55 protein-coding genes and 1 tRNA gene (1 of these 56 only partly in view) are annotated in these 54270 nt (G+C 71.3%); 27 read left to right on the top strand and 29 right to left on the bottom strand.

The genetic code is table 11. From position 1 onward, the window contains the following. Positions 1-101: the beginning of a hypothetical protein gene (locus tag FHG71_RS12910; protein ID WP_139082102.1), read on the bottom strand. 262 nt of this gene lie to the left of the window's left edge; only the first 101 of its 363 coding nucleotides appear in the window; the start codon lies at positions 99-101; the stop codon falls past the left edge of the window. Between the two features lie 215 nt (positions 102-316). Here FHG71_RS12910 and FHG71_RS12905 point away from each other — a divergent pair, with 215 nt between their 5' ends. Continuing rightward, a complete protein-coding gene (locus tag FHG71_RS12905) occupies positions 317-502 on the top strand; it encodes a hypothetical protein (RefSeq protein WP_139082101.1) in 186 nt (61 codons plus the stop codon). A gap of 4 nt (positions 503-506) precedes the next feature. On the opposite strand, the gene FHG71_RS12900 is transcribed toward FHG71_RS12905, so the two are convergent. From FHG71_RS12900 to FHG71_RS12890, 3 genes are read right to left on the bottom strand one after another with little or no spacing between them, the layout of a single operon-like run. Further along, entirely contained in the window at positions 507-734 is a 228-nt protein-coding gene (locus FHG71_RS12900; RefSeq protein ID WP_139082100.1) for a hypothetical protein, read from the bottom strand. A gap of 56 nt (positions 735-790) precedes the next feature. Further along, entirely contained in the window at positions 791-1447 is a 657-nt protein-coding gene (locus tag FHG71_RS12895) for a fumarylacetoacetate hydrolase family protein (protein ID WP_139082099.1), read from the bottom strand. A gap of 45 nt (positions 1448-1492) precedes the next feature. Beyond that, entirely contained in the window at positions 1493-4660 is a 3168-nt protein-coding gene (locus tag FHG71_RS12890; RefSeq protein WP_139082098.1) for a PAS domain-containing protein, read from the bottom strand. Positions 4661-4919: 259 nt separating this feature from the next. Here FHG71_RS12890 and FHG71_RS12885 point away from each other — a divergent pair, with 259 nt between their 5' ends. From FHG71_RS12885 to FHG71_RS12870, 4 genes are read left to right on the top strand one after another with little or no spacing between them, the layout of a single operon-like run. Further along, positions 4920-5972, top strand: coding sequence for an HD domain-containing phosphohydrolase (locus FHG71_RS12885; RefSeq protein WP_139082097.1), 1053 nt, complete (start codon positions 4920-4922; stop codon positions 5970-5972). After that, on the top strand, positions 5969-6511 hold the full coding sequence (locus FHG71_RS12880) for a putative pterin-binding protein (protein WP_218014088.1): 543 nt from the start codon (positions 5969-5971) through the stop codon (positions 6509-6511). Before FHG71_RS12885 ends, FHG71_RS12880 begins: the two co-directional genes overlap by 4 nt. Continuing rightward, on the top strand, positions 6508-7368 hold the full coding sequence (locus tag FHG71_RS12875) for a sensor histidine kinase (RefSeq protein ID WP_139082096.1): 861 nt from the start codon (positions 6508-6510) through the stop codon (positions 7366-7368). The genes FHG71_RS12880 and FHG71_RS12875 overlap by 4 nt, the downstream gene beginning before the upstream one ends. Before the next feature lie 21 nt (positions 7369-7389). Beyond that, a complete protein-coding gene (locus FHG71_RS12870; RefSeq protein WP_139082095.1) occupies positions 7390-8757 on the top strand; it encodes an ATP-binding protein in 1368 nt (455 codons plus the stop codon). 63 nt (positions 8758-8820) lie between these two features. Here the strand turns inward: FHG71_RS12870 and FHG71_RS12865 are convergent, their stop codons facing one another. After that, positions 8821-9114: a DUF6476 family protein gene (locus FHG71_RS12865; protein ID WP_139082094.1), complete on the bottom strand. Its 294-nt coding sequence runs from the start codon at positions 9112-9114 to the stop codon at positions 8821-8823. On the opposite strand from FHG71_RS12865, the gene FHG71_RS12860 reads away from it, so the two are divergent. From FHG71_RS12860 to FHG71_RS12840, 5 genes are all read left to right on the top strand, one after another. Next, positions 9113-10132 (top strand): RluA family pseudouridine synthase, encoded by a 1020-nt coding sequence (locus FHG71_RS12860; RefSeq protein ID WP_139082093.1) that lies wholly within the window; start codon positions 9113-9115, stop codon positions 10130-10132. The genes FHG71_RS12865 and FHG71_RS12860 overlap by 2 nt on opposite strands. 144 nt (positions 10133-10276) lie before the next feature. Then, positions 10277-11173 carry an RNA polymerase sigma factor RpoH gene (rpoH, locus tag FHG71_RS12855; protein ID WP_139082092.1) on the top strand — a complete coding sequence of 299 codons (897 nt, stop codon included), beginning with the start codon at positions 10277-10279 and terminating at the stop codon, positions 11171-11173. Positions 11174-11233: 60 nt separating this feature from the next. Further along, entirely contained in the window at positions 11234-12211 is a 978-nt protein-coding gene (locus FHG71_RS12850; RefSeq protein WP_139082091.1) for a Gfo/Idh/MocA family protein, read from the top strand. Positions 12212-12280: 69 nt separating this feature from the next. Next, the gene (locus FHG71_RS12845) at positions 12281-12970 is read left to right on the top strand and encodes an NAD(P)-dependent oxidoreductase (protein WP_246045439.1); all 690 of its coding nucleotides are present in this window, start codon (positions 12281-12283) and stop codon (positions 12968-12970) included. Positions 12971-13043: 73 nt separating this feature from the next. After that, positions 13044-13355 carry a DUF4389 domain-containing protein gene (locus FHG71_RS12840; RefSeq protein WP_139082090.1) on the top strand — a complete coding sequence of 104 codons (312 nt, stop codon included), beginning with the start codon at positions 13044-13046 and terminating at the stop codon, positions 13353-13355. Positions 13356-13362: 7 nt separating this feature from the next. On the opposite strand, the gene FHG71_RS12835 is transcribed toward FHG71_RS12840, so the two are convergent. The 3 genes from FHG71_RS12835 to FHG71_RS12825 form a co-directional block, all read right to left on the bottom strand. Beyond that, positions 13363-15183: a M3 family oligoendopeptidase gene (locus tag FHG71_RS12835; RefSeq protein ID WP_139082089.1), complete on the bottom strand. Its 1821-nt coding sequence runs from the start codon at positions 15181-15183 to the stop codon at positions 13363-13365. A gap of 68 nt (positions 15184-15251) precedes the next feature. Beyond that, the gene (locus tag FHG71_RS12830) at positions 15252-16841 is read right to left on the bottom strand and encodes an ATP-dependent DNA ligase (RefSeq protein WP_139082088.1); all 1590 of its coding nucleotides are present in this window, start codon (positions 16839-16841) and stop codon (positions 15252-15254) included. Then, entirely contained in the window at positions 16838-17875 is a 1038-nt protein-coding gene (locus FHG71_RS12825; RefSeq protein ID WP_139082087.1) for a ligase-associated DNA damage response exonuclease, read from the bottom strand. The genes FHG71_RS12830 and FHG71_RS12825 overlap by 4 nt, the downstream gene beginning before the upstream one ends. 448 nt (positions 17876-18323) lie before the next feature. On the opposite strand from FHG71_RS12825, the gene FHG71_RS12820 reads away from it, so the two are divergent. Further along, on the top strand, positions 18324-18566 hold the full coding sequence (locus FHG71_RS12820; protein ID WP_139082086.1) for a hypothetical protein: 243 nt from the start codon (positions 18324-18326) through the stop codon (positions 18564-18566). A gap of 63 nt (positions 18567-18629) precedes the next feature. Here the strand turns inward: FHG71_RS12820 and FHG71_RS12815 are convergent, their stop codons facing one another. The 5 genes from FHG71_RS12815 to FHG71_RS12795 all read right to left on the bottom strand — a co-directional run bounded on the left by FHG71_RS12815 (position 18630) and on the right by FHG71_RS12795 (position 23880). Further along, positions 18630-19139 carry a CarD family transcriptional regulator gene (locus tag FHG71_RS12815; RefSeq protein ID WP_139082085.1) on the bottom strand — a complete coding sequence of 170 codons (510 nt, stop codon included), beginning with the start codon at positions 19137-19139 and terminating at the stop codon, positions 18630-18632. A gap of 200 nt (positions 19140-19339) precedes the next feature. Beyond that, positions 19340-19675: a ferredoxin FdxA gene (gene fdxA / locus FHG71_RS12810; protein ID WP_139082084.1), complete on the bottom strand. Its 336-nt coding sequence runs from the start codon at positions 19673-19675 to the stop codon at positions 19340-19342. 53 nt (positions 19676-19728) lie between these two features. Then, the gene (locus FHG71_RS12805) at positions 19729-20049 is read right to left on the bottom strand and encodes an RNA-binding S4 domain-containing protein (RefSeq protein ID WP_139082083.1); all 321 of its coding nucleotides are present in this window, start codon (positions 20047-20049) and stop codon (positions 19729-19731) included. Positions 20050-20079: 30 nt separating this feature from the next. Continuing rightward, positions 20080-23277: a helicase-related protein gene (locus FHG71_RS12800; RefSeq protein WP_139082082.1), complete on the bottom strand. Its 3198-nt coding sequence runs from the start codon at positions 23275-23277 to the stop codon at positions 20080-20082. 30 nt (positions 23278-23307) lie between these two features. After that, entirely contained in the window at positions 23308-23880 is a 573-nt protein-coding gene (locus FHG71_RS12795) for a tetratricopeptide repeat protein (RefSeq protein ID WP_176559412.1), read from the bottom strand. Positions 23881-23946: 66 nt separating this feature from the next. Here FHG71_RS12795 and FHG71_RS12790 point away from each other — a divergent pair, with 66 nt between their 5' ends. Further along, positions 23947-24237, top strand: a complete 291-nt coding sequence (locus FHG71_RS12790) for an SCP2 sterol-binding domain-containing protein (protein ID WP_139082081.1) — start codon at positions 23947-23949, stop codon at positions 24235-24237. Then, a complete protein-coding gene (locus tag FHG71_RS12785) occupies positions 24230-25219 on the top strand; it encodes an alpha/beta fold hydrolase (RefSeq protein ID WP_139082080.1) in 990 nt (329 codons plus the stop codon). Before FHG71_RS12790 ends, FHG71_RS12785 begins: the two co-directional genes overlap by 8 nt. On the opposite strand, the gene FHG71_RS12780 is transcribed toward FHG71_RS12785, so the two are convergent. Continuing rightward, positions 25200-26573 carry an L-serine ammonia-lyase gene (locus FHG71_RS12780; RefSeq protein WP_139082079.1) on the bottom strand — a complete coding sequence of 458 codons (1374 nt, stop codon included), beginning with the start codon at positions 26571-26573 and terminating at the stop codon, positions 25200-25202. The genes FHG71_RS12785 and FHG71_RS12780 overlap by 20 nt on opposite strands. Further along, positions 26573-27268, bottom strand: a complete 696-nt coding sequence (locus FHG71_RS12775; RefSeq protein ID WP_139082078.1) for a glutathione S-transferase family protein — start codon at positions 27266-27268, stop codon at positions 26573-26575. The genes FHG71_RS12780 and FHG71_RS12775 overlap by 1 nt, the downstream gene beginning before the upstream one ends. 174 nt (positions 27269-27442) lie before the next feature. Here FHG71_RS12775 and rpiA point away from each other — a divergent pair, with 174 nt between their 5' ends. The 6 genes from rpiA to FHG71_RS12745 all read left to right on the top strand — a co-directional run bounded on the left by rpiA (position 27443) and on the right by FHG71_RS12745 (position 34001). Then, complete coding sequence (gene rpiA, locus FHG71_RS12770) at positions 27443-28201, top strand: ribose-5-phosphate isomerase RpiA (RefSeq protein ID WP_139082077.1); 759 nt, start codon at positions 27443-27445, stop codon at positions 28199-28201. Beyond that, a complete protein-coding gene (gene gorA / locus FHG71_RS12765; RefSeq protein WP_139082076.1) occupies positions 28198-29616 on the top strand; it encodes a glutathione-disulfide reductase in 1419 nt (472 codons plus the stop codon). Before rpiA ends, gorA begins: the two co-directional genes overlap by 4 nt. Positions 29617-29751: 135 nt before the next feature. Beyond that, positions 29752-30984, top strand: coding sequence for an FtsH protease activity modulator HflK (gene hflK / locus FHG71_RS12760; protein WP_139082075.1), 1233 nt, complete (start codon positions 29752-29754; stop codon positions 30982-30984). A gap of 2 nt (positions 30985-30986) precedes the next feature. Further along, positions 30987-32057: a protease modulator HflC gene (hflC, locus tag FHG71_RS12755; protein WP_139082074.1), complete on the top strand. Its 1071-nt coding sequence runs from the start codon at positions 30987-30989 to the stop codon at positions 32055-32057. Continuing rightward, positions 32057-32260 (top strand): DUF2065 family protein, encoded by a 204-nt coding sequence (locus FHG71_RS12750; protein ID WP_139082073.1) that lies wholly within the window; start codon positions 32057-32059, stop codon positions 32258-32260. The genes hflC and FHG71_RS12750 overlap by 1 nt, the downstream gene beginning before the upstream one ends. 241 nt (positions 32261-32501) lie before the next feature. Then, the gene (locus tag FHG71_RS12745; RefSeq protein ID WP_139082117.1) at positions 32502-34001 is read left to right on the top strand and encodes a Do family serine endopeptidase; all 1500 of its coding nucleotides are present in this window, start codon (positions 32502-32504) and stop codon (positions 33999-34001) included. 56 nt (positions 34002-34057) lie between these two features. On the opposite strand, the gene FHG71_RS12740 is transcribed toward FHG71_RS12745, so the two are convergent. After that, the gene (locus FHG71_RS12740) at positions 34058-34765 is read right to left on the bottom strand and encodes a class I SAM-dependent methyltransferase (RefSeq protein WP_139082072.1); all 708 of its coding nucleotides are present in this window, start codon (positions 34763-34765) and stop codon (positions 34058-34060) included. Between the two features lie 64 nt (positions 34766-34829). On the opposite strand from FHG71_RS12740, the gene FHG71_RS12735 reads away from it, so the two are divergent. Next, positions 34830-35153, top strand: coding sequence for a 2Fe-2S iron-sulfur cluster-binding protein (locus FHG71_RS12735; RefSeq protein ID WP_139082071.1), 324 nt, complete (start codon positions 34830-34832; stop codon positions 35151-35153). A gap of 63 nt (positions 35154-35216) precedes the next feature. Here FHG71_RS12735 and cobS read toward each other — a convergent pair whose 3' ends face one another. Then, on the bottom strand, positions 35217-35966 hold the full coding sequence (gene cobS / locus FHG71_RS12730) for an adenosylcobinamide-GDP ribazoletransferase (RefSeq protein ID WP_139082070.1): 750 nt from the start codon (positions 35964-35966) through the stop codon (positions 35217-35219). Positions 35967-36032: 66 nt separating this feature from the next. Between cobS and cobT the strand changes: the two genes are divergently transcribed. Then, positions 36033-37043, top strand: coding sequence for a nicotinate-nucleotide--dimethylbenzimidazole phosphoribosyltransferase (cobT, locus tag FHG71_RS12725; protein WP_139082069.1), 1011 nt, complete (start codon positions 36033-36035; stop codon positions 37041-37043). Here the strand turns inward: cobT and FHG71_RS12720 are convergent. Together FHG71_RS12720 and FHG71_RS23570 are read right to left on the bottom strand one after the other, a co-directional pair. Then, complete coding sequence (locus FHG71_RS12720) at positions 37040-38857, bottom strand: cation:proton antiporter domain-containing protein (protein WP_139082068.1); 1818 nt, start codon at positions 38855-38857, stop codon at positions 37040-37042. The genes cobT and FHG71_RS12720 overlap by 4 nt on opposite strands. A gap of 16 nt (positions 38858-38873) precedes the next feature. Continuing rightward, positions 38874-41972 (bottom strand): hypothetical protein, encoded by a 3099-nt coding sequence (locus FHG71_RS23570; protein ID WP_176559411.1) that lies wholly within the window; start codon positions 41970-41972, stop codon positions 38874-38876. A gap of 171 nt (positions 41973-42143) precedes the next feature. Here FHG71_RS23570 and FHG71_RS12710 point away from each other — a divergent pair, with 171 nt between their 5' ends. Beyond that, positions 42144-42851, top strand: a complete 708-nt coding sequence (locus tag FHG71_RS12710) for an SIMPL domain-containing protein (RefSeq protein WP_139082067.1) — start codon at positions 42144-42146, stop codon at positions 42849-42851. A gap of 37 nt (positions 42852-42888) precedes the next feature. On the opposite strand, the gene FHG71_RS12705 is transcribed toward FHG71_RS12710, so the two are convergent. The 3 genes from FHG71_RS12705 to FHG71_RS23560 form a co-directional block, all read right to left on the bottom strand. Continuing rightward, positions 42889-44196: an O-acetylhomoserine aminocarboxypropyltransferase/cysteine synthase family protein gene (locus FHG71_RS12705; protein ID WP_139082066.1), complete on the bottom strand. Its 1308-nt coding sequence runs from the start codon at positions 44194-44196 to the stop codon at positions 42889-42891. A gap of 109 nt (positions 44197-44305) precedes the next feature. Next, a tRNA-Tyr gene (locus FHG71_RS23565) sits at positions 44306-44389 on the bottom strand. 68 nt (positions 44390-44457) lie between these two features. Continuing rightward, on the bottom strand, positions 44458-44634 hold the full coding sequence (locus tag FHG71_RS23560; RefSeq protein WP_176559408.1) for a ribosome modulation factor: 177 nt from the start codon (positions 44632-44634) through the stop codon (positions 44458-44460). A gap of 123 nt (positions 44635-44757) precedes the next feature. Here FHG71_RS23560 and rlmB point away from each other — a divergent pair, with 123 nt between their 5' ends. Both rlmB and FHG71_RS12695 read left to right on the top strand, forming a co-directional pair. Beyond that, a complete protein-coding gene (gene rlmB / locus FHG71_RS12700; protein WP_139082065.1) occupies positions 44758-45561 on the top strand; it encodes a 23S rRNA (guanosine(2251)-2'-O)-methyltransferase RlmB in 804 nt (267 codons plus the stop codon). Positions 45562-45733: 172 nt separating this feature from the next. Further along, positions 45734-46171 (top strand): CoA-binding protein, encoded by a 438-nt coding sequence (locus FHG71_RS12695; protein ID WP_139082064.1) that lies wholly within the window; start codon positions 45734-45736, stop codon positions 46169-46171. Here the strand turns inward: FHG71_RS12695 and FHG71_RS12690 are convergent. Genes FHG71_RS12690 through hisA form a run of 4 tightly spaced genes read right to left on the bottom strand, consistent with a single transcriptional unit; the run spans position 46168 to position 48479 of the window. After that, positions 46168-46512 carry a phosphoribosyl-ATP diphosphatase gene (locus FHG71_RS12690; protein WP_139082063.1) on the bottom strand — a complete coding sequence of 115 codons (345 nt, stop codon included), beginning with the start codon at positions 46510-46512 and terminating at the stop codon, positions 46168-46170. The genes FHG71_RS12695 and FHG71_RS12690 overlap by 4 nt on opposite strands. Further along, entirely contained in the window at positions 46509-47270 is a 762-nt protein-coding gene (hisF, locus tag FHG71_RS12685) for an imidazole glycerol phosphate synthase subunit HisF (RefSeq protein WP_139082062.1), read from the bottom strand. The genes FHG71_RS12690 and hisF overlap by 4 nt, the downstream gene beginning before the upstream one ends. A gap of 37 nt (positions 47271-47307) precedes the next feature. After that, on the bottom strand, positions 47308-47757 hold the full coding sequence (locus tag FHG71_RS12680) for a hypothetical protein (RefSeq protein WP_139082061.1): 450 nt from the start codon (positions 47755-47757) through the stop codon (positions 47308-47310). Beyond that, entirely contained in the window at positions 47757-48479 is a 723-nt protein-coding gene (gene hisA, locus FHG71_RS12675; protein ID WP_139082060.1) for a 1-(5-phosphoribosyl)-5-[(5-phosphoribosylamino)methylideneamino]imidazole-4-carboxamide isomerase, read from the bottom strand. Before hisA ends, FHG71_RS12680 begins: the two co-directional genes overlap by 1 nt. Positions 48480-48621: 142 nt before the next feature. On the opposite strand from hisA, the gene FHG71_RS12670 reads away from it, so the two are divergent. Next, a complete protein-coding gene (locus tag FHG71_RS12670) occupies positions 48622-49422 on the top strand; it encodes an alpha/beta fold hydrolase (RefSeq protein ID WP_139082059.1) in 801 nt (266 codons plus the stop codon). A 10-nt stretch (positions 49423-49432) separates the two neighbouring features. On the opposite strand, the gene hisH is transcribed toward FHG71_RS12670, so the two are convergent. Together hisH and hisB are read right to left on the bottom strand one after the other, a co-directional pair. Beyond that, positions 49433-50062 (bottom strand): imidazole glycerol phosphate synthase subunit HisH, encoded by a 630-nt coding sequence (hisH, locus tag FHG71_RS12665; RefSeq protein ID WP_139082058.1) that lies wholly within the window; start codon positions 50060-50062, stop codon positions 49433-49435. Then, the gene (gene hisB, locus FHG71_RS12660) at positions 50059-50646 is read right to left on the bottom strand and encodes an imidazoleglycerol-phosphate dehydratase HisB (RefSeq protein ID WP_139082057.1); all 588 of its coding nucleotides are present in this window, start codon (positions 50644-50646) and stop codon (positions 50059-50061) included. Before hisB ends, hisH begins: the two co-directional genes overlap by 4 nt. A gap of 132 nt (positions 50647-50778) precedes the next feature. On the opposite strand from hisB, the gene FHG71_RS12655 reads away from it, so the two are divergent. Beyond that, positions 50779-51795: a hypothetical protein gene (locus tag FHG71_RS12655; protein ID WP_139082056.1), complete on the top strand. Its 1017-nt coding sequence runs from the start codon at positions 50779-50781 to the stop codon at positions 51793-51795. A 164-nt stretch (positions 51796-51959) separates the two neighbouring features. Beyond that, on the top strand, positions 51960-52199 hold the full coding sequence (locus FHG71_RS12650; protein ID WP_139082055.1) for an Lrp/AsnC ligand binding domain-containing protein: 240 nt from the start codon (positions 51960-51962) through the stop codon (positions 52197-52199). Between the two features lie 134 nt (positions 52200-52333). On the opposite strand, the gene FHG71_RS12645 is transcribed toward FHG71_RS12650, so the two are convergent. Then, positions 52334-53557 (bottom strand): glycosyltransferase family 4 protein, encoded by a 1224-nt coding sequence (locus tag FHG71_RS12645; protein ID WP_139082054.1) that lies wholly within the window; start codon positions 53555-53557, stop codon positions 52334-52336. Positions 53558-54270 lie beyond the last annotated feature (713 nt).

Below are 54270 nucleotides of genomic sequence, written 5' to 3'. Positions count from 1 at the left end.
AGGAGGACCGGCCCGAGTCCCATGTCCGGGACCCAGAGCTTCACCCGGATCGGGAAGGCAGCGTCGTCGAGCTGGCGTTGCGGGATGCTGCGGTGCGGCATGAACGGTCAGATAGGTTGGAGCGCCTCGGAGGAAAAGGGGCGGGGCGTGGCGATCCGTCGCGCCCGGGGGCTTGAGCCCACGGCTCGCTTCGCCTAGGCCTGCGCTCACCCGGAGGGCACTCGCCGTCCGAACAGGCAGGACCCCGTGCGACGACATCATCCTTTCGTTCCGAAGCGGTCCTTGCCCCACTCCCCCATGACGACCGGAGACCATCATGACCCAGCGGCGCAAGCTCACGCCCGCCGAACGCAGCCTCGTGACCCGCATCGCCGAGGCACAGCCCCGGCCGGTCCTGCCGGGCCGAACCGTGCGGATCGACGTGCAGGACGAGACCGACGAGGACGGGCGGATCGGCTGGACGACCTCCGTCCGGCTCGAGGACATCCTGCCGCGCGCCTGAGGCCTCAGCCGTCGCGCAGGAGCGCCTGCGCCATGGCCAAATGAACGCGATGCTCCTCCGGGTCCTCCGCCCGGAGGCGCTCCAGGACCGTCGCCAGCGCATTCACGAGGATGTTGAAGGCCAGCGTGTCGCGATCCGAATCGTCGGCCATGGCGGTCACGCGGTCGAGGGCCTCGAGCACGAGGTCGAGGCCCGCAGGCAATAGAGCGGCGAGTTCACGGTCCTGGCTCATGATCGTCGCTGTCTAGCGTCCGACCGTGACAGGTGCGTGACAGACGCCGCGACCGCTCAGTCCGGAGGCCCGATGGTCAGCTCGACCGGAGGCAGGCCGTCCACCTCGCCCCGCAGCCTGTCGCCGGGCTCCACGGCGCCCACGCCGGCGGGCGTCCCCGTCATCAGCAGGTCGCCGGGCCCTAGCCTGTAGAGCCCGCCCAGATGGCGCAGCAGCGAAGACAGGTCCCATACCATGTCGGACAGCCGTGCGTCCTGCCGCAGCGCGCCGTTCACCCAGAGCCGGATGGCCGCGTCGCCCAGCGCCGCGCCCGGCCGCAGCGGTCCCACCACGGCCGAGCCTTCCCAGTCCTTGGACGTGTCCCAGGGCTTGCGGCCCTCCTTGGCGCGGGCTTGGAGGTCGCGGCGCGTCATGTCGAGCCCGCAGGCGACGCCCCAGGGCTGGCCGCCCTCGCCCAGGGCCACGACCAGTTCGACCTCGTGGTGGAGGTCGCGGGTGCCGGGCGGGTAGGGCAGGGCCGCGCCCGAGGGGATCAGCCCGAAGGGAGACTTGGTGAACCAGAAGGGGGCCTCGCGGTCCACCTCGTTGCCCATCTCGGCGGCGTGGGCGGCGTAGTTGCGCCCCACGCAGAAGATGCGGGCTACGGGGTAGCCCTCGGGCTGGCCGAGGATGGGCAGGAGCGGCAGGGGGCGGGGGGGGAAAAGCGGCGTCATGATGGGGCGGAGCCTAGGCCGGGTCCGTCCCCGGCGTCCAGGGGGTCAGCCGGGGGCCGCCGGGACCGCCTCGCCCTCGACGGGCACGCGCCCCAGCATCTGGAGAATCCGGCGCGACAGCTCGTCCTCGGAGAAGGGCTTGCGCAGCACGACCTCTCCCGCGAGCGCCCGGGTCCCGGCGTGGCCGGTCATGAAGAGGATGGGCAGGTCGGGCCGCTCGGCCCGCAGCCGGGCCGCCAGCGCTACTCCGTCCATTCCCGGCATCACGACGTCGGTCACCACGAGGTCGGGCGCATGGGCGCCCTGCGCCACGCTCAGCGCCTCCTCGCCGCCCGACGCCTCGGCCACACGGTATCCCAGGTCCCGCAGGTGCGCCGCCGTGACCGCCCGCAGCGCCGGGTCGTCGTCCACGAGCAGGAGGCCCGCGTTCCCGTGGGACCCCGCCTCGGCCGGCGCGGCGGGCGCAGCGAAGCCCGGTGCGCGGGGCAGCCAGATCGTGACGGTGGTGCCTTCGCCGAGCCGGCTGTCGAGCCGCAGGCGCCCGCCCGACTGCTCGGCGAAGCCATGGACCATCGCGAGCCCCAGGCCGGGCCCCTCGCCGGGGCCCTTGGTGGTGAAGAAGGGCTCGACCGCGCGGGCAAGCACCTCGGGCTCCATGCCAGTGCCCGTGTCCTGAACGACGAAGGCCACGCCGTCCGGCTCGCCGCCCGAGCCCACCTCGTTGCGCGCCAGGATGCGCAGCCGGCCACCCCCCGGCATGGCGTCGCGCGCGTTCGCGGCGAGATGCACCAGCGCGATCTCGAGCGCATGGGAATCGACCTGCACCGGCCAGACGCCGTCCTCGACGGAGATCTCGCAGGCGATGCCGGCGCCCAGGGCCTGGCCGATCAGAGGCTCGATCCGGGGCAGGGCCGAGGCGGGGTCGAGCCGGATCGGGGCAAGCTGGCTGCGCCGCGCGAAGGCGGTGAGCTGGCGCACGAGGGCGCTGCCCCGCTCGGCCGCCGCCTCGCCGTGGCGGACGAGATCGCGCACGTCGGGGTCCTGCGTGCGCCGCGCGATCAGGCGACAGGTGCCCAGCACCGCGGCCAGCACGTTGTTGAAGTCATGTGCGATTCCCCCGGTGAGCTGGCCTAGCGCCTCCAGCTTCTGCGCCTGGAGGAGGTCGGCCTGCGCCTTCTCGCGCCGCCGCATCTCGGCGGCCAGCTCGCGGGCGGTTTCGGTCAGCTCGCGCGTGCGATCGGCCACCGTGGCCTCCAAGGCCTCGTTGGCGCGGGCGAGCGCGGCTTCGGCGGCCTTCTGCGCCGACAGGTCCACGATGACCGCCACGTGCTCCTCGTCCTCGGGATCGGCCAGCGTCAGCGCCACGAGGATCGGAACGCGGCGCCCGTCGCGCAGAACATATTCCTTTTCGTAGGGTGCAGCCGTTCCGCTGCGGCGCAGTTCCGCCATCTTGCCGTCGTCGAGCGCCCGGTGCTCGGGTGGGGTCAGCGCGCGCCAGTCGAGAAGTCCCGCCTCGAACTCGGCCCGGCTGTGCCCGACCAGCTGAAGGAAGGCCTCGTTCACATAGGTGACGCGTCCGTCGGGGTCGCCGATGCCGAAGGCGAGGATGTTGGTTTCGATCACCCGCCGGAAGCGCTCCTCGCTCTGGCGTCGCGCCGTCTCCGATATCTTCTGGTCGGTGATGTCCTCGACGACGGCGATCTCGAAGTCGGGCCGCCCCTCGGCGTCGCGCACGAGCGACACGGCCAAGCGCGCCCAGACCACGCGGCCGTCCTTGCGCAGGTAACGCTTCTCGACGTCGTAGCGGTCGATCTCGCCAACCGACATGCGCCGGAACTGCGAAAGGTCACGCTCCACGTCGTCGGGATGGGTGATCCGGGACCAGGGCTGGGCCAGAAGCTCCTCGCGCGTGTAGCCCAGCATCGCGCAGAGCGCGTCGTTGACATCGAGGCAGCGCATGTCCGACAGGCTCACCCGGCCCACGCCGACGGCGGCATTCTCGAAGATGGCGCGGTAGCGGCTCTCGCTGTCGCGCAGGGCCGCCATGGCGTGCCGACGCGCGGTGACGTCGACCGTGCTGCCGATCAGGCGCACCGGCCCCTCCGGCCCGCGCAGGATCAGGGCGCGGTCGGCCAGCTGCAGCCAGCGGCCGTCGCGGTGGCGGAACCGGTATTCCGCCTCGAGCCGCTCGGCTCCCGCCTCGAAGGCGGCCCGCGCTTCGGCGGCGAGCCGGGGTAGGTCCTCGGGATGGGTCCGCTCGTGCCACCAGCTGGCCTCGGCGGGCATCCCGGCCGGGTCGAAGCCCGTGATCTCTTGCACCTGCCCGCTGCGCAGCACCTGCCCGCTGGGGATGTCCCAGTCGTAGACGATCCCGTTCACCGCCTCGAGCGCGAGGCGCAGCCGCTCCTCGTCAAGCTTGCGGTCCGTGACGTCCGTATGGGTTCCAAAGAGGCGCAGCGGCTTCCCTTCCGCGTCGCGCTCGATCTCGGCCAGCACGGAGATCCAGCGCGTCGCGCCGTCGCTGGGGCGGACGATGCGGTATTCGACGCGATACTCGTCCTCCGATCCGGTCAGCGCGTCGAGGAAGGCGCGCTCGGTCCGCTCCCGGTCGTCCGGGTGGACCCGGCTCAGCCAGTCCTCGTGCGACTCGTTCCAGGCCTCCGGGGGCAGGCCGTGCAGCGCGAGATATTCGGGCGAGCGGCGCGAGCGGAAGGGCGGGCCCCGCAGGTCCACCTCGTGCCCGCCCGAGCGGCCGACCCGATGCGCGCGGGCGAGCTCGGCCTCGCGGCGGCGCAGGTTGGCCTCGTTCTCCCGCAGGGCGGTCGCCTGGGCCCGCCGCATCTCCAGCCGGTCCTGCGCCACCCGAATGGCGCAGCGGAGCCCCGCGCCGTCGATCCGCGCCGGGTCCACATGGTCACCGGCCCCTTCGCGCAGGCCCGTGACCACGGCCGCTTCGTCCGCCGGATCGGCCAGGAGAACCACGGCGACCGCCAGATCCTCCTGGGGTTCGCGAAGGGCGTGCAGGAACGCGGCAAGGTCCATGTCCGGCAGGTACGTGGCCAGCAGGAGCGCCTCGGGGCGCCGGCGCCGGACCTCCTCCAGGCCCGCGCGCCCCGTGGCCGCCTCGCGCCAGGGGACGGTCCCGCCCAGCCGGTCCAAGAGCCCGGCGCGTCTGGCAGGGTCCGGGTCGACGATCAGGAGGTCGGAGGTCATGGAACACCCCCGCGCGGCGGCCCGGACGGAGGGCCGGGCTGTCCCGGCCCCGCGCATTCCGCCCCCATTCCCATGCCGCCGCTCCCCTCGCGCCCAATCCGTCCTGACAAGGATAGGCAGACCTGTCGGGAAGTCGACGCATCGGGCCGGCGACCCGTTGCATAAGATTAGAGATTTTTGGCGCCTGCGGCATAAACGAAGCGTTCACCCCGATCTGCGATCCTGCCGGCATGGCTGGGCAAGGCGTCGGGGGCGCATCATGGACCTCTGCGTGATAGACGATCACCGCGTCAACCTAGGCGTCCTGCGGGGCGTCATCGAATCCGTGTCGGACTGGCGGGCCGAGGCCTTCTCCGATCCGCTCGCCGCGCTTGACCGTTGCGCGCGCAAGGTCTTCGACTTGGTGGTGGTCGACTACCAGATGCCGGGCCTCGACGGCGTGGGCGTGGTTCGGCGCCTGCGCGCCGATCCCCGCTTCGAGCATGTGCCGATCGTGATGATCACTGCCGACGGCGACCGCGCCCTGCGGATCGAGGCCATCCGCGCGGGGGCCACCGACTTCCTGACCAAGCCCGTCGACCCGGAGGAACTGCGCGTGCGCGTGGCCAACCTCCTTGCGCTGCGTCAGGCGCAGACGGCGCTGGCCGACCATGCGGTGCATCTCGCGCAGGAGGTGGCCGCCGCCACCCGCCGCATCGCCCAGCGCGAGGAGGAGGTGATCCTGCGCCTCGCCCGCGCCATCGAGTATCGCGACGACCAGACCGGCGACCACATCCTGCGCGTGGCCCGCGTCTCGGCCCTGATCGCGGCCGAGCTGGGCTGGGGACCTGCGGCCTGTCGGAACCTTTTCCTGGCCGCGCAACTGCACGACGCCGGCAAGATCGGGCTGCCGGACTCGATCCTGCTCAAGCCCGGTCGCCTGAGCCCCGAGGAGATCGACGTCATGCGCCGCCATGCCGTCATGGGAGGCGAGGTGCTGCGCGACGGCACCAGCGACCTGATCCGCCTTGCCCATGACGTCGCGCTCTACCACCACGAACGCTGGGATGGGTCGGGCTACCCGCACGGCCTTGCGGGCGAGCGCATCCCCCTCTCGGCCCGCATTGCCGCGGTGGCTGACGTTCTGGACGCCCTTCGCAGCGCCCGGCCCTACAAGCCCGCCTGGGACGCCGCCCAGGCCCGGGCCGAGATCGAGCGCCTGGCCGGCATCGCCTTCGATCCCTCCTGCGTGGCCGCGCTCCTGCGCATCTGGCCCGCCGCGGAGGCGCTCTATTCCGAGATTCCCAACCCCTTGCAGGAGACCATGGCATGACCCCACGTTGCTTTTCCCCGACCCGACGCCGGTTTCTCGGGGCCGCCCTGGCGCTTGGCGCGACCGCTGCCCTCGGCGCCCCCCGGATGGCCCGGGCCTCGCTGGCCCCGCCGTCGGGCCAGGTAATCCTGACGGTGAGCGGCGCCGTGGGCCTCACCAATGCCGAGGGGGCCGCCGCCTTCGACCTCGCCCTTCTCGACGCTCTTCCTCAGCGTGATACAATCACGGCGACGCCCTGGCATGAAGGACGCCCGCGCTTCTCGGGTCCTACCATCGCCTCCGTGCTCGGCGCCGCCGGCGCCACGGGGTCGTCGCTGCGGATTGTCGCACTCAACGACTACGCCGCCGAGATGCCCATGGAGGATGCACGCGGCATCCCGGTGATCCTGGCCACGCGGATCGACGGCCAGGAGATCTCGGTCCGCGACAAGGGACCGCTCTTCGTGATCTATCCTTTCGACGAGCGGCCGGACCTCTTCAACGAGGTCTATTTCGGGCGGTCCGTCTGGCAGGTCAGCCGGGTCGAGGTCCTCGCGTGAAACGCTGGCGCCGCCGGTCCGACTGGTCGGGCCCGCGGGCCCTCCGTTGGGGCCTCGCGGTCCTGAGCGGGCTGAGTCTCGTGCTCCTCGTCAACGTGCTGCACCTGTTTGGCCTCCTCGGCGAAAGTCGGCGGGCCATGGACGACAGCGTCCGCGAGGACGCGATGTGGGCGGTCTACCAGACCGACCGGCAGGTGAGCCGCCTGACTGCGGCGATCGACGGGGCGCTCTGGCACGGCGTAGGGTCAAGCCTCGGATCGGTGGTCGAAGCGTATGACATCCTCTACAGCCGGGCGCAGCTCTTGGAGAACGGCTCGTTCAGCCTCAAGTTCGAGGGGACGGATAGCCTGTCGCCGCAGGCGGCCCTCGTCCGCGAGGGCATCCTGGGACTGGCCCCCGCGGTGGATGCCCTAGCGGAAGCCCGCAGCGTGCCTGCGCTCAGGGACCTGCGGGACCGGGTGGCGCCGGTGCAGGCCGACACGGCGGAGCTCGTGCTGCGGACCAACGCCGCGCTCGACCAAGCCATCGTCGCGCAGCGGGAGGAGGTGCGGCGCCTCCAGCAGCGGCTGGGCCTCAACGTGGGCCTGCTCGTGGTGGGCTTCGCCGGGATCGTCACGCTTCTGGCGCTTCAGATGCGCCTGATCGCCGCCGCGGGCCGCAAGCTCGCCATCCTGGGCGAGCGCAACCGCGCGGTGGCCAAGCGCGCCCGCGCCGCGAGCCGGGCCAAGTCCACGTTCCTTGCGACCATGAGCCACGAGATCCGTACGCCGCTCAACGGCATCATCGGAACGGCCGAGCTGATGACCCATGCCGACCTGTCGGTCGAACAGGCGCGCCACCTGTCGATGATCCGTTAGTCGGGCTACCACCTTCTCGAGGTGATCAGCGATGTCCTCGACTTCTCCAAGCTCGAATCCGGCCGCGTGGAGTTCGAGCACCATCGGGTCCGCCTGCCCGAGATCGCCGAGAGCTTGGTCGCCATGCTGGGTCCTCGGGCCGAGATGAAGGGGCTACGCCTGGAGGTCGACCTGCCGCCGCTCGAACTCGGCACCGATCCGGCCCGATTGCGGCAAGTGCTCGTCAACCTCATCGGAAACGCCGTCAAGTTCACGGCAGACGGATCGGTGGCGGCGCGCGGCGGCCTGATCGCCCCTGACCGCCTTCGAGTCGAGATCACCGATACGGGCATCGGGATCGCCCCCGAGGGCCTACCTCTGCTGTTCCGCGACTTCAGCCAGGTGGACGGGTCGGCCTCGCGCAGCTTCGGGGGGTCCGGCCTGGGCCTTGCTATCTGCAAGCGCATCGTCGAAGGACTCCAGGGGCGCATCGGCGTCGAAAGCCGCCTGGGGCAGGGCAGCACCTTCTGGATCGAACTGCCCGTCGACGCCCCCCAATACTGCGGCGCCCGGACGCCAAGCCAGCGCGACCCGGCCGACGCAGCCGGCCATGCCTTCGCGGGCCGGGTGCTCGTGGTCGAAGACAATCCAATCAACTGGGCTGTGGCCAAGGGACTTCTGGACTGGCTCGGGGTCGAGGTCGCGATGGTCCACAACGGGGCCGAGGCGGTCGACATCCTGGAGCATCAGGCCTACGATCTGGTGCTCATGGACGTGCAAATGCCGGTCATGAGCGGGATCGAGGCCACGCAGGCCATCCGCCGCCGCGGCGACCGGGTGCGGATCGTCGGCCTGACCGGAAACGCCTTCACCAGCGATCGCCAGGACTGCCTGCGTGCGGGAATGGACGACTTCGTGCCCAAGCCCGTGACCCAGGACAAGCTGGCCCAGGTGCTGGCCGAAGCGGGCCTCCGTGGCGTTCCGGCGGTTCAAGCCGAGGGCAAGGCCGAACCCGTCGAGCCTGACCCCGCGCCTCGGAGGCCTCCGTTGGGGTTTCAGGGGCCGGTAGTGGACGAGGGACTCGTCGTGCACCTCCTGGGGGCGATCGGGGCCGAGACGGTGGTCGCGCTGCTCGACGAGGTCTTGGCCGAGGCTGATGGCCTCTCCGCGTCTCTGGAGGCCGCGCGCCGGGAGCGTGACGACATCCAGATCGACGCCCTGCTCCACAGCTTCAAGGGAGCAGCCGCGACGCTTGGGCTGGCCGAGGCGGCCCGACTGGCGCAGGTGCTGCGGACCGATCCGCACCCGAGCCCGGCGGACTTGATACTGCTGCAAATGGCGGCGCAACAGGGTGCAGAAACGATCCGCGGCTTGTGTGGCAGAGGGCCGGCCACCCAGGCAGCCGCCTGATCCCGCGCTGACGCCGGCTCCCTTGAGCGGACTCCGAAGCGACGAAGCTCATGCGAGCTGGCCTCACTCGACGAGGAGCGTCTGCCGCAAGCGGCCGGTCAGGCGATCATAGATCAGGATGCGATCGTCGGCGGTCACGACGGCGAACCAGTCGCCGCCCTGGGTGAAGGCGGTGGCCCTGGCTCCCTCGGGCAGGTCCACGCTTTGGGGCAGGGAAGGGCCGTCCGCGTTCAGCCGCATGACAAGGGCGGCGATCAGCACTAGGAAGCCCAGGATCATCACCACCATCAGCGCCATGACGAGGCGCTGCAGCGCCCGCAACCCAGGCGGGAGAGGACCCTCGGGAGCCGTGTCCATGAGCGAGCGCCTTTGCTTCGAGATCGCGGCCGAGCCGCCCCGCCGCCTTGATAAGGCGCTGGCGCGCGACGTGCCAGACGAGAGCCTGAGCCGGTCCCGCCTGGCCCGGCTGATCACCGAAGGTGCGGTGAGGGTCGACGGACAGGTGGCGGTCGATCCCTCGGCGCCGGTCGCAACCGGGGCGCGGGTCGAGATCACGCTGGGCCCGCCGGAGGAAAGCCATATCGGGCCCGAGGCCATCCCGCTCTCGGTCGTCTGGGAAGACGCCGACCTCATCGTCGTGGACAAGCCAGCCGGGATGGTCGTGCATCCGGCGCCGGGATCGCCGGCGGGAACGCTGGTCAATGCGCTGATCCATCATTGCGGCGACTCGCTTTCGGGCGTGGGCGGGATGCTGCGGCCAGGGATCGTGCACCGGATCGACAAGGACACCTCCGGCCTTCTGGTCGCCGCCAAGTCCGACCGGGCGCATCAGGGTCTGGCTGCGCAGTTCGAGGCGCATGACGTGGAGCGGCATTATATGGCCGTCTGTCATGGCCGCCCGGACATGTCCGACCCGCGCCTGGCCGGGTTGCGGGGTGTGACTTGGGAGGCCGGCGGCGTGCTGCGGATCGCCACCCGCCTCGACCGTCATCGCACGGACCGGCAGCGGCAGGCCGTGACCTGGGAAGGCGGGCGCCATGCGGTGACCCGGGCCCGAGTGGTGCAGGTCTTCGGGGCGCCGCCGGCAGCCGCTCTGGTCGACTGCTGGCTGGAGACCGGGCGCACGCACCAGATCCGTGTCCATATGGCCTATGCCGGGCATGGCCTGATAGGGGATCCGGTCTATGGGGGCCACCGCAAGCCCTCGGCCCGCGCCTTGGGCGAGGCAGGCGCCGCCGCAGTCGTTGGCTTTCCCCGGCAGGCGCTCCACGCCGCCACGCTGGGCTTCGTGCATCCGGTCACAGGCGAAGCGCTGCGCTTCGAATCGCCGCTTCCCTCCGATATGGCGGAACTCCTGCGCGCGCTGGGCGGTTGAGCCCGCGTCACCCGTCGTGCCCGATCCGGGCCTCATCCAGCGGTGTTCACCTTTCGTCAACGGGAGGTGTCCTACGCTGTTATTTCCCTTGCGTCAGACCGGCCTGAATGTTAAAGGGATGAACTTTCCGAAAGGGATCCATTCATGGCGACATACGCGAACCTTCCGGCCCCGTCCCCCGAGCAGGGGCTGAACCGCTACCTCCAGGAAATCCGCAAGTTTCCCATGCTGGAGCCGGAGGAGGAGTACATGCTCGCCAAGCGTTGGGTCGAGGATCAGGACGCGGCCTCGGCGCATCGGCTGGTGACCTCGCACCTGCGGCTCGCGGCCAAGATCGCCATGGGCTATCGCGGCTACGGGCTCCCGCAGGCCGAGGTCATTTCCGAGGCCAACGTGGGCCTGATGCAGGCGGTCAAGCGCTTCGATCCGGACAAGGGGTTCCGGCTGGCGACCTACGCGATGTGGTGGATCCGCGCCGCGATCCAGGAATACATTCTGCGCTCCTGGAGCCTCGTGAAGCTGGGCACGACCTCGGCGCAGAAGAAGCTGTTCTTCAATCTGCGGAAGGCGAAGGCTCGCATCGGCGCCCTGGAGGAAGGGGACCTCCGGCCCGAGAACGTCAGGAAGATCGCCACCGACCTCGGGGTGACCGAGGACGAGGTCATCTCGATGAACCGCCGTCTGTCGGGGGGCGACGCCTCGCTCAACGCGCAGGTCGGCGCCAGCGAGGAAAGCTCGACCCAGTGGCAGGACTGGCTGGAGGACGAGGACGCCGATCAGGCCACCGCCTTCGCCGAGCGCGATGAGCTGGAAGCCCGGCGGGAGCTTCTGAACGCCGCCCTGGAGACGCTGAGCGATCGCGAGCGGGACGTGCTCATGCAGCGGCGCCTGCGCGACGACGTGGTGACGCTGGAGGAACTGTCCGAGCGCTACGGCGTCTCGCGCGAGCGCATCCGGCAGATCGAGGTCCGTGCCTTCGAGAAGCTGCAGAAGCACATGACCGAGCTCGCACGCGAACGGGGGATGCTGGAAACGGCCTGACCTGATTGCGCCCGCGCCGGGGGCTGCTAGCGTCGCGGCGCATTGTCAGGGAGTCGATCCATGCAGAAACCGGTCCGGTGGGGCGTCTTGGGGGCGGCGAACTTCGCGCGCGAGCACATGGCGCCTGCGATCCACGCGGCGAAAGGGGCGGAACTTTACGCCCTGGCCACCTCGGACCCTGCCAAGGCCGAGCCGTTCCAGGAGTTCGCGCCGGGCCTCAAGGTCCATTCCTCCTATGAGGCGTTGCTGGCCGACCCCGAGGTGGAGGCGGTCTATATCCCGCTGCCGAACCACCTGCATGTCGAGTGGTCGCTGAAGGCCATCGAGGCGGGCAAGCACGTGCTCTGCGAGAAGCCGATGACGCTGCACGCCTCGGAGTTCGACCGGCTCGTGGCGGCGCGGGACCGCTCGGGGCTGCTGGTCGCCGAGGCCTACATGATCGTGCATCACCCGCAGTGGATCCGCGCCAGGGAACTGGTGCAGGGCGGCGCCATCGGAGAGCTCAAGCACGTCTCGGCCGAGTTCTCGTTCAACCTCACCGACATGACCAACATCCGCAACCGACCCGAGACCGGGGGCGGGGCGCTGGGCGACATTGGCGTCTACATCTTCGGCTGCACCCGCTTCGTGTCGGGGCAGGAGCCCGCGCGCATCCGCCATGCGAACGTGAAGCGCGACAACGGTGTCGACGTCTATGTGCAGGTGCTGGCCGAGTTCCCGGGCTTCGACTACTCCGGCATGGTGTCCATGCGGCTCGCCAACCGGCAGGAGGTGGTGTTCCACGGGACTGCGGGCGTGGTGCGCGTGGCCTATGCGCCCTTCAACGCCAATGTCCACGATCTTGCGCAGGTCGTGCTGGAGACGGGCAGCACCCGGACCGTCGAGCGCTTCCCCGGCGTGAACCACTATGTCCTGCAGGTCGAGAACTTCGGGCGGACGCTGCGCGAGGGCGTGGCCTATCCCTGCCCGCTGGAGTTCAGCACGGGGACCCAGCGCATGATCGACATGGTGCTGGAGGCCGAGCGCGGGGCGGCCTGACGCCGCAGCGGGGAACGGAGGCCGGAGACGATTGTTCCCTTGCCGGACGAGTCATTCGGCGGGGGAACCATGAAGCAGCTCCTGATCTTCGGCGCAGAAGGCGCCACGGGCCGCGAGGTCGTGCGGCAGGCCCTGGCATTGGGCCATCGGGTCCGCGCCTCCGACCTCACCCTTCAGGCGCCCGAGCCGTTTCCCGAGACGGTCGAGGCCATCCCCGCCGACGTGCTGAACGACGACCTGCGGCCGGTGGTTCGGGGGATGGACGCCGTCATCTCCTGCCTGGGCGTGTCGAACCATCCCACGACCCTGCTCGACCCGCCCCCGCTCTATGTCGATGGAACGGCGCGGATCGTGGAAGCGATGCAGGCCGAAGGTGTGCGGCGCATCGTCGTGATCTCGGCCAGCTTCGTCGTGGCCAAGGACCGGGGGCCAATCCTTTTCCGTACGGCCGTGATCCCGTCGCTGACGCGCGTGCTCGACCAGATGCGGGGCATGGAGGCGTTGCTCCGTGTGTCGGGGCTCGACTGGACGGCCGTGCGGCCGGGCTGGCTGATGCCGGGAGAGCCGACGGCCGATGCCTGGATCGGGCCCGATGTCATCCCGGCCGACCTGATCCGCACGCGGATCGGGGATCTCGCGGCGCTGCTGCTCGATTGCGCGGTGAACGGGTCTTGGTCGCGGGCCACCCCGGCCATCGCGCGGGACGAGCCGGATTTCGAGGAGTCCTCGACCAAGGTCGTTCTGGAGATGCTGGCCTGAGGACTTGAGCCAGATCAACGTGGGGCGGGAACCCATCGGATAGTCTGAGGACATCCTGAAAGGGAGTCCCGAGATGTCCGATACCGATCTGTCCCGTCCCGTCGATCTGCCCGAGCCGGAGGTGCCTCAGAGGCGGCCACTGGCCGAGAACCTGTGGCTCCGGCTGCTCAACACCGTTCTCATCGCGATCCTGTTCAGCCTGCTCCAGACGGTCATGACCGTGCTGACGCTGATCCAGTTCGTGCTGGTCCTCGCCAACCGCCGGCAGCCCAACGCCAACATCGCGCAACTGGGCCGCAGCCTCGGCCTCTGGTGCGGCCGGGCGGCGCGCTACTTGACGGCCGACACGGAGGACAAGCCCTGGCCGTGGCGGCCGCTGGACTGAGGAGGCCTCAGGCCTCCATCCGCTCCAGCTCATCGATGAGGCCTTCGATCATCGAGAGGCCCTTGTCCCAGAAGGTGGGATCGCTCGCGTCGAGGCCGAAGGGGGCGAGCAGCTCCTTGTGGTGCTTTGAGCCGCCGGCTTTCAGCATGTCGAAGTACTTGTCGCGGAAGGCCGGATCGCCCTCCTCGTAGACGGCATAGAGCGCGTTCACGAGGCCGTCGCCGAAGGCGTAGGCGTAGACGTAGAAGGGCGAATGGATGAAGTGCGGGATGTAGGCCCAGAAGGTCTCGTAGCCTGGCGCGAAGTCGAAGGCGTCGCCCAGGGACTGCGCCTGCACCGACATCCAGAGCGCGTTGATGTCGTCCACCGTCAGCTCGCCGTGGCGGCGCGCCTCGTGGAGCTTGGATTCGAAGTCGTAGAAGGCGATCTGGCGCACGACCGTGTTGATCATGTCCTCGACCTTGCCGGCAAGGAGCGCCTTCTTGGCCTTGGTATCCGGTGCCTCGGCGAGGAGCTTGCGGAAGGTCAGCATCTCGCCGAAGACCGAAGCCGTCTCGGCCAGCGTCAGGGGCGTGGAGGACAGGAGTTCGCCCTGGCCTGCGGCGAGGACCTGGTGGACGCCGTGGCCCAGTTCATGCGCCAGGGTCATCACGTCGCGCGGCTTGCCCAGGTAGTTCAGCATCACATAGGGATGCGCGTCCGTCACCGTGGGATGGGCGAAGGCGCCGGGGGCCTTGCCGGGCTTCACGGCGGCATCGATCCAGCCCTTGGCGAAGAAGGGCGCGGCGAGGTCGGCCATGCGCGGATCGAACGCCGCGTAGGCCTCGGTCACGGTGCGCTGGGCCTGCTCCCAGTTCACGAGGCGGTCGTCCTCGGTCGGCAGGGGGGCGTTGCGATCCCAGACCTGCAGCCGGTCTAGTCCGAGCCACTTGGCCTTGAGCCGGTAATAGCGGTGCGACAGGCGCGGATAGGCGGCCACGACGGCGTTGCGCAGCGCCTCGACCACCTCGGGCTCGACGTGATTGGAGAGGTGGCGGGCCGTCTGAGGAGTGGGGAGGCCGCGCCAACGATCCTCGACCTCCTTCTCCTTGGCGAGCGTGTTGTGGATGCGCGCGAAGGTGCGGGTGCTGTCCCCGAAGACCTTGGCCAGCGCTTGGAAGCCCGTCTCGCGCCGTGCCCGATCCTTGTCGGTCAGGAGGTTCAGCGTGGCTTCGATGTTGAGCGCCTCGCCGTCCACCTCGAATTCGAGGCCGGCGATGGTTTCGTCGAAGAGCTTGTTCCAGGCCGAGGCGCCGACGACGGACTGGTCGTGCAGGAACTTCTCCAGCTCGTCGGAAAGCTGGTACGGCTTCATCGCCCGCATCCGGTCGAAGACCGGCTTGTAGCGGTGCAGCTCCTGGCTCTGGCCCAGAAGGCTGTTCAGGTGGTCCTCGTCGAGGCGGTTGAACTCCAGCCCCCAGAAGACGAGCGGGGTGGTGAAGGTGGTGATCCGGTCCTGGCAGTCCGAGAAGAACTTGGCCCTCTCGCCGTCCATGGTCATCTGATAATAGCGCAGGCCGGCGTAGGACATGATCCGGCCCGAAACCTGGCTGATGCGCTCGTAGCGCAGCACCGCATCGAGGAGGCCATGGGCGTCGAGCGTGGCGAGCTTGCCCTCGTAATCCTCGGCGAAGCTGCGGCAGGCGTCCTCCAGCCAGTCCATGTCGCGCTTCAGCTCGGGCGCGTCGGGCGAGGAGTAGAGGTCGGACAGGTCCCAGTCGGGAAGCTGGCCGAGGTCGGGGCCGCCCGAGCGGGCGGCGGTCTCGGCGTCGTAGACGATGTGCGTCATGGGCTGTCTCTTCCGAATGTGTCGGGCCAAGATAGTCCCGGCGCGAGAAGGTGGGAAGGGCGGCCCCCCTAGCCGTGAGCGGCGAGGAGGTCCTTGAGCGTGTCGAGGGTGTCGATCTCGTCCACCGGCTTGTCCTTGCGCCACCGGAGCATCCGGGGGAAGCGCAGCGCCACGCCGGACTTGTGGCGGGGGCTGGCCTGGATGCCTTCGAAGCCGATCTCGAAGACCTGGGCAGGCTCGACCTGCCGGACGGGGCCGAACTTCTGGACGGTGTGCTTGTTCACCCAGGCGGTGATCTGGCGGAACTCGGCGTCGGTGAGGCCGCTGTAGGCCTTGGTGAAGGGCACGAGCTCGTTGCCGTGCTTCACGGCGAAGGTGAAGTCTGTGAACAGATTGGCGCGGCGACCCGAGCCCGCCTGGGCGTAGACCATCACTGCGTCGATGGTGAGCGGGTCCACCTTCCACTTCCACCAGTCGCCCTTCTTGCGGCCGTTCCCATAAGGGGAGGCGAGGCGCTTGAGCATGAGCCCTTCGGCGCCCTCCTCGCGGGCGCGCAGGCGGGCGGCGCGGAGATCGTCCAAAGTCTCGAACCGGACGGGTGGCGAGAGGCGGAGCGGGGCCTCGGGCGGGAGGTCGGTTAGAAGAGCGTCGAGGCGCTGGCGGCGTTCCGCGAAGGGCGTCAGGCGGATGTCGTGGCCGTCCTGTTCGAGGAGGTCGTAGGCCATCAGGACGACCGGGGCGGAGGCCAGCAGCGCCTTCGGCACGGTCTTGCGGCCGATGCGGGGCTGGAGGGCGTTGAAGGTCATCGGCCGGTCATCGGCCCAGGCCAGGATCTCGCCGTCTAGGACGGTGCCGTGGGGCAGCCAGTCGATGGCGCGCGCGAGTTCGGGGAAGCGGTCGGTGATGAGGTCTTCGCCCCGGCTCCAGAGGTGGTGGCGCCCCTCGCGCAGGATGAGCTGGCCGCGGATGCCGTCCCATTTCAGCTCGGCGAACCAGTCGGTGGGGTTTCCGAGGTCCTCGGGAGTGTCGAGCTGGTAGGCGAGGTAGAAGGGGTAGGGGCGGGCGGTGTCGTCGCGCGCCTCGCCTTCGTGAAGGAGGCGTGCCCAGGTCGTCGTCTCGGGGCTCCAGTCGCCCATGAGGCGGTGGGCGACCTCGGGCTCTGGCAGGCCGGTGGCCTGGGCCAGCGCCTTGGTCATCAGCGTCTGGCTGACGCCCACGCGGAAGCTGCCGGTGAGGAGCTTGGTGAAGAGGAACCGCTCGGGGCCGGGGAGCGAGTCCCAGGCGTCGAGGATGCCCTGCCTGCGCTCGGCCTCGGGGAGGGCGGACAGTTCCTTGAGGCGGGCGATCCAGTAGGACAGGGGCTGGTCCGATTCGCGCGTGGCGGGGGGCAGGATCAGGGAGATCGTCTCGGACAGGTCACCCACGACGCCGTGGGACTCCTCGAAGAGCCAGAGGGGGAGGCCCGCCTTCTCGGCCGCCCAGTCCCGCAGGCTCGTCGCGGTGATCGTGCGGCGGGGGCGGCGGCCGGAGAAGAGGGCGACGGTCCAGAGCTTGTCGGCGTCGGGCGCTGTGCGGAAGTAGTCCGCAAGCGCCGCGATCTTGGCGTTTGTCCGGGTCGTCTGGTCGAGGCGGGCGTAGAGGGCGGCGAAGTCCTTCATTCGGGCGCGTCCTCGTCGATGATGTCGGCGGGTGCCTCGCCCTCGGCCAGCACCTCGTCGCCCGCGTAGTCGGTGGCGACGATTCCGGCGTCGTAGCCCTGCTCCTCCAGCCAGCGGCGGAAGGCGGCGGTGTAGCCGTGGGTGACGAAGACCTTGTGCGCGCCGGTTTCCCCGATCGCCTCGTTGAGGCCGGGCCAGTCGGCGTGGTCGGACATGATGAAGCCCCGGTCGGTGCCGCGCCGGCGGCGGATTCCCCGCAGCGCCATCCAGCCCGAGGCGACGGCGGTGGAGGCCGCGCCGAACTTGCGCGCCCAGGTGGAGTGGAGCGCGGAAGGCGGGCAGACGACAAGCGCGCCGGCCTGAGCCTTGAGGTCGAGGCCCGCGACGACCCGCGTCGTGGGGGGAAGGGGGAGGCCCTGCGCGCGCAGCACCTCGTTGGTGCCCTCGACGGCGCCGTGGGTCAGGATGGGGGCGATGGCAGGGTCCAGCATGTGCAGGAGGCGCTGGGCCTTGCCGAGGGAGTAGGCGCCGAGAAGGGAGAACCGGCCAGCGGCCGCGTTGGCGGACCACCAGGCGTTGAGGTCGGCCGCGATGTCCTCCTGCGAGGGCCAGCGGAAGACCGGCAGGCCGAAGGTGCATTCGCTGATGAAGGCGTGGCAGCGGACGGGCTCCCACGGGGTCGAGAGGCCGTCGTCCACCACCTTGTAGTCGCCGGAGACCACCCAGACCTCGCCCCCGACCTCGACCCGGATCTGGGCCGAGCCGGGGACGTGGCCGGCGGGATGGAAGCTGACCTGGGCGCCGCCGATCCGGCGCGATTCGCCATAGACGATCGTGTCGAGGCGGATGTCGCCCAGGCGGTGGCGCATGACGGGGGCGGCGAGGTCGGTCGCCAGATAGGCGCCCATGCCGCCCCGCGCGTGGTCCGAATGCCCGTGCGTGATGAGCGCGCGGGACACGGGGCGCCAGGGGTCGATGAAGAAGTCGCCCGCGGGGCAGTAGATGCCTCGGTCGGTGAAGGTGAGAACGCTCATGGCGCCAAGGTAGCACCAAGCGAGGCGAGGGGGAGTCGGGCCGTCACCGCTTGCCTGCGCGGTCGCGCCCGAAAGTCGCGGGAGCGGACGCCACGCCGTCCCGCGAGGGGCGCGTCCACGACGCGCGGCGGCTGGGGCAGGGTCCCCAGGCGGTCCGACGGCACTCTTCCGAAGACCTGCAAAGAGCGAAGCGGGGGTGCCGTCCGAAGACGGGAGAGCGATGTCCCGCCAGCGGCCCCGTGATGAGGCCAAGGTGGCAGGCAAGGGTTAACGCTTTCCTACAGCACCGAACGGTCCTCCCCCGATTCGCGCAACAGGCCGCAAAAGCATCATTCGCTTCGGTTGATCCGACGCCGGAGCGGACAACCATTGGAGAGAGCCGGCGCCGTCGTCCGGTGCCCGGGAGATCGTCGTGACGCCCCTTCCCCTTCACCGAAGGCCTGACCCGTTGAGCGTCGGCAGCGGCGACCTGGTCGCGACGGTGCAGCGTCTTTTCGCGGACGGGCGGGTGCGGCGGCTCCGCATCGTGGCGACGAGCGAGCGGACGCATCTGACGCTGGACGTGGAACGGGACGAGGCGGAAGAGCCCACATGGCTGCCGATGCTGCGCGTAGTCGCGGAGCTGACGGAGGTCGCGCGCCTGATCGTCGAGCGGGAGGATCGCGCGCCGGGCGGCGACGCCACAGGCTGACGGCGGATGCGAAACGGGCCGCGCCCCTGCGGACGCGGCCCCTGCATCGGCCGGACGAGTGGCTCAGGCGGCGCGGCCGACGAGCACGTCCTCGATCTCCTTGCCGGCGGCACGCTCGTCGCGGCCCGAGACGGCGGCGTATTCGCGGGTCAGGCGCTCCAGCGCGGCCTCGTAGAGCTGACGCTCGGAATAGGACTGCTCGCGCTGGTCATCGGCGCGGTGCAGGTCGCGCACCACCTCGGCGATGGCGATGAGGTCGCCCGAGTTGATCTTCTGCTCGTACTCCTGGGCGCGGCGGGACCACATCGCCTTCTTGACCTTGGCCTTGCCCTTGAGCGTCTTCATGGCGTGCGCCACCGTGTCGGCGTTCGCGAGCGGGCGAAGCCCGGCCTCGGCCGCCTTGTTGGTGGGCACGCGCAGCGTCATCTTGTCCTTCTCGAAGGAGATGACGAACAGCTCGAGCTTGAAGCCGGCGACCTCCTGCTCCTCGATCGACATAATCTTGCCCACGCCATGAGCGGGGTAGACAACGAAGTCGTCGGGGCGGAACTCGCTCTTCTTGGTCTTGGTCATGGGGGTCCTTCCGGTACAGGGCGCCAGGGCGGGGGCCGGCGACAAAGCGAAAACCCGACGGAAACAGGTTCCCGTCAGGTGGGCGTGCGAAGCGGTCGGTTCAAGTGGGGTGGAACGTCATTTGCCCATTCGCATAGCACAAATTCGCGAGCCGGGAAAGGGCGGCTCGCGGCCTTGTGCTCGGTGGCCCGCCGGGGCCGTCAGCTTCCCTCGCCGGGCGCCTCGCTGAACATCGACATCTTGCCCGGCTTGCCGTCCATCTCCTCGGCGGTGGGCAGCGGGTCCTTCTTGAGCGTGATGACGGGCCAGCGCTCGGCGTATTTCCGGTTGAACTCGACCCACTTGGCCATGTCAGGCTCGGTGTCGGGGCGGATGGCGTCGGCGGGGCACTCGGGCTCGCAGACGCCGCAGTCGATGCATTCGTCCGGGTGGATCACCAGGAAGTTCTCGCCCTCGTAGAAGCAGTCCACGGGGCACACCTCCACGCAGTCGGTGTATTTGCAGGCGATGCAATTCTCGGTGACGATGTAGGTCATGGGGGTCGGGTCTCTCCTGGTCGGGGCTGACCTAACCCCGCCGCCCGGATCATTCAAGCGGAGGGCGCCACGGGATCGGGACCCGCCGCCGGCGGATCACGGGGGGCGAGGTCCTCGTAGAGCGCCTGCGCCTCGGCGGCGGGGCCGCGCCGCTCGCCCAGGTCGAGGATGCGGACGACCCGGACGCGGCCGTGCAGCGCGAAGGTCAGCACGTCGCCGGGGCCCACGGCGCGCGCGGGCTTGTCGGTGGGCTGGCCGTTCACCCGGAGCCGCCCTTCGGCGATCAGGTCGGCCGCCAGCCCGCGCGACTTGAGGAACCGCGCCTGGAACAGCCACTTGTCGAGGCGGATGGTGGGACGGGCTTCGTCGGTCACGCGACCCGTCCTGTCATGGGCGCCCGTCCGTCACTTGGGCTTGAACCCCGCAAGCGCGGCGGCGAAGGGATTGTCCGGGTCGATCCGGCGCGGCTTCTCCTCGCGCGGGGGGCGCGCCTCGAAGGACTGGGCGCCGCGGTTGCGCTCGGGCCGGTCCTGGCGGGCGCCGCCCTTCTCGGGACGGTCGCCGCGGGGCTTGCCGCCCTTGGGCCCGTCGCGGCGGTCGCCCTGCGGGCGTCCTTCGCGGCGGGCGGGCTCGCCGTCGGCCGCCTGGGCCGGACGGTCGGGGCGGGGGCCCCGGCGCTCGCCCTGCGGGCGCTCGCCCCTCGGCTGACCTTCGCGCGCGGGCTGGCCCTCGCGGCGGGTGCCGCGACCTTCGCGCCGCTCGCCGCCCTGCTGCGGACGGCGGTTGCCGCGCCCGCCCCAGGTGAACGTGTAGAAGACCTCGGTTTCGACCGGCTGGGCCGAGGCGTAGGGGCTTCCGGGCATCTCCATGGGGGTGTCGTAGGGCATCTCCATGGGGATGTCGCTGCCCGGCATCTCGCTGGGCGTTGAGATGGGGATGTCGGCGGGCATGTCGCCCGGCAGCTCGGCCGGAGTCGTGGCGGGCGCCTCGGTGGGCTCCTCGACGGGAACCTCCTGCGGCACGTCCGGGGGCGTCTCGGGCACGCCGGGGTCGGGCAGGTCGGGCTGCGGCACCTCGGCGGGCTCGCCCGGCTGGATGTCCGGCGTGGGCGAGGGGTCCTCGGACGGCGTCTCGGAGGGGGCGGGCGTCTCGTTCGGGGGGGCCGGGGGCTCCTCGACGGGGGTCTCGGGCGTCTCGGGGGTGGGCGGGATGGCGGCCTTGGCGGCGCGGACCTTGGGCCGCTCGGCCCGTTCGGCGCGGTAGCCCAGGCCTTCCATCAGCTTGGCGAAGGTTTCGAGCGTGAGGCCGGTGATCGACAGCATGTCGGGATTGGCCTCGAAGCCACCCTTCGAGTCCTTGTCGCGCAGGAGGTCGGCCAGCCGTTCGAGCATGTCGATGCGGATGGCGCGCTCTCCGGCGGCGCGGTAGCCGGCCATGGACCAGTAGCCCTGCGGCAGCCCCTGCGGGACGGGCACGGTGACGTGGCCGGCGGCCGGGGCGGAGGGGAACTCGTCGAGGCCCTTCCAGAGCGACCAGAGCACGAGGCGCAGGCGCGTGGGCGCGGGCTTGAGGAGCGCGGGCATGAAGATGGTGAACTGGCCCAGCCGCACGCCGTGCTTGCGCAGGGCTGCGCGCGCCTCGGGGTCGAGGGCCTTCACCTCTTCGGGCACATCGGCGCGCGGCAGGAGGCCCAGGTTCTCGACCAGACGGTAGGCGAAGCCCTTGGCGAGCCCGGTCAGGGTCTCGTCACGGCTCATGTTGAAGAGCGGCTCCATGGCGGCGGCGATGCGGCGGTCCATGAAGTGCTGGAGGCGGCGCTGCACCTTGGCGGCCACCTCGGGCCCGGCTTCCTCGTCGACGAAGGCGACCACCTCGGGCTTGAGGGGCTCCGTGCCCTTGGCGAGGCGGCCCACGGCGTGCTCGCCCCACATGAGGCCGCCCTGCTCGGTGAAGTCGATCTCGGTGTCGGGCGCGTTGTAGAAGCGGTCGGCGCGCAGGTGGAACTGCGGCGCCAGCGCCTGCGCGGCGGCCTGCCGCAGCGTCCGGGCCTCGTCGGGGTTGTCCACCCGCTCCGCGCGGAAGCGGAACCCTTCGAGCCGCCCCACGGCATGCCCCTCCACCGTCACGGCGCCCTTGTCATCGACTTCGGCCACGAGGACCTCCCTTTGTCTGAGCCGCCGGGCGAGGGTGCTCGTCCGCCGGTCCACGAAACGTTCCGTCAGAGCCTGGTGCAGCGCGTCCGACAGGCGGTCTTCTACCCGACGGGTCTCGTCGCGCCAATAACCCTCGTCATGCACCCAGCCCTTGCGCTGGGCCACATAGGTCCAGGTCCGGATGTAGGCGAGGCGCTTCGACAGGGTGTCGATGTCGCCCTCGGTCCGGTCGATGCGGCGCACGGCGTCGCCCAGCCAGTCGGCGGGGACGCGGCCCTTCTCGTGCAGGAAGTTGTAGATCTGGCCCAGGAGCCCCGCGTGCTCGCCCTTGGAGATGCCGCGGAAGTCGGGGATGCGGCAGACGTCCCAGAGGAGCCGGACCGAAGGGCCGTCGGAGGCGCGGGCCATCACCTCGGCGTCGGCCGAGAGCGCGCGCAGGGCGCCGAGGTCGTCGGATTCGCGCACCCGGCCCAGCCAGGGATTCTGCGTGCGCTCCTCCAGGGTCTGGAGGAGGCGCTTGACCGAGCCGAACTGGAGGCGCGAGTTGCGCCACATCAGCCGCGTCACGGGGCGGAACTGGTGGTTCTCGATCTGGTCGATCACCTCGGGGTCGAGGTCGTGCGCCTCGCCGGTGACGCCGAAGGTGCCGTTCTGGGTGTGCCGGCCGGCGCGTCCCGCGATCTGCGCCAGCTCGTCGGGGGCCAGTTCGCGCATCCGGTGGCCGTCGAACTTCAGGAGCCCCGAGAAGGCGACGTGGCTGATGTCGAGGTTGAGGCCCATGCCGATGGCGTCGGTGGCCACGAGGAAGTCGACCTCGCCGTTCTGGTAAAGGTCCACCTGGGCGTTGCGGGTGCGGGGCGAGAGCGCGCCCATGACCACCGCCGCGCCGCCGCGCGTGCGTCGGATGTATTCGGCGATGGCGTAGACGTTCTCGACCGAGAAGCCGACGATGGCGGCCCGTTCCGGCATCCGGCTGATCTTCTTGGGCCCGGTGTAGGTGAGGGTCGAGAACCGCTCGCGCGTCAGGAACTGCACGCCGGGGACGAGGCCCGCGATGGCGTTGCGCATGGTGAGCGAGCCCAGGAACAGCGTCTCGTGCAGCCCGCGCGAGTTCAGGAGGCGGTCGGTGAAGACGTGGCCGCGCTCGGGGTCGGCGCAGAGCTGGATCTCGTCCACGGCGAGGAAGTCGGCGCCCATGCCGTCGGGCATCGCCTCGACGGTGCAGACCCAGTACTGGGCCCGGTCGGGGACGATCCGCTCCTCGCCGGTGACGAGCGCCACGACCGAGGGGCCGCGCAGCTTGACGATGCGGTCATAGACCTCGCGGGCGAGGAGGCGGAGCGGCAGGCCGATGACGCCCGTGCGGTGCGCCAGCATCCGCTCGATGGCATAATGGGTCTTGCCGGTGTTCGTGGGGCCGAGGACGGCCGTGACGCGGGAGGGGGTCATGGGAAAAGCGCGCGCCTTCCGCGCCGGGGGTCAGAGGGTCCGGCCGTCGAGGGAACGCTCGAGGCGGGACACGGCTTCGCTGGCCTGGGGGTTCTGCGGATTCATGTCGTGCACCCGCCGCCAGACTTCAAGGGCGTCCTCGGGGCGGTCCACCTCTTCGAGGATGGCCGCGAAGCCCTGGAGGGCCTCCCAGTGGTTGGGGTTGAGCACCAGCGCCTGCCGGAGGTCGTCGATGGCGGGACCCGCCTGGCCGGTCAGGTAGAAGGCCGAGGCGCGGCCCACGTAGGGTTCGGCGAAGTCGGGAGCCCAGTCGATGGCGGCGCTGAAATGCTCGACCGCCTCGTCGGGCCGGCCCGCCTCCAGCGCGTCGCGGCCGCGGCGGAGCAGGAGGTCGATGGCGGCCGAGCCCGAGCGGCCCCAGAGCGCGCGCAGCTCGCCGTCGATGCGGGCGGCGGCGTCGGGCGATTCGGCCTCGGCCAGCTGCCGGAGGAGGTCGGCCTCCTTCTCGGCGTCGGTAGCCTGCGCATGGAGCGGGCTGGTGAGCAGAAAGACGGCCAGCGATGCCGCAACGACAGATTTGATGAGGAGGGGGCGCGGTCCCATAACCCATCTGTAGCCTGTCCCGTGGCAAAACCAAGGGGCCGGGCATCACAACGCGGAGGGACCACAATGAGCGCGATCCTGGATCAGGCGGTCGAGGAGCTGAACCGGCGGATGGAGGGGCGCAGCTACGACGGCACCGCCATGTTCGTCCTGACCGGCGAGGGGAGCATCTTCCTCGACCGGGGCGAGGCGCGGAAGGGCGAGGGCCCGGCCGAGGTGACCTTCACCGCCACGCCCGAGACCTTCCGCGACATCATCTCGGGGGCGCTGAACCCGACCTCGGCCTTCATGTCGGGCAAGCTCGCTCTCGACGGCGACATGGGGGCGGCCATGCGGCTCGCCTCGGCGCTTGGCTGACGGAGCGGGATGGGGGCCCGCGCCGCTTTTTGACCGGAGCGGGCCGGCGGACGGCGCGGCGACCTGGGCCGAGGCGCCGGACGGGCTGCGGCTGAGGCTCGCCCATTGGGGGCGGGACGCGCCGCGCGGCACGGTGCTGGTGTTCACCGGACGCGGCGAGCACGTGGAGAAGTACGCGCGCCTCGCGCTCGACCTGCGGGCGCGGGGCTGGGCGACGCTGACCTGCGACTGGCGGGGGCAGGGGCTGTCCGAGCGTCCCATGGTGGAGGGGCCCTTCCGCGATTACCAGAAGGACGTGGCCGCCCTGGTGGCCGAGGGACGCGCGCTGGGCCTGCCCGAGCCGTGGTTCCTGCTCGCGCATTCCATGGGGGGCGCGATCGGGCTCCGGGCTCTGCACGAGGGGTTGGGGGTCGCGTCGGCGGCCTTCTCGGCGCCGATGTGGGGGCTGTCGATGGCGGGCTTTCGTCCCGCGCTGCGCCCGCCCGAGGGGCTGCCGCCCGGCGTGCGGCGGATCGTGGACCGGGTGCTGCCGCCCGAGGACGCCCCCCGGCTGCGGCTGCGCGAGATCGTGGCGGCGGGGCGGGACGGGGTGCCCTACCTGCTGTGCTGCGACTTCGCGGGGAACACGCTGACCACCGACCGCGAGACCTTTGAATGGATGCGGGGGCATCTGGCGGCGCACCCGGAGCTGGCCACCGGGCGGTCGTCGCTCCATTGGACCAACGAGGCGCTGCGCGAGATGGCGGCGCTCTTGCGGGTGCCCGCGCCGAAGGTGCCGGTGCTGGTGGTCATGGGGTCCGACGAGGTGGTGGTCGATCCCGCCCGTGTGCGGCGGCGGCTGCGGTCCTGGCCCGAGGCGAAGCTCCTCGTGCTGGCGGGCGCGCGGCACGAGCCGCTGATGGAGGCGCCGCGCCTGCGGGCGCAGGCCATCGGCGCCATCGCCGCCCATTTCGAGGCGGCGGTCAGCAGTTCGGGACGTTGACCGCGAGGCCGCCCAGCGAGGTTTCCTTGTACTTCTCGTGCATGTCGCGGCCCGTCTGGCGCATGGTCTCGATCGCGGCATCCAGCGGTACGAGATGCGTGCCGTCACCGCGCAGGGACAGGGATGCGGCGGAAACCGCCTTGATGGCGCCCAGGCCGTTCCGTTCGATGCAGGGGACCTGCACGAGGCCCTTCACCGGGTCGCAGGTCATGCCGAGGTGGTGCTCCAGCGCGATCTCGGCGGCGTTCTCGACCTGCATGGGGGTGCCGCCCAGGACGGCGGCCAGTCCGGCGGCGGCCATGGCCGAGGCCGAGCCCACCTCGGCCTGGCAGCCGCATTCGGCCCCCGAGATCGAGGCGTTGTACTTGATGAGCCCGCCGATGGCCGCGGCCGTGAGCAGGAAGTCGGGAACGTCGCGGCTGGACGCGCCCGGCACGTGGTCGAGCCAGTAGCGGATGACGGCCGGGACCACGCCCGCCGCGCCGTTGGTGGGCGCGGTGACGACCTGCCCGCCGGCGGCGTTCTCCTCGTTCACCGCCATGGCGTAGGCGGACATCCAGTCGTTGATCGTATGGGGCGCGGTGAGGTTCAGGCCACGTTCCGCGAGAAGCGAGCGGTGGATGCCCATGGCGCGGCGCTTGACCTTCAGGCCGCCGGGCAGGATGCCCTCGGAGGCGAGGCCCCGGTCGATGCAGGCGTTCATCACCTCCCAGATGCGGGCGAGGCCCTTGTCGAGCGCGCGGGCGTCCAGGCGTGTCAGTTCGTTGCGGCGCTTCATCTCGGCGATGGAGAGGCCCGAGTCGCGCGACATTCGCAGCATCGATTCGGCGGTGTCGAAGGGGTAGGGAACGGGCGGGCCGTCCTCGGTGGCCTTGCCTCCGGCCAGTTCCTCGGCGGTCAGGACGAAGCCGCCGCCGATGGAGTAGTAGGTCTCCTCCACGATGACGTCGCCCTGCGCGTCGGTGCCCCTGAGGATCATGCCGTTGGCGTGGCCGGGGAGGGCGGGGCCGTAGTCGAAGACAAGGTCCTTGGCGGGGTCGAAGCGCAGGGGGGGCAGCCCCTCGGGCGCGACCTCGTGGGTGTCGCGGATGCGGGCGAGCGCGGCCTCGGCCTTCTCGGCGTCGTAGTCCGAGGGGATGAAGCCCGCGAGGCCGAGGATCGTGGCGCGGTCGGTCGCGTGGCCTACGCCGGTGAAGGCGAGGCTGCCGTGGAGCGAGGCCCGGAGCCCCGCGACCCGGAAGGGCTGCGCGCGCAGCAGGTCGAGGAAGCGCGCCCCCGCGACCATGGGGCCCATGGTGTGCGAGGAGGACGGGCCGATGCCGACCTTGAACATGTCGAAGACGGAAAGGAACATCAGAGGGCGCTGCCTTCGGGCGGGTTGGGGAGGGAAGGGGCGCTGAAGGGCGTGGGTCCCAGGCCCTCGGCGGCGGTGGCGGCCCGCGTCTCGGGCCGGTCGTCCATTCGGCGGGCGATATCGTGCAGGCGAGGCCAGCGCGCAAGGTCGAACCATGCGGCGTCCCCCACGGGATAGAGCGCGAGCCAGCGCAGCATGGGGCAGAGATAGCAGTCGAGGATCGAGGACTCCCCGGCCCCGAGCCAGCGGCCGAGCCGGGTGCTGCCCTCCTCCAGGATGTCGAGCATGGCGGCGACCCGCTCGCGGGTGCGGGCGACGAGCGGACCGGTGTCGCCGGTCACGTGCCGCTCGGGGTAGAACAGCATCCGCAGCGCCGGGTGCAGGGTGTTGGACAGCCAGAAGAGCCAGGCCAGCACCGCGCCCCGGTCGGGGTGGTCGGGGCCGGACACGAGGTCCGCGCCATGGCGGTCCGCGAGCCAGAGAAGGATCGCGCCCGTTTCCCAGATCGGGCCGTCGGACGTTTCCAGCGCGGGGATGAGGCCGTTCGGGTTCACGGCACGATAGGCGGCCCCGTCCTGCGCGCGGCTGCGGCGGTCCACGAGGACGGTCTCGAACGGCACCCCGGCGCGCAGCAGCGCGAGGCGCACGCAGAGGGAGGCGTTGTCGGGGGCGTAGTGGAGGCGGAGGGGGATCATGGCGCGCATCCTTTCACGCCGCGCGGCGGGGAAGCGTCGGAAAGCGACGCTTCCGGAGCCGAAGGGGGCAGACGCGCCTGCGCCCAAGGTCGGACGGCCGGGCGGGCGGCGGGACTCGCCCTTGCTGTCCGCCCGGCCTATACCCACGGGCACCAGAAGATGTCCGAGGCCCCCATGACCGACACGCTGTCCTCCTCCGATCTCGCCAAGCGCGCGAGCGCGCTCAAGGCCGCGGAGTTCGTCGAATCGGGCATGAAGGTCGGGCTGGGCACCGGCTCCACCGCCGCCTTCCTCGTCCGCCGCCTGGGCGAGCGGATGCGCGAGGAGGGGCTGCGCATCGTCGGGGTGCCGACCTCGGCCCAGACGGCGCGGCTGGCGCGCGAAGAGGGGATCGAGGTGGCGACGCTGGAGGAGACCGGGCGGCTCGACATCTGCATCGACGGGGCGGACGAGGCGGACCCCCGGCTGAACCTCATCAAGGGCGGGGGCGGCGCGCTTCTGTGGGAGAAGATCGTGGCCACCGCCGCCGATCGTGTCGTCGTCATCGCCGACGCGGGCAAGCGCGTGCCGGTGCTGGGGGCCTTTCCGCTGCCCGTGGAGGTGATCCCCTTCGGGCTGTCCTCGACCCGGCGGCTGATCGAGGAGGCGATCGCCGGGCTCGACGTGGACGGGCGGCGGGTCGAGCTGCGGCTGCGCGACGGCCAGCCCTTCGTCACCGACGAGGGCAACCGCATCCTCGACCTGCACCTGGGGCGCATCGGCGACCCGCTGGCGCTGGCACTGCGTCTCAACCAGATCCCCGGCGTCGTGGAGAACGGGCTGTTCCTGGGGATCGCCGACACGCTGGTGATCGGTCACGCGGACGGGCGCGCCGAGGTCGTGGACCCGGGCGCGGCGCAGGACGGCGACAACATCTTCCGGGAGGTGGTGTGATGGCCTTCGACCTCGACCTTTTCGTGATCGGCGGCGGCTCGGGCGGGGTCCGGGCGGCGCGAATGGCGGCGCAGACGGGCGCCAAAGTGGCGCTGGCCGAGGAAAGCCGGCTGGGCGGGACCTGCGTGATCCGGGGCTGCGTGCCCAAGAAGCTCATGGTCTTCGCCTCGCAGTTTTCCGAGGTGCACGAGACGGCGCTGCGCTACGGCTGGACCTTCGGGGAAGGCGCCTTCGACTGGCCGTCGTTCCGGGCGCACCTGCATTCGGAGCTGGACCGGCTGGAGGGGGTCTACGGCCGGATGCTCGACGGGTCGGGGGTCAAGGTCCATGCCGCGCGGGCGGTGCTGGAGGACCCGCACACGGTGCGGCTGTCCACCGGAGAGACCGTGACGGCCGCGCATATCCTGATCGCCACCGGCGGGCGGCCCAACCGGCCCGAGATGCCCTGCGCCGAGATGGGGATGGTGTCGGACGACGTGTTCCTGATGGAGGAGCTGCCGAAGAGCATCCTGATCGTGGGCGGCGGCTACATCGCCTGCGAGATGGCCTGCATCCTGAACGGGCTGGGCGTGGAGGTCACGCAGATCTACCGCGGCGCGCAGATCCTGCGGGGCTTCGACGAGGAGGCGCGGGGCCTCGTGGCCGAGTCCATCCGGCAGCGGGGGGTCGACCTGCACACGGGGACCGACATCGCCCTGATGGGCGCGCCCGACGAGGACTTCGACATGCCGGCGGGCGAGATGCTGGTCGCGAGGAAGGTCGCGCCGGCCCGGGGGCCCGTGAAGGTCAAGACCACGATGGGCGTCGAGAAGGTGTATGACGCCGTGCTCTTCGCGACGGGGCGCGATCCCAACAGCCGGGGTCTGGGGCTGGAGGAGATCGGGGTCGAGCTGTCGCGCGGCGGCTACGTGCCGGTGGACGAGTATTCGCAGACCAAGGTGCCGTCGGTCTTCGCCATCGGCGACGTGACCGGGCGGCCCGCGCTGACCCCGGTGGCGATCCGCGACGCCATGTGCTTCGTCGAGACGGTGTTCCACGGCCGGCCCACGCCGGTCGACCACAGGATGATCCCCTCGGCCATCTTCACCCAGCCGGAATACGGGGCGGTGGGGCTGACCGAGGAGCAGGCCCGCGCGCAGGAGCCGGTCGATGTTTACGCCACCACCTTCCGCCCGATGCGGTCGGCCTTTGCCGGGCGGCCCGAGCGGGTGCTGATGAAGCTGATCGTGAGCCAGGCCACGCGCCGGGTGCTGGGCTGCCACATCGTCGCCCCCGAGGCGGGCGAGATGATCCAGCTCGCCGCCGTGGCGATCAGGATGGGCGCGACCAAGGAGGACTTCGACCGCACGGTCGCCGTCCATCCCACGATGGCCGAGGAGATCGTGACCCTGCGCGCGCCGGTCCGCCGGGGTTGATTGCGGATCGGGCGCGGCACGCAGGACGCATCACGCGGCGTTCCCGCCCGCCTCGCCCTTGCGTGACGGGTCCCCGGGGTTGTCTTTTCGCACAAGCGTGACCAGCTAAGGGGCGACAGGAAGAGGGGTTTCAGGATGGCGAACGGAGGTCCGTGGGGCGGCAATCGCGGCAGCGGCGGCGGGGGGGATGACGACCGTCGTCCCGACGACAGGCGCCCGCCCCGGCGTCCGGGCGAGGGGCCCCCGATCCCCGAGATCGACCAGCTCATGAATCGCGGGCGCGAGCAGCTCCGCGTGCTGATGGGCGGGCGCGGCGGCTTTCCGCCCCCGAACCGTGGCGGCGACGGGCCGCGCGTGACGCGGGGCACGCTGCTGATCGGGGCCGGGGCGGTGGCGCTCCTGTGGGCCTTCATGTCCTTCTACACGGTGCAGCCGCAGGAACGCTCGGTCGAGCTGTTCCTGGGGAGCTACTCGGACACCGGCGAGCCGGGCCTGAACTTCGCCCCCTGGCCGGTCGTGACCTACGAGGTCGTCGCCACCACCACCGAACGCACGGAGAACCTGGGCTCGGTCGCCGCGGGCGCCAACGGCGGCGGGCAGGTCGAGGACGGGCTGATGCTCACGACCGACGCCAACATCGTGGACATCGGCTTCCAGGTGACCTGGAACGTCAACGATCCGGCGCGGATGCTGTTCAACATCGCCGATCCCGAAGGAACGGTGCGCGCGGTTTCCGAATCGGTCATGCGCGAGATCATCGCGGCCTCGAACCTCGCGCCGATCCTCAACCGCGACCGCGCCGAGATCGCCGCCACCGCGCGCGAGAACATCCAGGCCTCGCTCGACGCCTATGACAGCGGCATCAACGTGGTCCGCGTCACGCTGGGCCGCGCCGACCCGCCGACCGAGGTCATCGACGCCTTCCGCGCCGTGCAGGCGGCCGAGCAGGAGCGCGACCGTCTCCAGCGGCAGGCGGACGCCTACGCCAACCGGGTTCTGGCCGAATCGCGCGGCCAGGCCGCGCAGGTGATCGAGCAGGCCGAGGCCTACCGCGCCCAGACCGTGAACAACGCGGTCGGCGAGGCGTCGCGCTTCCAGGCGGTGCTGGGCGAGTACCGCAACGCCGAGGACGTCACGCGCGAGCGCATCTACCTAGAGACGATGGAACGCGTCTTGGGCAACGTGGACAAGATCATCCTCGATCCCTCCGTCGCCGGGGCGGACGGCAGCCAAGGCGTCGTGCCCTTCCTGCCGCTCGACCAGATCATGCGGCAGCCGGCCCCCGCGGCCGCGCCGCAGGCGCCCGCCAACATCACCGGCACCGCCTCTCCGGCCGCTTCGGCCACCACCACCGCCACGGGGAACTGACCATGCGCCGCTCCGCCACCGCCCTCCTGGTCGCGCTGGGTGTCGCCCTGGTGCTGCTCGTGTCCTCCATCTACGTCGTCGACGAGCGCGAGAAGGCGCTCGTGCTGCAGTTCGGCCAGATCCGCCAGGTCCGAGAAGAGCCGGGGCTCGGGCTCAAGGTCCCCTTCATCCAGCAGGTCGTGACCTATGACGACCGCATCCTGAGCCTCGACACCGAGACGATCGAGGTCACGCCCTCGGACGACCGCCGCCTCGTGGTCGACGCCTTCGCGCGCTACCGGATCGACGACCCCGTGCGGTTCCGCCAAGCCGTGGGCGCCGGGGGCCTCGCGACGGCCGAGAACCTGCTCAACAACATCCTGAACGCGCAGATCCGCGCCGTGCTGGGTAGCGATCAGGTCACCTCGGACACGATCCTGTCGGCTGACCGCCGGTCGCTGATGAACCGCATCCGCGACGGGGCGGAGGCCGAGGCCCAAACGCTGGGGCTCGACGTGATCGACGTGCGGCTCAAGGCCACGAACCTGCCCGCGCAGAACCTGGAAGCCACCTTCGCCCGGATGCGGGCCGAGCGCGAGCGCGAGGCCGCCGACGAGATCGCCCGCGGCAACGAGGCCGCGCAGCGCATCCGCGCCACCGCCGACCGCACCGTGACCGAGACCATCTCGGAAGCCGAGCGCGACGCGCAGATCACCCGAGGCGAGGCCGACGCCGAGGCCAACCGCGTCTTCGCCGAGGCCTATGGACAGGACCCCGAGTTCTTCCAGTTCTATCGCTCGATGCAAGCCTATGTGTCGGCGCTGCGGGGCAGCAACTCGACCATGGTGATGACGCCCGACAACGCCTTCTTCAACTACCTCTACGGCGCCGGGGAAGGAACGGGCACCGCCGCGGCCCCGGCCGGGGAAGCCGCTCCGGCCGCCGAGGCCGCGACGGAGGACAGCGCAGCCGCCGCGACGGAGGCTCCGGCCACGGAGCAGGCCGGCACCGCGACCGTGACGCTGGACGCGCCGGCGATCGTCGCCCCGGCGAACGATGACGCGGCTGCCGCGACCGACGCTCCGGCCCCCTGATGGCCTGGGTGTTCCTGGGGGTCGGCCTGACCCTGGTGGTCGAGGGCCTGATCTGGGCCCTCGCGCCCCAGATGGTGGAGCGCTTCCTCCTCGTGGTCCGGGGGCTGCCGATGGAGACGCGGCGGCTTGCGGGCCTTGCGGCGCTCGCCCTCGGCCTCGCGCTCGTCTGGGCGGGGCGGATGGCCGGCGGTTTTCCTCTCTGACCCTTCACACCGTCTTGACGCCCTGCGAGGGGTCTTTGCGTTGAGCTTCCCGGCCCCTAGGTTGATGGTCGCGTCCAACGACCCCAGGGGCGCATCCCGGGGCCGCCCTCATTCCGGCGGCGTTGCGTCGCCAATCAAGGAGCCGCTCGTGACACTCAAGACCCTCGCCAACACCCTCGCCCAGCGTCCGACGGGCGCGGCCGCGCTGCTGCTCGGGACCGCCATCGCCCTCACCCAGGTCATGCCGGTGACGGCCCAGGACACCACGGCACAGGACCAGGACAGCGCGGTTCCGGGCGACCAGGACCCGAGCGCCTCGCTGACTCCTTCGGAGCCCGCCCTCACGACCGGGACGGACAATCGGCCGCTGAGCTTCGCCGACCTTGCGCGGCAGGTGAGCCCGGCCGTCGTCAACATCACCACGACCAGCATCGTCGCCGCGAACGCTGGGCCGCAGGGCATGGTCCCCGAGGGCTCGCCCTTCGAGGACTTCTTCGAGGAGTTCGGCGGCCCGAACGGCGGCGGGCCGCAGCGCAGCCAGGCCCTGGGCTCGGGCTACGTCATCTCGGCCGACGGCTACATCGTGACGAACAACCACGTGATCGAAGGCGCCGACGAGATCCTGATCGACTTCTTCGAAGGGCCCGACATGCCCGCAACGCTGGTGGGGACCGACCCCAACACCGACGTGGCGCTCCTCAAGGTCGACGGCGCCGACCTGCCCTTCGTGGAGTTCGGCGACTCGAACGGCGCGGAGGCCGAGGTGGGCGACTGGGTGCTCGCCATGGGCAACCCGCTGGGCCAGGGCTTCTCGATCTCGGCCGGGATCATCTCGGCCCGCAACCGGGAGCTGTCGGGCACCTACGACGACTACATCCAGACCGACGCCGCGATCAACCGCGGCAACTCGGGCGGGCCGCTCTTCGACATGAACGGCCAGGTGATCGGCATGAACACCGCCATCCTGTCGCCCACCGGCGGCTCGATCGGCATCGGCTTCGCCATGTCCTCGGCGGTGGTGTCGGACGTGGTCGACCAGCTCCGCGAGTTCGGCGAGACGCGGCGCGGCTGGCTGGGCGTGCGCATCCAGGACGTGACGCCGGACATGGTGGACGCCATCGAGGGCCTGGAAAGCACCGCGGGCGCGCTGGTGACCGACGTTCCCGAAGGCCCGGCGCTGGACGCGGGCGTCGAGGCCGGCGACGTGATCCTGAGCTTCAACGGCACGCCGGTCCAGGACACGCGCGAGCTGGTGCGCAACGTGGGCTCGGCCCCCGTGGGCGAGACGGTGCCCATGGAGGTGCTGCGCGACGGCGAGCGGGTGACGCTCGACATCACGCTGGGCCGCCGCGAGGACGCCGAGTCCGCGCAGCCCGCCTCGGCCGAGCAGCCCGGCGAGCCGCAGACGTCGGAGCTGCTGGGCATGACCCTGTCCACCGTGACGCCCGAAGCGGCGCAGCAGTTCGGCCTGCCCGAGGACGCGACGGGTCTCGTGGTGACCGAGGTCGATCCGGTCTCGGACGCGGCCGAGAAGGGGCTGCTGCCGGGCGACGTCATCACCGAGGCGGGCCAGGCGCCCGTGGCCTCGGTCGCGGACTTCGAGGCGGCCGTGCAGGCGGCCGAGGAGGCCGGGCGGCGCTCGGTTCTCCTGCTGGTGCGGCGCGGCGGCGAGCCCCGCTTCGTGGCGCTCTCGGTCGAGGAGCCGCAGGGTGGCGAGCCCGAGGCGCAGCCCGAGCAGTAAGCGGGCCCCCGAGACGGGACCGGGAGGGCGCCCCCATGCGGGCGCCCTTTCCCGTTTCAGGGCCGGGAAACCCAGCGGAAGACCCAGCCCTCGCGCAAGGGGGCGCTTGGCGGGTCGCCCAGGTCGCGGACGGGGTAGGCGGCCAGCGGCTCCAGCCGGTCGCGGGGCAGGAACGGGCGTCCGATATCGCCCACGAGCGTGAGCGCGTGCGGCGGTTGCGCGTCGAGGGTCCGGGCGACATGAGCCGCGAGCGTCGCGTCGTAGAAGAGGTCCGCGACGAGGAGGATGGGCGGGTCCCGTTGGGCCAGCAGGCCTGCGGGGACGAGAGACTGGTCGCGGTGGGGCTTCCTTGGCCCGGTCATCGCCCGCACCTGCCGACCCACCCCGTTTGCTTCGGCGTTGAGCCGCGTCGCGACGGCGGCGAGCGGATCGGTGTCGAGCGCGACCACGTCGCTGGCCCCATGGACCGCGGCGGCGATGGCGACCAGCCCCGAGCCCGCGCCGATCTCGACGGCGCTGCGGTTCCGGACCAGTTCGGGGTGCCGCGCGAGATGGGTTGCCAGCGCGACGCCGCCCGGCCAGGCATGGGCCCAGTAAGGTGTCCCGCCCGGGGGCACGAGCCGCGACAGGCCGCTCCGGGGGCTCGCGAGGTGCAGGTGGACGCCGGTGCCCGGCACGGCCGTCAGGGGCAGGTTCGCGCGAATGAAGTCGGAGGCCGCGCGTTCCGCCTCGGGGTCGGGATCGTGCCTGCCGCGCGCTGCCATGCCCTCTGGAACCCTCCGCGTCCCCGGCCTAGATAGGCCCGGCAGCCCAAGGGAAGGCAAGAGAATGGCCCGGATCACCTATGTCGAGCACTCTGGCAAGGAGCATGTGGTGGAGGTGCCGAACGGCCTCACCGTCATGGAAGGGGCGCGCGACAACGGCATCCCCGGCATCGAGGCCGATTGCGGCGGCGCCTGCGCCTGCTCGACCTGCCACGTCTATGTCGACGCGGCCTGGGTCGGGAAGCTGCCCAGGAAGGACCCGATGGAGGAGGACATGCTCGACTTCGCCTACGAGCCCGATCCCGTCCGGTCGCGCCTGACCTGCCAGCTCAAGGTGACGCCGGAGTTGGACGGGCTGCGGGTGCAGATGCCCGAGCGCCAGATCTGACAGCGCGCTCCCGGCCGATGAGTCGGGATGGTTGCGTATCTGAGCCAGGTTGATGGGCTGCGCTCAGGCCGAGAGGGCCAGGAGCGCGGCGATCTCGGAGAGCTGCTGGGCCGCGCCGCAGGTGTCGCCGGTCTGGCCGCCGAGGCGGGCGCGCACGAGGCGCGTCCAGGCCCAAGCTATGGCCGCCACGGCCAGCGCCGCGCCGAGCGCCGCGATTCCGGAAGCGAGGAGGGCCAGGACGAGGGCGGCGAGGCCGCCCAGCAGCAGCGTTCCGGCCTGGGGGCGGCCCACGAGCCGCGCGAGACCCCCCTCGCGCGCCGGGGGCAGGGCTCCGAGCAGGAGCGCCATCGGCCAGCGGCTGAGCGCGGCGGCGGCAAGGACCGGGCCCCAGACGGCACCTTGGGCGAAGAGGGCGGCCAGAGCGCTCCAGCGGATCAGGAGGCCCAAGACCAGGGCGAGCGCGCCGTAGCTGCCGATGCGGCTGTCCTTCATGATCTCCAGCCGCCGCTCGGGCGTGGCGCCGCCCCAGAGCCCGTCCGCGCTGTCGGACAGCCCGTCCTCGTGCAGGCCCCCGGTGGCGAGCGCCTGGGCGGCGAGCGCCAGCGCCGCGGCCACGGGTGGCGCGAGGCCCAGCGCCAGCGCGCCCGCCGCGACCCCCGCCGCGAGAAGGCCCACCACGGCCCCCGCAAGCGGCCAGGCCCAGGCGGCGCGGGCCCCTCGGGGCGCCGCGAGCCGCCACGGGACGGGCAGCCGCGTGAGCAGCATCAGCGACTCCGCCACGTCATCGGCCCAGGACCGCGCAAGGTGGGGCATACCCGAATTTCCTTTTCGTTTGCGCTGCTCTAGGGAGCCGCAACCGAGAAGGCAACGAGGACAGACATGGCCCCCTTCACCACGCTCGCCGGGTTCCGCGAGGCCCTGGCCACCGCGCCCGGCTGCGACGAGGCCGCCCGCGCGCGGGCCGAGGCGCGCAACGACCGCCTGACCAAGCCGCCCCGCGCGCTGGGGCGACTTGAGGAGCTGGCGATCTGGCTGGCCGGGTGGCACGGGACCGAGAGGCCAGAGATCCGCCAGCCGCAGGTCGCGGTCTTTGCGGGCAACCATGGGGTGACGGCCCGCGCGGTCTCGGCCTTCCCGGCCGAGGTGACGGCGCAGATGGTGGCCAACTTTCAGGCGGGCGGCGCAGCGGTGAACCAGCTCGCCCGCTCGGTGGGCGCGCGGCTCACGGTCCATGCGCTCGACCTTGATCGGCCCACGGCGGACTTCACGGAAGGTCCGGCCATGAGCGAGGCCGAGTGCGTGGCGGCGCTGGCCACGGGCTGGGACGCCGTGGAGGAGGGGACGGACCTCCTCGTGACGGGTGAGATGGGGATCGGCAACACGACCGCCGCCGCCGCCATCGCCGCGGCGCTGTTCGGCGGCACGGCCCGCGACTGGGTCGGCCGGGGCAGCGGCGTCGACGAGGCCGGCATCCTGCGCAAGCTGGAGGCGGTGGACGCGGGGCTTGCGGCCAACCCGGCCGCGCGGGACGAGCCCCTGGAGGCGCTGCGCTGCCTGGGCGGGCGCGAGATCGCCGCCATGGCTGGCGCCATCGCGCGGGCGCGGGTCGATCGTATCCCCGTCATCCTTGACGGTTTCATCTGCACCGCAGCCGCGGCGGTCCTGGCCCGTGCCGTGCCCGGCGCGCTGGACCACGCCGTTGCGGGGCATCAGAGCGCCGAGATGGCCCACCGCAACATGCTCCTGAAGCTGGAGATGGACCCGATCCTGACGCTGGGGATGCGGTTGGGCGAGGCCTCGGGCGGGACGCTGGCCATCGCCGTCCTGCGCGCGGCCGCCGCCTGCCAGTCGGGCATGGCGACCTTCGAGGAGGCGATGGTGACGGGCTAGCCGTTCGGGGGGCGGGAGCGCCGCTCGGTGATGGCGGCCTCCAGGTCCTCGTGGAAGGCGCGGGCGCGGGCGAGGTAGGCCTCGTTCTCCTCGATGGGCAGGCCGGGTTGCCAGAGCTCGCCCAGCTCGTGCAGCGCCGCCCGGTCGTGCCCGGCAAAGGCATTCTCGATCTCGGCGGCTTCCTGCGGCTCGACGCCCAGCCCTTCGAGGACGTGGCGGCCGGCGCGCAGGGCCGAATCGAAGACCTCGCGCAGCACCTCGTCGGCGCCGGCATGGACCAGGGCATGGGCGTGGGTGCTGTCCTGCGCGCGCGCGACGATCCGCAGGTCGGGCCGCCGACGCCGCGCCGCCGCCACGACGCGGGTCGTCGAATCGGGGTTGTCCAGCGCCACCACCAGCACCCGCGCCGCGACGAGCCCGGCCGATTCGAGCACTTCGGGCCGGGTGGGATCGCCCAGGAAGGCCCGCCGGCCCAGGGCGCGCATCCGCTCGATGCTGGCCATGTCGTTGTCGAGCAGCACCGCGTCCTGTCCCGCGCTGCGCAGGAGCCGGTCCACGGTGCGCCCGAAGCGGCCCACCCCGGCCAGGATCACGGGGTGCCGGGTGTCGATGGGGTCGGGCGGGGCGGGCGCCGCGTCCCGCTCGTGCAGGACGCGCTGCACCACCAGGAACAGAAGCGGCGTGACCAGCATCGTCAGCGCGATGATGAGGTAGAGCCTCTCGGCCATCTCGCCGCCGATCGCGCCCAGCGTGGCGGCGTAGGCCACGAGCACGAAGCCGAACTCCCCCGCCTGCGCGAGACCCAGGGAGAAGATCCAGCGGTCGCGCCGCCGCAGGCGGAACAGGACCGCCAGGACAAGGAGGATCGCGGCCTTGATGCCGATGACGGCCAGCGTCATCGCAAGGAAGGCCGCAGGGTTCTCCAGAAGCCGGTCGGCATTCACGCCCGCGCCGATGCCGATGAAGAACAGGCCCAGGAGCAGGCCCTTGAAGGGCTGGAGGTCGCTTTCCAGCTCGTGCCGGAACTCGGACCCTGCCAGGACCACGCCCGCAAGAAAGGTGCCCAGCGCCGGCGAGAGGCCCACCAGCTCCATCAGCACCATGATCGAGACCACGATGAAGAGCGCGAGCGCGGTGTCGATCTCGCGCAGGCGCGCGTGGCCGATCCAGCGGAAGACCGGGCGGGTGAGGAAGGTCCCCGTCAGGATCACCGCCCCCACGGCCCCCAGGATCAGGAGCGTCGTGGCCCAGGCCGGAAGACCCTCGACGACGCTGAGCGAGTCGTGGTCCGGCTGCACCGCGCGCGCCGCGAGGAGCGGCAGCACCGCCAGCATCGGGATCACCGCGATGTCCTGCAAGAGCAGCACCGAGAAGCCCGAGCGCCCGCCCTCGGTATCGAGGAGCCCCTTCTCGGTCAGGGTCTGCACGACGATAGCGGTCGAGGAGAGCGCCAGCACCATGCCCAGCGTCAGCGCCGTGGGCCAGGGATGCCCGAGCCAGAGGCTGCATCCCGCGAAGGCCGCCGTGGTCAGCAGCACCTGCAGCCCGCCCAGGCCGAGCAGGCGGTGACGCAGCTCCCACAGCGCGCGCGGCGAGACCTCCAGCCCCACGAGGAAGAGCATCACGGCAATGCCGTATTCGCCGAAATGGCGCAGGTCCTCGGACTCTGAGCCCACGAGGCCCAGCACGGGGCCGATCAGCAGGCCCGCGCCCAGGAAGCCCAGGACCGAGCCCAACCCCAGCCGCGCGGCAAGGGGCACCGCCAGGACGGCGGTGCCGAGATAGATGGCGGCCTGGAGGAGGAGGTTGTCCATCGAGTCCCCTGCGCGCTCAGCCGCCGGGGATCACCAGCACCTCGGTCCGGCCACGCTTGACGTAGTTCAGGGCGTTGTCGCCGATGGCCGTCACCTGGCCGCCGTCGAGGCTGTCGCCCACGCCCACCCGCAGGTAGCGTCCGTTGCCCATCCGCACCAGGGCGCGCCGCTGGCCCGGCTGGCCATAGACGCCGATCAGGTTCATCTCGCGCATCGCCATGGCGTCGGCATAGGTCGCGGCCCCCGCGACGGTCGCGGCCGTGGGTCCCGAGGGCACCGCGGCGGCGGAGCTGGCGCTCTCGGCCTCGCCGGCCTCGGCGCGCTCGTTGGCGGCGAGGTTCCCTGTTCCCACGGCACCCGGCGCAGCGGCGGCCTGCTGCGTGGCGCGGGGAGCCTCGCGCGTCTGGGACGCGCGGGCCACGCGGTCAAGCTGCTGGCGCACCACGCGGTCGAAATTGCGCGGGCGCGAATCGGGGACGCGCGCCACCGGGACGGCGCGGGCCGTGGCCCCGGCCAGCGGGTCCGCCCCGCCCGCGACGATGGCCGCGAGCGCCGTCTGCACGTCGGGCTGCGGCGGTGGCGCGGGCGCTGCGGGCTGGGCCAGGGCCTGCGCGATCGCATCGGTCACGTCGGGCGCGGCGGGCGGCTCGGCCGAAGGCTCGGGCGCGATCCCCTCGGGCCGGGCCGCGGGGCTCGGGCCGTCGAAGGCGGCGAGCGCCTCGGGCACGTCAGGCTCCTCGGGCGCGATCCCCTGGGGCCGCGCGGCGGGGCTCGGCCCGTCGAAGGCCGTCAGGCTTACGCCGCCGGGCGGGATCGGAGGCGCGTCCGACGCCTGGGTCTCGGAAGGGGCCACCCCGGCGGGGCGGGCGCGGGGGCCGAGCGCCGGGGGCTCGGCCATGGCATTGGTCCAGGCGGCTTCTGCCGTGGCGCCCTCCTCGGCGGGTGCCGCGTCCGCAGGGCGGACCCGGGGCGAGACGGCGGGCGGTTCGGTCGGCGGGGAAGCGGAACCTTCGGCGGCGGTGGGCGAGGCCATCGGCGGCGCGGGCGTGCCCGGCCGTGTCGGCGGCACGCGGGCGGGTGCCCCGGCGACGATGCGCACGCCGTCCGGCGACAGCACGCCCTCGGGCGTGGCGAGCACGCGCCCCTGCGTGTCGAGTGGCACGCGGGTGCCGGGCGGGGGCGGGTTGGCAGGCGCGGGCAGCGGGCTGTCGGTGGTGGCGGCGGCCAGAAGGGGTCTCTGGGCTTCCGGAGCCTTGTCGGCCGACAGCGCCAGCGCCGGGGCGTCGGCCGCGAGCGCGGGCGGCTCGACGGGCAGGCGGGGCGCGCGCAGCCAGACGCCGGTCGCCGCATAGACGCGGTCGGCCTCTTCCGGGCTCACGGCCACGCCGGGCACGGGGGGCTCGGGCGCCGCCGGTTCGGGCAGGGCCTCGATGGCGGCGGCGACGGCTGCGGTGGCGGCGGCCTGCGCCTCGGGCGCGGGGGCCTGAGGCGCATCGACCGGGGCGGCGACGTCCTCCTCGGCGCCCGGAGCCTGGGGCGCGGGGTCGGCTAGCAGGGCGATGACCGGCGAGGGCGGCTCGGCGGCGGTAACCTCGACGGGGGTCTCCGGCGCGGCGTCGGGCGCAGCGGCCGTCTCGATCGGGGCGTCCAGGCCCAGGAGGCCGGCGAGACCCTGTTCCGACACGGCGGCCATGACCGCGACGGCCGCCATAAGCAAGAGGAGCACCGCCGTCAGGATCAGGCCCAGGAAGCGGGGCTTGCCGCCCACGCGGGTGGGGGCCTCGGGCCTGGGCTCGGCGGGGCGGGACGCCGCGGCAGGCTCGCGCGCGGGGGCGGCGGGGGCCGCGGCGCCGGCCGGCCGGGGCGCGGCCGACAAGGCGGGCTGGGCACGGGACGCGGCGGGAGCGGGCCCGCCCGACAGGCCGCGGGGAGCGGCCGGAGCGGGCGCCGACATGCGGGGCGGGGCCGACAGCGGCTTGGCCGGCCTGGACGGCGCGGCAGGCTCGGACGCCGTGACCACGGGCGCGACGGGCCTGGGCGGCACGGACTTGGGCATCGTGGGGGGCGGAGCGGAGGGCGACTTGGTCCCCTCGGCAGCGCGGGCCTTCAGGAGCGCGCCCGACAGCGGGACGGGCTTCGGCGGCAAGGCTTTGGGCGTCTCGGCCTTGGGCGGCTCGGCGGTCGGGCCGCGCAAGGGCTTGGCGCGCGAGGCGAAGATGGGTTGCGGCACGCCCGTCGCCGAGAGTGGCGCGGTTGGGGCAGACGAGGGTGCCACGGCCGGGATGCGCGCGGGCGCCACGGTCGGGGCAGGGTCCGGCTCGGGCTCGGGAAGCGGCGCGGGCGCAGGGTCGGGCTGCGGCGGCTCGGACGGAACAGGCTCGGGCAGGGGCGGCCGCGCGGCCTCGACCGGGCGCAGCTCGCGGGAGATCTGAGGCGTGTCGTCCTCGGCTGGGCCCGCCGGGTCGGGCGGCAGGTCTGGCTCGGCGACCAGCTCGGGCTCGGGCTCCACATCGGGCGCGGCCGGCCTGTCGACGACGGGCATGGAATCGGGAGCGGGCACGGGGACCGGAGCGGGCTCAGGCGCGACGATGACGGGGGCGGGCATCGCCACGGGCCGTTCCCGCTCGACGGCCTGATCCCCCAGGATCGAGGCGGCGAGCCGGCTCGGCCCGAAGAAGACCTCGGGCCCGCCCTCGGGCGTCCGGGCAGCGAAGCAGAGCGGGCGGAAGCCGTGTTCGCCGGCGAAGGACTCGGCCTCCTCCAGCGTCTCGCGGGCAACGGCGGCGACATGGGTGCGGGCCCCGTTGCTCGCGTGGTCGATTACCAGGTCCTCGACCGCATAGGGCGTGGCCCCGTCGAGAGCCCGGCGCACGGCGGCCTCATCGGCGGCGGGGTCGTCGAGCGTCATGAAGCGCACCTGCTCGGGCGGGAGCAGGACCTTGGTGCCGACCCAGGGCACGCCCAAGGCGAGGCCCGCGCGCCGCAGGGCCGCGAGGTCCCCGGCAAGGTTGGGGGAATCGAGGGCCACCTCGCCCACCGGCGTCCAGCCCTCGGCCGTGCGATGGAGAAGACGGATTCCGTCGAAGGACAGCGAGAGGGCGAAATCGGGGATCATGGACGGCGTCTAGCATCCCGCGCGGGGCGGCGGAACAGGGGAGGGAGGCTCCTCTCCCCTAAAGCAGCTTCCCGCCCAAGGCGACGGCAAAGTCGGGAGAACCCTACCACCAAGCGCCTTGCGGCGGCGCCCCGCGCACCCGAAGTTCTGCCGCAGCGAAAGGAGCTTTCCATGTCCCGCATCCTCGGCGCCGTCCTTCCGGCGCTTCTGCTCGTCCTGCCCCCGGCGCTCTCGGCCCAGGAGGCCGCGCCTGCCGTGCCCCGCGTCATCCAGGTGGTGGGCGAGGGTCGCGCCACCGCCGCGCCCGACATGGCGCGGGTCTCGCTCGGCGTGTCCCACCAGGCCGCCACCGCCGGCGAGGCGATGGCCGCCATGTCGGAGGGCACGGCGGCGGTGCTGGCGCGGCTCGGGACCGAGGGCGTGTCGCAGGTCGACATCCAGACCGGGCAGCTCATGCTGGAGCCGTCCTACAACTACAACACGCCCGACGGGCAGCCCGAGATGACGGGCTTCATCGCCACGCAGTTCCTTGACGTCACGATCCGCGACATTGGCGCTCTCGGGGCGGTGCTGGACGCGGTGGTGGCGGACGGGGCGAACCGGATCAATGGCATCAGCTTCGATCTGACGAACCCGCGCCCCGTCACCGACGAGGCCCGCCGCGCCGCCGTGGACGATGCCCGCGCCCGCGCCGAGCTCTACGCCGAGGCCGCGGGCGTGACCCTGGGCGATCTGGTCGCGATCAGCGAGACGGGCGGCTTCGGGCCCCCGATGCCGATGTACGACGCGCGCGGCGGCGCGGCGGCCGAGTCGGTCCCGGTGGCGCCGGGCTCGCTCAGCCTGACGGCCAGCGTCAGCGTCACCTTCGCCGTCGAGTGACGGGTGGGGGCCGGCGGGCACCGCCGGCCCCGGACGGTCAGGCCGGGACCGGCTGCTCGGCCCCGGCTGTGGCGAGCGCCTGGTCGAGGTCGGCGATCAGGTCGCGCGAATCCTCGATCCCGATGGACAGGCGCACCGCGTCGGGCATCACCCCCGCGGCCTTCTGCTGCTCGGGCGAGAGCTGGCGATGCGTGGTCGAGGCCGAGTGGATCACGAGGGAGCGCGCGTCCCCGAGGTTCGCCACATGGCTGAACAGCTTGAGCGCGTTCACGAACCTCACGCAGCCTTCGTAGCCGGCCTTGAGCTGGACGGTGAAGATCGCGCCCGCTCCCTTGGGGCAGATCCGCGCCGCGCGGGCAAAGTAGGGCGAGGACTCAAGCCCCGCATAGGTGACGCCCGCCACGCGCGGGTCCTGCTCCAGCCAGCGCGCGACCGCCATGGCGTTCTTCACGTGCCTGTCCATGCGGAGGGACAGCGTCTCGATCCCCAGGAGCGTGTAGTGCGCCGCCTGCGGGTTCATGGTCATGCCCAGGTCACGCAGCCCGATGGCGATCCCGTGGAAGGTCAAGGCCATGGGGCCGAAGGTCTCGTGGAACTTGAGGCCGTGATAGGCGGGCTCGGGCTGGCTGAGCGACGGGAACTTGTCCGAGGCCGACCAGTCGAAGTTGCCGGAATCCACGATGCAGCCGCCGGTGACGGTGCCGTTGCCGGTCAGGTACTTTGTGGTCGAGTGGACGACGATGCTGGCCCCGTGCTCGAACGGCCGGCAGAGGTAGGGGCTGGCCGAGGTATTGTCGACGATCAGCGGCACGCCCGCCGCCTTGGCCACGCGGGCGACCATGGGCAGGTCGGTGATGTGGCCGCCGGGGTTGGTGATCGACTCGCAGTAGACGGCGCGGGTCTTGTCGTCGATGGCGGCGCGGATGGCGGCCTCGTCGTCGATGTCGACGAACTTGGCCTCCCAGCCGAACTTGCGGAAGACCTGCGTGAGCTGCGTGACCGTGCCGCCATACAGGCGCGTGGAGGCCACCACGTTGCAGCCCGGCTGCATCAGCGGATAGAAGGCCATGATCTGCGCCGCGTGCCCCGAGGAGCAGCAGACCGCGCCCGCGCCGCCCTCCAGCGCCGCGATGCGGTTCGCCAGCGCCATCACCGTCGGGTTGGTGAGGCGCGAGTAGATGTAGCCCACCTCCTGCAGGTTGAAGAGCCGGGCGGCATGGTCGGCGTCCTTGAAGACGAAGGCGGTGGATTGGTAGATCGGCACCTGCCGCGCGCCGGTGGCGGGGTCGGGCGGCGTGCCCGCATGGACCTGGAGCGTGTCGAAGTGAAGCGGCTTGTCGGCCATCGGTGTCCTCCCTTTTGCGGGGGACCTTAGACGAGGCTTTGCGCGATAGGGAAGAGAAGGCGTCTCTCCAACCACGGAGGACGCGGCACACCATCACCACTGAGGGGAGTGGTGGGCGACCCTGGAATCGAACCAGGCATGGGTCTCCCCGGCGGAGTTACAGTCCGCTGCCGCACCTTGCAGCTCGTCGCCCGACGCGAGGCGGGAGATAGCCGGAGCGCGCAGGGGGGTCAACCGGATTCGCGCGGGCTTTCCGTGATGTCAGGGCGTCTCGGCGGGCGGAGGCCCGTCGCCCGGACGAGGCGTTCCCTCCGCGGCGCGCCAGCCGGCCTGCCAGAGGCGGAACTCGTCGGTCCCGGCCGGATAGGGGTTGGACAGCAGCGCCTGCCGCCGCTCGCCCGCCCGGAAGCCCGCCCGCCATGCCTCGCTGCTCTCCATGCGGTCCTCTCGATCCCGTTGCGGCGCGCGATAGATAGGCGGGGGCGCCCGGACGGCGAGGGGCGGCTTGCGCGCGAGGCGCGGGCGCGGCAAGGACGGCCGTCCGGAACGAGGGAGGCCATCGTGAAGAAACCCCAGTGGGTCATCGAGAAGGAGCGCGCCCGCCGCGTGGCCGCCCAGGAGACGATCTGGCTCTTCGGCCTTCATGCCGTGCGCGACGCGCTCCTGAACCCGCGGCGCGAACGTGTGCGTCTGGTGGTCACCCCCAACGCGCTCGACAAGCTTGCCGACGCAGTGGCCGAGAGCGGGATGGAGCCCGAGATCAGCGATCCCCGCAAGTTCGCGGCGCCGCTCGACCCCGAGTCGGTTCACCAGGGCGCGGCGCTGGAGGTGAAGCCGCTCGACTGGGGCTCCCTCCGCGATGCGGCGCTGGCCGAGGGGCCGGGGCCCGCGCGGATCGTGCTTCTCGACCGCGTGACGGACCCGCACAACGTCGGCGCGGTCCTGCGCTCCTCGGAGGTCTTCGGCGCCCGCGCGGTGGTGGGGGTCGAACGCCACGCCGCGCCCGAGACCGGGTCGCTGGCCAAGGCCGCCTCCGGGGCACTGGAGCGGCAGCCCTACATCCGGGTGAAGAACCTGGCCGATGCCATGGAGGAGCTGCGCGCCATGGGCTTTCTGGTGCTGGGCCTTGCCGGCGAGGGGGAGCGGACGATCGGCGCGGCGCTGGAGGGCCGCCGCAACCGGCCGGTGGCGCTTGTGATGGGCGCCGAGGGGCCCGGCCTGCGCGAGAAGACGCGCGCAACCTGCGACGAACTGGTGCGGATCGGGGCGGCGGGTAGCTTCGGCTCCCTCAACGTGTCCAACGCTGCGGCGGTGGCGCTCTACGCGGCTTCCCCTGACGCCGACAATTCAGGCGGTTCGGCCTGAACACGAAAGCGTGAACGCCAAAATCGTCACGGGCCGGGAACCAACGGGGTCGTCGTGCGTCTTACTTGCGACGCACATCTGGAACCTGTGCGTTTCGCTTCACTGTCCCTCGTTCCACACCTCGCGCCCGGGCTTTCGTCCGGGCGTTTTTTTATCCGCGAGGCCGGACCTGATGACGCACGACGACCTGATCCGCGATGTCCTGACGTCCGTCCGGTCCATCGCCATCGTTGGTTTTTCTGCTAACCCCGGTCGGCCCAGTCACGGCGTCGCGAAGTTCCTCCAGACCAGAGGCTATCACGTGATCTTGGTCAATCCGGGACTGGCCGGGCAGGAGATCCTTGGCCAAAAGGTGCACGCCGCATTGGCGGACATCCGCGTGCCGGTAGACATGGTGGATGTTTTCCGCCGAAGCGGGGAGGTGGCGGGGGTGACGGACCAGGCGCTCGCCCTATCTCCGCGGCCCTATGCGATCTGGACGCAACTGGGCGTCCGCGACGACGAAGCGGCGCGTCGTGCCGAGGCCGGCGGCATACGGGTCGTGCAGAATCACTGCCCGGCCATCGAGATCCCCCAGCTGGGGATCCCGCCCGTCTCAGCTTTCCCTTAGGTCGAGCCCGATTGTGGCTTTTTCAAGGCAGAGTCGCTGCGCGAGGCCTTCTCGGCAATACCAGAACGCCCTTCCCGGCGTTCGAGTTCGGCCTCGATGTCGGAAAGGGTCACGTCCCGCGCCGCGCACATGACGAGAAGATGGTAGATCGCGTCCGCCGCTTCTCCGACCAGCCGCTCGCGGTCGCCCTTGACCGCCTCGACGATGGCCTCGACCGCTTCCTCGCCGAACTTCTGCGCGGCCTTCTCGGGCCCCTTGGCGAGCAGCTTGGCCGTCCAGGAGCTTTCGGGATCGGCGCCCTTGCGGGACTCGATGGTCGCGGCGAGGCGATGGAGGCTCATGACAGGCGCACCGGCAGGCCGGCCGCGGCCATGTGGGCCTTGGCCTGGGGAATGGTGAAGGTCCCGAAGTGGAAGATCGAGGCGGCGAGCACGGCGCTCGCATGCCCCTCTGTCACGCCCTCGACGAGGTGGTCGAGCGTGCCGACCCCTCCGCTCGCGATCACGGGGATGCTCACGGCATCGGCCACGGCCCGGGTGAGGGGAAGGTTGAACCCCGCCTTGGTCCCGTCGCGGTCCATGGAGGTGAGCAGGATCTCCCCTGCGCCCTTTGCCTCCACTGTGCGGGCGAACTCCACGGCGTCGATGCCGGTGGGCTTGCGGCCGCCATGGGTGAAGATCTCCCACCGCCCCGGCTCGACGGTCTTGGCGTCGATGGCGACCACGATGCACTGGGAGCCGAAGCGGTCGGCGGAGCGCGCCACCACGTCGGGGTCGGCCACAGCGGCCGAGTTGAAGCTCACCTTGTCCGCGCCCGCGAGGAGCAGGGCCTTGACGTCCTCGGGCGTGCGGACGCCGCCGCCCACCGTGAGCGGCATGAAGCAGCTCTCGGCCGTGCGGGTCACGAGGTCGAACATCGTGCCCCGGTTCTCGTGCGTGGCGTGGATGTCAAGGAAGCAGAGCTCGTCGGCGCCGGCGGCGTCATAGGCCTTGGCGGCTTCCACGGGGTCGCCCGCGTCGCGGAGCGAGACGAAGTTGACGCCCTTCACCACGCGGCCGTCGGCCACGTCCAGGCAGGGGATGATCCGGGTCTTGAGCATGGCGCGCGTGTAGCGCGGGCGCGGGCCGAGGGCCAGACTAGACGACCGCCCAGCCCCGGATTTCCTGCAATCGCGGGTCCTTGACGTGAATCGCGTCCAGCATGGCGAACAGCACCTCGCCCATCGGCTGCCCGATGGCTTCGGCCCGGCGAATGTAATGGGGCCGCCAGGGCTTGAGCGACTTGAGGAGCTGCGCCGCGTCGTCGCGCAGGTAGAAGCCGTGGTTCGGCCCGCCCCGGTAGTCGGCGGCGGCCACGGCGGGGCCGTCCACCATCCCGCCCCGGCGGTTCCAGTCCCCCAGGTAGAGCACGTGCCGCGCGGCATGCTCCGGGTGCCCCGGCCGCCAGCGGACCGAGAAGCGGCCGATGGGCTGCTCGCGGTGCACGAGCCGTCCCTCGGCGCTGCGGGCGGGCTGTCCGCAGCAGTCGCAGCGGACGTCCTCCTCCACCTCGGGAATGACGACTATCTCCTGCCAGCGCAGCGCCATCAGTCCTTCTTCAGCAGGTCCAGGGCCGCGCGCAGGTCCACCGCGCCATCGTAGAGCGCGCGCCCGACGATCGCGCCCGCCACGACGCCCGTGGCCTTGAGCCGCGCGAGGTCGTCCAGCGACGACACCCCACCCGAGGCGATGACGGGGATCGACACCGCCCGTGCGAGCGCCGCCGTGGCCTCCACGTTGGGCCCCTGCATCGCGCCGTCCCGCGCGATGTCGGTGTAGATGATCGCGGCGATGCCCGCGTCCTCGTAGGCGCGGGCGAGGCCGGTCACGGTCGCCTCGGTGTCAGAGGCCCAGCCGCGCGTCGCCACCCTTTCGCCGCGCGCGTCGATGCCCACGGCGACCTGCCCGGGATAGGCGCGGGCCACCTCGCGCACGAACGCCGGGTCCTCGACCGCGGCCGTCCCCAGGATCACGCGCCGCAGCCCGGCCTCCAGCCACCGCTCCACCGTCGCGCGGTCGCGGATGCCGCCACCCAACTGCGCGGGCACGGGGCAGGCCCCAAGGATCGCCTCCACGGCGCGGGCGTTGCGCGGCTCGCCGGCGAAGGCGCCGTCGAGGTCCACCAGATGCAGCCAGTCGGCCCCGGCCTCGACGAAGGCCCGCGCCTGCGCGGCGGGATCGTCGTTGAACACGGTCGCGGCGCTCATCTCCCCCCGCAGGAGGCGGACGGCCTGGCCGTCCTTCAGGTCGATGGCGGGGTAGAGGATCATCGGGAACTCTGGGCTCTGGAACGGGCCTTCCCTGTCGCACGGAGGGGGCCGGATTTCAATGCGGGGACCCGTGGACCGCGCCCTGTGGACCCCCCGCTTCGTTCCGCTAGATCCAGGGCGGAATTCCAGCAGGAGGACGACCATGCCCCGCATCGAGGCTGCCGACGGCACCGCTCTCTACGTCAAGGACTGGGGGCAGGGCCGCCCCGTGGTGCTGATCCACGGCTGGCCGCTGAACGCCGATTCCTGGGAGCATCAGGCGCTCCACCTCGCCCGCGCGGGGCACCGGGTCATCGCCTACGACCGGCGCGGCTTCGGGCGGAGCGAGCAGCCCTGGGAGGGCTACAACTACGACACGCTATCCGACGACCTCGCGGCAGTGATCGACGGGCTCGCCCTTCAGGACGCGGCCATCGTCGGCTTCTCGATGGGTGGGGGCGAGGTCGCCCGCTACATGAGCCGCCACCAGGGCCGGGGCGTGCGCAAGGCCGCGCTCCTGGGCTCCATCGCGCCCTACCTGATGGGCGAGGGCGGGGCCACGCCCGAGATCCTGCAGGGGATGCAGGCCGCCATCGTCAAGGACCGGCCCGAGTTCCTGAAGGGCTTCTTCAAGAACTTCTACGGGCAGGGCCTGATCTCGGGCGTGAGCGAGGGCGTCCTCCACTGGTCGCTGCACATGGCGCTGCTGGCGAGCCCGCAGGCCACCATCGCCTGCATCGACGCCTGGCAGGAGGACTTCCGCCCCGACATGGCCGCCTTCCAGGTCCCCACGCTGGTCATCCACGGCGACAAGGACGCCATCGTCCCCATCGAGCCCACCGGTCGCACGGCGGCCCGGATGATCCCGCAGGCCAAGTACATCGAGTACGACGGCGCGCCGCACGGCTTCCTCGCCACCCACGCCGAGCGCGCGACGCAGGACCTGCTCGACTTCCTGTCCTGACGGAGGCGCCCTAGGGCCGCCACTCCAGGAAGTTGCGGATGATCCGCAAGCCGGTGGCCTGGCTCTTCTCCGGGTGGAACTGCGTCGCCACGACGTTGTCGCGGCCCACGATGGCCGTGACCTCGCCGCCGTAGTCCACGTGCGCGAGGCTGTGCGCCGGGTCGGCCACCCGGAACTGCCAGCCATGGACGAAGTAGGCGTGGTCGCCCGTCATCACGCCGTCCAGCACCGGATGGGACCCCGTCACCACGAGGTCGTTCCAACCCATGTGCGGCACCTTGAGCCCGGCGTCGGCGGGCGCGATCCGCACCACCTCGCCGGGGATCAGGCCCAGCCCCTCGACCGTCTCGAACTCGTGGCCCACCGAGGCGAGGAGCTGCATCCCCACGCAGATGCCGAACAGTGGCTTGCCTGCCCGTACGGCCTCGAGAACCGCCTCCTCCAGCCCCGGCACCCCGGCCAGCGCCCGCCGGCAGGCCGGAAAGGCGCCGTCGCCCGGCAGCACGACCCGCTCGGCGCGGCGCACCACCTCGGGGTCGGCGGTGACGTGGATCGCCTGATCGCCCTCGGCCATGCGGACGAAGGCCTTCTCGGCCGAGTGGAGGTTCCCGATCCCGATGTCGATCAGCGCGCAGGTCATAGCGCCCCCTTGGTCGAGGGCAGGGCGTCCTTGGCCCGCTGGTCTGTCTCGACCGCCATCCGCAGGGCCTTGGCAACGGCCTTGAAGGTCGCCTCGGCGATGTGGTGGCTGTTGAGGCCCCGCACCTTGTCGATGTGCAGCGTCATGCCGCCATGAGTGGACAACGCCTGGAAGAACTCGCGCACCAGTTCGGTGTCGAAGGTGCCGATCTTCTGGCTCGGGAAGGCGACCTCGAAGGCGAACCAGGCCCGGGCCGACAGGTCCAGCGCCGCCTCGACTTTGGCGTCGTCCATCACCAGCGCGAAGTGGCCATAGCGGCGGATGCCGCGCTTGTCGCCCAGCGCCTTGACCAGCGCCTGACCCAGCGCGATTCCCGTGTCCTCCACGGTGTGATGGTCGTCGATGTGCAGATCGCCGTTGGCGCGCACATGAAGGTCGATCAGCGCGTGCTTGGCGATCTGGTCCAGCATGTGGTCGAAGAAGCCCACGCCGGTCAGGCAGTCCGACCGCCCCGTGCCGTCGAGGTTCAGCGTCACGGTGATGTCGGTTTCGCGCGTCGTGCGCGTGATCGTGGCCTGCCGCATGGCGCGTTCCCTTCGTCGCATGCGCGCCCGCATGACCCGCGCCCGAGGTCCCGTCAAGCCTCCGGGGATTCAGGAGTCCTTAATCAAGAGCGGGTAGTCTGGCCTCAACGTCACCAGAATGGGAACTGTGCGATGCAGGTCATGATCCTGGAAGAGGATCCCACCCTCCGGACCGAGGTCGCGGCGGCGCTCGCGCCCGAAGGCTTCGACATCCTGTCCTTCGGCCGCCTCGGCCCCGCCAAGGAGGCCGCGCGCTCGACCGCGCTCGACCTCCTGGTGCTGGGCGAATCGGTCGAGGGACGGCTTGCCCACGACGTGGCGCTGCTCGCGGAGTGGCGCAGCCCGGGCCTGGGGGCGATCCTGCTCTCGGACCGGCGCGGCGACGAGGTGGAGGAACTGTTCGAGCTGATCCCCTCGCTCCAGGCCGTGCTGGGACGGCGAACGGGCGCCCGGACGCTGGCGCAGGTCGCCCTCTCGGCCGCGCAAGCCCAGTCGGTGCGGCCGCGCCTTGCCGCGCCGCCCGAGGAGGCGCAGCCCGTTGCGACGCTCGCTGGCCCGGGGGCAGGGGACGACCAGGCTTCCAAGGGTGACCTTGGTCCCCAAGACTTCGTGCCGGAGACCGCCCTTGTGCCCGCCGTCGCACCCTTGCCGGAACGGACGACCGCCCCGGTCGAGGCAGTCCGGCCGGTTGACAGCCCTTCGCCCGTGCTGGCCCGCTCGGCCATGCCAGAGTCGTCCTCCCTTTCCAACTCCACGATGCCTATCCCGGTGCTCGGGCCGGTTTCCGCCTTGCCAGCCCCGATCGAGCCGGCCGCCGAGCCAGCCCTTCGCGTTGCCGTTCCCGACAAGCTGGCCGCGCCCGCCCCGGCCACGTCCGAGCCGTCCCTGAGCCCGGCCGAGACGCGCCGGCTCCTGGCCGAGCTCGGCCGCCGCTACGCTCGACTGGTCGAAGGGGGTGCACCGGTGCTCTCGAGACGCCCGACCCTGGGTCAGCCCCTGTCGCCGCCCACTCTGTCGGCCGCCGTCCTGCCGCTGCGCCGCCCGGCCCGCCCGCTGGCCGAGCCCGACCCGACCCCGGCAATCTGCCCGCAGATGGTGGCCCCACCCGCCGCGCCTCACTCCCAGAGCCGCCGGCTGACCCTTGCCTGAGGCGTGGTCATCCCGCCGGGGACAGTCCTTCGGGCAGGTCGCGGTCGGAGGCCGAGGTCAGGCCCTCTGGGCGTCGGAAGGTCTATCGCCCGGCGGGGATTGCTCCCTGCCGGCCGGACATGCCACGGTGCGGCGCGCGCTCCGTCAGCCCAAAGGCCCTTCGCATGTCGTCCCCCGTCTTCGTCCATCTCCGCTGTCGCCCCGGCTCCACCTACCGCGTGGCGGAGGCCATCGCGCTCAAGGAGATCCATTCCGAGCTTTATTCCACGAGCGGCGACTGGGATCTCCTGATGAAGCTCTACGTTCCCGACGACGCCGACATCGGTCACTTCATCAACGAACGTCTTCTCGACATCCCGGACATCGAGCGGTCGCTGACCACGCTGACTTTCAAGGCCTTCTGAACGTCCACCAGCAGGCCTTTCCTCGGCAACGTCCCTTCGGGGGAGCGTTCTGTCCCGAGACCGCGTGGCTGGCGCCGAGCGGAAACCCAGCGCTCCCGCCATTTCCTCTGTCCAGCCGGTTTCGCCGGGACGTCTCAGGCCCCGACCGCAGCCATGGACGTGATCCATGGGCGTGTATTCCGCGGCTCGGGCGAGGAGCGGCCCGAGAGGAAATTGGTCAGGGTCCTCCGGCGGCCGACACCCACCTTGCTCCAGGTGAAATCCAGCGAACGCTCGTGGGCCGCCGCGCCCATGCGCTGCCGCAGGCCGGGCTGCGCAGCCATGCTGCGCAGCGCTTCCACCCAATCGTCCTCGGCGTAAGGGTCGAGGATGTAGCCCTGCTGGCCGTCCTGCACAACCTGACCGGCACCCATGGGCGAGACAAGGGAGGGCAACCCGCAGAACGCCGCCTCGCGGGTGACGAGGGGATCGCCCTCCTCGAGGCTCGGCAGTACGAAGACGTCAGCGCTTTTGTAGAGCGCAGCCACATCGTTCACGAAGGGAAGCCGCAGCACGTCCGGGCGGGCCAATTCCTGCGCAGCCACCGTCTCGACCGCCGGTTCCAGGGGACCCGCCAGGACCAACCGTCCCTTGATGCCACTGCGGGCCCAGGCCTTGAGAATCAGGTGGGCGCCCTTGCGGACGCAGATCGTGCCCACGAAGACGAAGGTAACGCCATCGGTCGCGGGCAGCAGCCGGGCGTCGCTTGCGAAACGGTCGGGATCGAAGCCATAGCTGGTCCGCAGCAGCTTCTCCTCGGGCACCCCCAGTTCCACAAGGGACTGGGCAACGCATTCGCTGGGGCAGAAGATAGCGTCGGCCAGAGCCAGCCGCTCGTTCTCCTCTGCGAGCGCTTCGTCGCTGATGCCATGCTGAGGCGCATGCCCGATGCGGCGATAGGCGTCATCCAGCACGCGCCGGGCCAGCGCCTTGCTGCAATTCACCTTCTCTCGAACCACCACGGTCCCCCGCTCGCGCAGCGATCGCGCGAAGCCGGGCGAAGTGTCGCTCCAGATATAGGCGACCGTGTCCGAGTCACCGCGCGGCAGCCGCCGCAGGAAGGCGTTCTCGGTCAGACCGAGAACGAGCCCGGGGGAGATCCGCCGGCCGGGGCGGCCGATCTGCCGTGGCAGGATGGCGTGGAAAGGGACGCTGGGCTCGCCATCCATCACATAGGGCAGCGTGACATGCGGCGAGACACCGGGGGCCCGCATGGCCGAAACAACGCGGTCGCAGGAATAGCTGACACCCCGGCCCGTGAAGGGCAGGGTGAGGAGGGACTCCAAGCGCATGCTCTCGGCGGACGAAGTTCCGTCCATGTCGATGTCCCTCAAATGCCAATTGTGACAAAATCATGCAGCGTGTTTGGGCTATGATTGTGTCTGCTCAGAGGTAATTTCGCATCCTGCGGGAGAAGCGCCAGAGCCTCCGTCCGTCCTTTCCGTGGACTGGCGGAAACCGGCCCATGGCATGGGCACCGTGGGCGGGTCCTCGCGCGAACAGTGACCGCGTGAGCGGAATATGGCTCATGCACCCCTCGACTGTGACCCCTAGTCATCCGCTCCGCTCCGAGCACATTGCCGCCGCCTGCGGCCGAGACTCAAGCAGGGATGGGGATCTTCGCAACCATCTCATGTCGGACGGGATCTACAGACGAACCGCGTACGTCAAAGTGCTTGGCTCACTGACATCGTCGCGCGCTTGCCTGCCTTTCCACAAGATCATCGAAGCCGAAGATTTCTGCGCGTCGAGGTAAACCAACTTACGAGTATTTTCCGCTTCATCCGCTTTCAGAAACACGGCAAGCCTCGTGTCTCTCCGAGCACTGCCCTCAGGCCTGCATAGACCGATTGCCTTGCGCCTAGCGAGCCGCCTTGGGCCGGGAGCACCAGCAGTCGATAGTTTTAAGGCGAGATGCCACCGGTGGAGCCTGCCAACTCACGCGTAGGACTCGATGCTCTGCTAGGTTCAGGACCCATTGATCTGCTCGCTCCCGCTGTGACGGTGTGATTCAAGCTCCCGGTCTGAGGGG

This window comes from Rubellimicrobium roseum (assembly GCF_006152145.1).
In the GTDB taxonomy this organism is placed as follows: domain Bacteria; phylum Pseudomonadota; class Alphaproteobacteria; order Rhodobacterales; family Rhodobacteraceae; genus Rubellimicrobium; species Rubellimicrobium roseum.
Note: the sequence above shows the minus strand (reverse complement) of the source record. Positions and strands in the feature narration are given on the sequence as shown.

Coding starts and splice junctions, on each gene's coding strand:
- FHG71_RS12905 (WP_139082101.1), top strand. CDS start 317: ATGACCCAGCGGCGCAAGCTCACGCCCGCCGAACGCAGCCTCGTGACC.
- FHG71_RS12900 (WP_139082100.1), bottom strand. CDS start 734: ATGAGCCAGGACCGTGAACTCGCCGCTCTATTGCCTGCGGGCCTCGAC.
- FHG71_RS12895 (WP_139082099.1), bottom strand. CDS start 1,447: ATGACGCCGCTTTTCCCCCCCCGCCCCCTGCCGCTCCTGCCCATCCTC.
- FHG71_RS12890 (WP_139082098.1), bottom strand. CDS start 4,660: ATGACCTCCGACCTCCTGATCGTCGACCCGGACCCTGCCAGACGCGCC.
- FHG71_RS12885 (WP_139082097.1), top strand. CDS start 4,920: ATGGACCTCTGCGTGATAGACGATCACCGCGTCAACCTAGGCGTCCTG.
- FHG71_RS12880 (WP_218014088.1), top strand. CDS start 5,969: ATGACCCCACGTTGCTTTTCCCCGACCCGACGCCGGTTTCTCGGGGCC.
- FHG71_RS12860 (WP_139082093.1), top strand. CDS start 9,113: ATGAGCGAGCGCCTTTGCTTCGAGATCGCGGCCGAGCCGCCCCGCCGC.
- FHG71_RS12865 (WP_139082094.1), bottom strand. CDS start 9,114: ATGGACACGGCTCCCGAGGGTCCTCTCCCGCCTGGGTTGCGGGCGCTG.
- rpoH (WP_139082092.1), top strand. CDS start 10,277: ATGGCGACATACGCGAACCTTCCGGCCCCGTCCCCCGAGCAGGGGCTG.
- FHG71_RS12850 (WP_139082091.1), top strand. CDS start 11,234: ATGCAGAAACCGGTCCGGTGGGGCGTCTTGGGGGCGGCGAACTTCGCG.
- FHG71_RS12845 (WP_246045439.1), top strand. CDS start 12,281: ATGAAGCAGCTCCTGATCTTCGGCGCAGAAGGCGCCACGGGCCGCGAG.
- FHG71_RS12840 (WP_139082090.1), top strand. CDS start 13,044: ATGTCCGATACCGATCTGTCCCGTCCCGTCGATCTGCCCGAGCCGGAG.
- FHG71_RS12835 (WP_139082089.1), bottom strand. CDS start 15,183: ATGACGCACATCGTCTACGACGCCGAGACCGCCGCCCGCTCGGGCGGC.
- FHG71_RS12830 (WP_139082088.1), bottom strand. CDS start 16,841: ATGAAGGACTTCGCCGCCCTCTACGCCCGCCTCGACCAGACGACCCGG.
- FHG71_RS12825 (WP_139082087.1), bottom strand. CDS start 17,875: ATGAGCGTTCTCACCTTCACCGACCGAGGCATCTACTGCCCCGCGGGC.
- FHG71_RS12815 (WP_139082085.1), bottom strand. CDS start 19,139: ATGACCAAGACCAAGAAGAGCGAGTTCCGCCCCGACGACTTCGTTGTC.
- fdxA (WP_139082084.1), bottom strand. CDS start 19,675: ATGACCTACATCGTCACCGAGAATTGCATCGCCTGCAAATACACCGAC.
- FHG71_RS12800 (WP_139082082.1), bottom strand. CDS start 23,277: ATGACCCCCTCCCGCGTCACGGCCGTCCTCGGCCCCACGAACACCGGC.
- FHG71_RS12795 (WP_176559412.1), bottom strand. CDS start 23,880: ATGGGACCGCGCCCCCTCCTCATCAAATCTGTCGTTGCGGCATCGCTG.
- FHG71_RS12790 (WP_139082081.1), top strand. CDS start 23,947: ATGAGCGCGATCCTGGATCAGGCGGTCGAGGAGCTGAACCGGCGGATG.
- FHG71_RS12780 (WP_139082079.1), bottom strand. CDS start 26,573: ATGTTCCTTTCCGTCTTCGACATGTTCAAGGTCGGCATCGGCCCGTCC.
- FHG71_RS12775 (WP_139082078.1), bottom strand. CDS start 27,268: ATGATCCCCCTCCGCCTCCACTACGCCCCCGACAACGCCTCCCTCTGC.
- rpiA (WP_139082077.1), top strand. CDS start 27,443: ATGACCGACACGCTGTCCTCCTCCGATCTCGCCAAGCGCGCGAGCGCG.
- hflK (WP_139082075.1), top strand. CDS start 29,752: ATGGCGAACGGAGGTCCGTGGGGCGGCAATCGCGGCAGCGGCGGCGGG.
- hflC (WP_139082074.1), top strand. CDS start 30,987: ATGCGCCGCTCCGCCACCGCCCTCCTGGTCGCGCTGGGTGTCGCCCTG.
- FHG71_RS12750 (WP_139082073.1), top strand. CDS start 32,057: ATGGCCTGGGTGTTCCTGGGGGTCGGCCTGACCCTGGTGGTCGAGGGC.
- FHG71_RS12745 (WP_139082117.1), top strand. CDS start 32,502: ATGCCGGTGACGGCCCAGGACACCACGGCACAGGACCAGGACAGCGCG.
- FHG71_RS12740 (WP_139082072.1), bottom strand. CDS start 34,765: ATGGCAGCGCGCGGCAGGCACGATCCCGACCCCGAGGCGGAACGCGCG.
- FHG71_RS12735 (WP_139082071.1), top strand. CDS start 34,830: ATGGCCCGGATCACCTATGTCGAGCACTCTGGCAAGGAGCATGTGGTG.
- cobS (WP_139082070.1), bottom strand. CDS start 35,966: ATGCCCCACCTTGCGCGGTCCTGGGCCGATGACGTGGCGGAGTCGCTG.
- cobT (WP_139082069.1), top strand. CDS start 36,033: ATGGCCCCCTTCACCACGCTCGCCGGGTTCCGCGAGGCCCTGGCCACC.
- FHG71_RS12720 (WP_139082068.1), bottom strand. CDS start 38,857: ATGGACAACCTCCTCCTCCAGGCCGCCATCTATCTCGGCACCGCCGTC.
- FHG71_RS23570 (WP_176559411.1), bottom strand. CDS start 41,972: ATGATCCCCGATTTCGCCCTCTCGCTGTCCTTCGACGGAATCCGTCTT.
- FHG71_RS12710 (WP_139082067.1), top strand. CDS start 42,144: ATGTCCCGCATCCTCGGCGCCGTCCTTCCGGCGCTTCTGCTCGTCCTG.
- FHG71_RS12705 (WP_139082066.1), bottom strand. CDS start 44,196: ATGGCCGACAAGCCGCTTCACTTCGACACGCTCCAGGTCCATGCGGGC.
- FHG71_RS23560 (WP_176559408.1), bottom strand. CDS start 44,634: ATGGAGAGCAGCGAGGCATGGCGGGCGGGCTTCCGGGCGGGCGAGCGG.
- FHG71_RS12695 (WP_139082064.1), top strand. CDS start 45,734: ATGACGCACGACGACCTGATCCGCGATGTCCTGACGTCCGTCCGGTCC.
- FHG71_RS12690 (WP_139082063.1), bottom strand. CDS start 46,512: ATGAGCCTCCATCGCCTCGCCGCGACCATCGAGTCCCGCAAGGGCGCC.
- hisF (WP_139082062.1), bottom strand. CDS start 47,270: ATGCTCAAGACCCGGATCATCCCCTGCCTGGACGTGGCCGACGGCCGC.
- FHG71_RS12680 (WP_139082061.1), bottom strand. CDS start 47,757: ATGGCGCTGCGCTGGCAGGAGATAGTCGTCATTCCCGAGGTGGAGGAG.
- hisA (WP_139082060.1), bottom strand. CDS start 48,479: ATGATCCTCTACCCCGCCATCGACCTGAAGGACGGCCAGGCCGTCCGC.
- FHG71_RS12670 (WP_139082059.1), top strand. CDS start 48,622: ATGCCCCGCATCGAGGCTGCCGACGGCACCGCTCTCTACGTCAAGGAC.
- hisH (WP_139082058.1), bottom strand. CDS start 50,062: ATGACCTGCGCGCTGATCGACATCGGGATCGGGAACCTCCACTCGGCC.
- hisB (WP_139082057.1), bottom strand. CDS start 50,646: ATGCGGCAGGCCACGATCACGCGCACGACGCGCGAAACCGACATCACC.
- FHG71_RS12655 (WP_139082056.1), top strand. CDS start 50,779: ATGCAGGTCATGATCCTGGAAGAGGATCCCACCCTCCGGACCGAGGTC.
- FHG71_RS12650 (WP_139082055.1), top strand. CDS start 51,960: ATGTCGTCCCCCGTCTTCGTCCATCTCCGCTGTCGCCCCGGCTCCACC.
- FHG71_RS12645 (WP_139082054.1), bottom strand. CDS start 53,557: ATGGACGGAACTTCGTCCGCCGAGAGCATGCGCTTGGAGTCCCTCCTC.